Genomic DNA, 55,690 nt, shown 5'->3' on the forward strand with positions numbered 1-55,690 from the left:
TCCCCAACCCCTTCCCCCCGGGGAAGGGGCTTGCCATCCACAATCGCCTGCGCGTCCTCATAGGCTATGTTGTGCGCGATGCGGACGAGGGCGCGGGTGAAGCGGAAACTGCTCACCTTGCCGTCTGCGTTGATGTGCAGATGGCAGGCCATCGCCGCGCGGTCCTCGCCCTCCTTGAGCGAGCACACGTCGGCCGAGAGAACCTCGGGCAGCATCGGTACAACCCGGTCGGGAAAATAGACCGAATTGCCACGCTTCCTCGCCTCGCGGTCGAGGGCGGAGCCCGGGCGCACGTAGAAGCTGACGTCGGCGATGGCGACCACAGCGTTGAACCCGCCCTGCCCGTCGGGTTCGGCCCAGATCGCGTCGTCATGGTCGCGCGCGTCGGCCGGGTCGATAGCGACGATCGGCAGGTGCCGCAGGTCTTCGCGCGCCTTGTCGGAAAGCTTGAGCTTGGCGGCGCGCGGGGCTTCCTCGAGTACCTCATCGGGGAAGATGTGCGGGATGCCGTGCTTGGCGATGGCGATCAGGCTGAAGCTCTTCGGCGCGAGCGGATCGCCCACCACCTCGATCACCTTCACGCCCGCACGCTCCGAGCGCCCCACGCGCTCGGCAATCACCAGCTGGCCTTCCTCGGCCTCGCCGCGATCGGCGATGGGGGTGGATTGGCGCACCCGCTTGTCGACGGGGGCGAGCCAGGCCTTGCCGGTCTTGTCGATCTCGACGATACCCATCAGGCCCTCGGTGCGCGCGGGGAGTTTTTTCATGGGATGCGCGATCCACGCGCCGCTTGTGGTCTCCTCGGTGCGGGCGAGGATGCGGTCGCCGCGCTTGAGGGCAGGCGGTCGCTTGGCCCCGCGCATCTTGGGTTCCCGCACCACGAGGCGCGGCGGCTTGCCGGGGGCCTCGGGGTCCCAATTGTCGGGCTCGGCGATCAGCTCGCCGTCATCCACATCGACGATCCTGAGTGTGGTGACCTTGGGCACCCCGCCCATGCGGTGGAAGGCGCTTTTGCTGCCGTCGATCAGTCCCTCTTCAGCCATGTCCTTGAGCAGGGCCTTCAGCTTGATCTTCTCCTGCCCCTTCAGCCCGAAGGCCTTGGCGATCTCGCGCTTGCCCGCGGGAATGTCGGAGGACTGGATGAAGTCGAGCACCTGCTGGCGGCTCGGCATTCCCTGGGGGAGCTTGGGAGGTTTGGGCATGGGAAGGCTCCTAACCCATCAATCTCGTCATTGCGACCCCGGCCTTGAGCCGGGGAAGCAATCCATGGAGAGGCTTTGGCCGCAGCTGCGAGGCCGGATCATGGATTGCCGCGGCCCTGACGGGCCTCGCAATGACGAAGGTTACTCCTTCGCCACCGGCTCGAAGGCCCCGCCGGGAACCGCGCTGGAGACGGGAGAGCAATAGAAGTCGGAATCGCGGATAGCGCAGGCCGCAGCGCCGAACAGCCAATCGTCCCCACGCTCGGGCATCACGAGCTTGACCGCCTCCTGATCGGATACCAACGGGATGAGGGCGGCAAATGATTCCGGTCCGCGCACTGGCCACCGGGGTTCGTCAGTCGGGCGTCTCACAATGTCTATCGCCTCGCTGCCGGGCGAAGGTCGCACCGTGATTTCCGTATCCACCCGCACCGCCGCGTCCACCGTCACCTTCGGCGGCATCGGTGCCCGGGCGAGCGCATCGAGCGCCCGCACGTTCAGCTTCGTCACCCCGGCGAGATAGGCGAAGTCCATCTCGTCGATGGTGTCGCCGTAGAACACGCCGTTCTCGGTGCGCAGGTCCTGGTGCTGGTGGTCGTAATCCTCCACGCCGACGGAGAAGCGGATCGCGGGGTAGCCCTTCTGGAGGAACGGCACCTGATCCCCGCCCCGCCCCATGCGGTCCGTGCGCCAGATCTGGCGGACTTGCAGCCCGTCGGGGTGCTTCTCCGCCAGCCCCGCCACCCAGCGTGAGAGGTTGCGAGAGGGCGTGTCGTTCTCGCCGCCGAACCGCGTCTGCGCTGCCCGAAGCCGGTCGGTGAGATCGGCGCGCGGGCCTTCGGAGAAGACGCGCACCACCTTCGGCTCGCAATAGCCGTCCGAGCCGCAGGAATTGCCGACGATGTCGTTGTTGAGCACCGCCTTGACCGTGAAGCCCTGCGCCTCGGCCCAGTTCGCCAGAATCTGCCCGCCGTGGAGCCCCTGCTCCTCGCCCGAAAGCAGCGCGTAGATGATGGTGGTGGGGTATTTGGTGCCGCTCAGCACCCGCGCCGCCTCGATCACCAGTGCGGTGCCGGAGCCGTCGTCATTGGCGCCGGGGGCGTCGGAGGTCGCATCCATCACGTCGGTGACGCGGCTGTCGATATGGCCCTGCACGATCACGACCTCGTTCGGGCGCTCGCTGCCGCGCTGGATGGCGACCGCGTTGCGCACCAGCGTGGGCGTGGGGATGCGCGGGCCGGTGACCGTCTCGCCGACGGGCAGCACTTCGAGGCACCCGCCGCATTGCGCACCGATGCGGCGGAACTCTTCCAGCCCCCAATCGACCGCCGCACCGATCCCGCGCTTGGGATCGGTCTGCGAGGACAGGGTGTGGCGCGTGCCGAAGCTGACGAGCTTCGCGACGTCCTTCTCCAGCCTTTCGGCGGAGACGTTGTCGGCGGGGTGGGTCTGGGCGGTGAGCGGGGCGGCTACGAGGGCGGCGAGCAGGAGGGCACGTTTCAACATGCCCCCTGTCTGCCCGCCCCTGCCGGGCGGTGCAAGCCTAGTAAGCGCGCGCCACCAGAATGCGCTCGACGGCCGGTTCGCCGGTGAAGATGCAGGAACCGCCCGCAGGCTCCGCCCCGCGCGGTACGTTGCGGATGGTGAGCTTTTGCGCCTTCAGCCTTTCGACCACGGCATCGAGCGCCGCGCCGGTGGGCTTGGCCCACTCGACCTCGACCCAGCCGGGATACTTCCCGCCCTTCTCGAAGTGATCGACCACCGCCTGCCACTCGGTGACGCCGCGGGTGATGTTGGCATCCCGCCGCTTGCGGGCTTCTTCGTAGAGGCCCTGCTGGATCGCTTCGAGCACCGAGCCCGCCTCGGCGACGAACGCGGCGTGCGCGGGATAGGTGAAGGCGGGCTTGCCGTTGGCCTCGTTCCAGAGCTGGTCGCGGCGCAGGACGGCGATCTTGCCCTCGGCCATGTCGCGCGGGCCGACCTCGATGATGACGGGCGCGCCCTTTCTCACCCAGTCCCAGCGCTTGGCCGCGGCCTTGCCGGGCTTCACGTCGAGCAGCACCCGCACCCGCTCGCCGAGCGCCACCTGCGCGGCGAGCGCGGCGCGGACGGTTTCGCAATAGGCGATCAGCTCGGCGTCCTCCGGGGCCTCGCGCAGCATCGGGATGATGACGATCTGCTGCGGCGCGATCGCAGGCGGCACGCGCAGCCCGTCATCGTCGCCGTGGGTCATGATCACCCCGCCGATGAGGCGCGTCGACACGCCCCAGCTGGTGGTGTGGCAGAACTGCTGCGTGCCCTCGCGATCCTGAAACTGGATACCCGCGGCATGGGCGAAGTTGGTGCCGAGATAGTGCGAGGTGCCCGCTTGCAGAGCCTTGCCGTCCTGCATCATCGCCTCGATCGACCAGGTCTCGACCGCGCCGGGGAAACGCTCGTTCTCGGGCTTCTCGCCCGCGATGACGGGGAGCGCGAGATCGTCCTCGGCGCAGGCGCGATACATTTCCAGCGCGCGGTGCGTCTCGGCGAGCGCATCTTCGCGCGTTTCGTGCGCGGTGTGGCCCTCCTGCCAGAGGAATTCGCTGGTGCGCAGGAACATCCGCGTGCGCATCTCCCAGCGCACCACATTGGCCCACTGGTTGGTGAGCAGCGGCAGATCGCGCCACGACTGCACCCAGCGCGCCATCGCATCGCCGATGATCGTTTCCGAGGTCGGGCGCACCACCAGCGGCTCTTCGAGCTTCGCCTCGGGATCGGGGATCAGCCCGCCCTTCCCGTCCGCAATCAGGCGGTGGTGGGTGACCACCGCCATCTCCTTGGCAAAGCCCTCGACGTGCTCGGCCTCGCGGGTGAAATTGGCGAGCGGGATGAACAGCGGGAAGTAGCAGTTCTGCACCCCCGCCGCCTTGATCCGGTCGTCCATCAGGCGCTGGATGCGCTCCCAGATGCCGTAGCCCCAGGGCTTGATCACCATGCAGCCGCGCACCCCCGATTCCTCGGCGAGGTCGGCGGCGGAGATGACCTCCTGGTACCACTTGGCAAAGTCGTCTGCGCGCGTGACGGTGAGCGCGTGGCGGATCTGGGACACGGGGAATTCTTCCTGCTTGAACGGATGCGGCTGTTACCGCTGGCGCCGGGGCGCTAGGCGCTATTTGCCGAGTTCGTCCAGCTTCTTTTGCATCGCTGCCATCTGTTCGCGCAGCACGGCGATCTCGCTCTGGGTGTCGGCGGCGGGCTTGGCGGCAGGCTTGTCCTTGCCCTTGCCGAGCCCCGGCATGAAGGCATCGGCCGCGGCGCGCATCATCGCCATGTTGGTCTCGTGGATCGCGGCGAAGGGCGTCGCGCTGATGCCCTTCTCGAAGGCCTCGCGGATCTTCGACTGGTTCTCGCGGAAATTGGCCATGCTGGCCTCGAGATAGGACGGCATCAGCGCCTGCATCGAATTGCCGTACATGCCGATCAGCTGCCTGAGGAAGCTCACCGGGAGCATCTGCTGCCCGCCGCTGGCCTCTTCATCCATGATGATCTGCGTCAGGATCGAGTGGGTGATGTCATCCCCGGTCTTGGCGTCGAGCACCTGGAACTCGACATTCTCGCGCACCATCCGGGCGAGGTCTTCCAGCGTGATGTAGCTCGAGGACGCCGTATTGTAGAGCCGCCGGTTGGCGTATTTCTTGATGATGATGGCATCGCCGGCCTCGCCGGATGCTGCCGCTTTCGTCCTGACCATTGCTGAGAGACCCCGCGTTATCCTATCTTTCGATAGGGCACCTTAGCACCTGCACTAGCTGCGGTGCAACAACAACGCGGCGCAGCCTCATCGCGGCCTGAGGCGCGGGCCGATGGTGGTGAGGAGTTCATATGCCGAAAGAGCGCTTTGCTGCGCAGCATCGGCGATGTTCCATGGCACATCGAGCCAGTCTCCGGCGGCAAGATCGGGCGCGGCGGCGAGATCGACCACCACCATGTCCATCGAGACCTTGCCGAGGATTGGCAGCGCCCGGCCCTGATGGTGCAGCGCATTGCCCGGCCCGCGCGCGCGCAGGAAGCCGTCGGCATAGCCGATCGAGACAGTGCCCACCCGCATGTGGGTGGGCGCGATGAAGGTCGCGTTGTAGCCCACGCCCTCGCCCGGCGCGAGGTTGCGGGTCTGGAGCAGCTGTGCCTGAACCTGTGCGACGGGTCGAATGTGCCCGGCGAGCTCCTCACGCGGCACCCCGCCATAGAGCGCCAGGCCGGGGCGCGTGAGATCGAAGGCGAAGGCCTCGCCCAGCGCGATCCCGGCGCTGTTGGCCAGGCTCAGGCGCTGGTGCGCGATCGCCTCGGCCGCCTCGCCGAGCAGCTCGGCCTGCATCCGGTTCATCGCGGTGCGCTCGTCCGCGCTGGCGAGATGGCTCATCAGGATGTCGACATCGAGTGCACCGAGCGCCGGATCGCCCGCTTCGGCGAGCGCGATCCCGAGACGGTTGATCCCGGTGTCGATCATCAGGTGGCAGCGCCCGCCCCCGGTTGCGGTCCACAGCTGCGCCTGTTCGAGCGAGTTGATCACCGGCACCGCGCCGGTGGCCCGGGCGTAGGCGCAGTCTGCCTCGGTGAGCACGCCGTGGAGCACCGCGACCTGATCGCCGGGGACATGCCTGATGACGCCCGCGACCTCGCTCCAGTGCGCGACGAAAAAGGTGCGGCACCCCGTATCGCGCAAGGTCGGCACGCAGGTGTCCACGCCGAGCCCGTAAGCATCGGCCTTCACCGCCGCGCCCGCACTCGCCGCACCCGAGAGCGCATCGAGCGCGCGCCAGTTGGCGGCGAGCGCCTCGGTATCGACCGTCAGCCGCAAGGTCGGCGGTGGCGGGGCGACAGGCTCAGTCATCGGCGAAATCTCTCGGCGGGCCGTCCGGGAGGCCCCACCACGCTACCGCCACCCCGAAAGCGACCACGGCCCAGGTGTACCACAGTCCCGCATAGACATCGCCGGTGCTCGCCACGATGTAGGTCGCGATCAGCGGCAGGAAGCCGCCGAGATAGCCCGCGCCGATATGGTAGGGGATCGACATCGAGGAATAGCGGATCTGCGGCGGGAACATTTCCGAGAGCAGCGCCGCCACGGAGCCATAGGTCAGCGCCGACAGCAGCCCCAGTGCCAGCAGCAGCGCCACGATCCCGATGATGTTGACGAAGGGCGGCACCTGCTTGGCAAAGCTGTAGCCGCGCGCCTCGAGGAAGCTCTGCACCGCGGCGCGCTGGGCTTGCGGGGGCGTCACCGCCAGATCGAGCCGCTCGGTGCCGACCGTGATCGCCACGCCCTCGCCCGCCGCGACCGTATAGGGCACGCCGAGCGCGGTCAGATCCTGCAGCAGCCGTCCGCAAGGAGTGGCCTGTTCCTCGGCGAAGGCATCGAAGTTGCACTGCGTGCCGATCACCGCCACCGGTGCCTCGGCCGCCGCCTGCCGCAAGCCCGGATTGGCGAGCGCGCCCAGGCCCCAGAAGATCGGGAACAGCAGCACCAGGCTCGCCAGCGCGCCGACGATGATCGGCTTCTTGCGCCCCACCCGGTCCGACCAGCGCCCGACGAAGACGTAGAAGCTCATCGCCACCAGCCCGGAGAGGAGCAGGACGAGGTTCACCACCTGGTCGTCCATCCGCATCGGGCCCTTGAGGAACGACATTCCCGAGAAGAAGGCGGTGTACCAGATCGTCGTCAGCACCCCGGTGATCCCGAAAAGCGCGACGAAGATGCGCTTCTTGTTGCCGGGATAGGTGAAGCTCTCGAGGAAGGGATTGCCGGACATCTCGCCCGCCTCCTTCATCGCCTGGAACACCGGGCTCTCGGACAGCTTGAGCCGCATCCACAGCGAAATGCCGAGCAGGATGAGCGAGAGCAGGAAGGGCACGCGCCAGCCCCAGGCCTTGAACGCCTCGGGCGGGATCAGCAGCTGGCAGGCGAGCACGACGACGATGCTGAGCACGAAGCCGCCGACCACGCTCGCCTGGATGAAGCTGGTGTAGAAGCCGCGCTTTTCGGGCGGGGCGTGCTCGGCGACGTAGACCGCCGCACCGCCATATTCGCCGCCGAGCGCGAGCCCCTGCAGGATGCGCAGGAACAGCACAATCAGCGGCGCGGCAAGGCCGATCGAATCCGCGGTCGGCACGAGGCCGACCCCCGCTGTCGCGACCCCCATCAGGGTCACGGTGACGAGGAAGGTGTACTTGCGCCCCAGCCGGTCGCCCAGAAAGCCGAACAGGATTGCCCCCAGCGGGCGAAAGCCGAAGCCCACGGCGAACCCGGCCCACACCAGCAGCACCTCGAGCGTGGCGTTGTCCGAGGGGAAGAAGGCCGCGCCGATCAGGGCGGCGAGCGTGCCGTAGATGAAGAAATCGTACCACTCGAAGATCGTGCCCGCCGATGATGCCCCGATCACCAGGCGGATTTCGCTCTCGCTCGGCTCGCGTTGGCTGAGCGCCTGCGCCTCTCCCATCTTGTCCCGATCCCCTATAGTCGCCATGCGGCTGCGATCTCTCTCGGCCTTCGTCCCTAGCGAGTGCCTGCCGCTTGCGAAAGCGCCGTGCGGGCTGCCGTCCACGGCAATAGCAGCGCGCCGTGGCGGCCCGGATGATCGCGCGCGGGGACGAGCGCTTCGATGCCCGGCCAGTCGGGCAGCGCGCCCTGCCCGGCGAGCCATTGCTCCAGAGCCCCGGCGGCTTGATCGACGGCGCCGGGATCGCGGCCCGCCGCGCCCTGCGCCAGGAGCGCGGCCGAGGCCTGTCCGATGGCGCAGGCGCTGACCTGCATCCCGATCCGGGCGATGCGCGCGTCCGCGTCCAGCGCAAGGCCGAGCGCGATCACGCTGCCGCAACTGCGCGAGCGTGCCTCGGCCCGCAGGGGCAGGTCATCGGCCAGGGGAAACTCCGCCAGCCCCGTCGCCAGCCCCAGCAGCGCGGGCGAATAGAGCCTCGCCGCAGCCCGCGCCGTCACCGCTGCCGCTTCTTGAACCGGGCGGCGGCGGCCGCACGCGCTTCCTCCTCGCCGCGCAGACGCTCACGCCGGATCGCGATCGCGGGGATCAGCTGGCGCGAGAAGGCGTCGGCCGCGGCATAGGTGCGCGCTGAGGTGATCCATTGCGGCCGACCGGAGAAGCCCCAGCTCTCGTCGAACCCGGTCACCAGCATGGCAAAGGCGAACACCGCAATCAGCGCGCCCTTGACCGCGCCGAAGCCGAAGCCCAGCACCCGGTCGATGGGGCCGAGGACCGCGCCGTCCGATGCGCCGCTGGCATTGCCGATGATGACCTTCATCGCGGCATAGGGGATCAGCAGCAGCAGCGTGAAGGCGAACAGCGAGACCGCCGGTTCGGCGCGGTAGAAGTTCTTGAGGCCCTCGGTCAGCGCGGGGTGCATGAAGTGCAGCGCCATCGCGGCCATGATCCACGCGGCGAGGCTGAGTACTTCCTGCACGAGACCGCGCACGAAGCCGCCGATCGCGGCGATCGTGACGATGATGGCGATGATGATGTCGAGCACGGCCATGGCGCGCCACGATTATGCGTTGCCCATCACCTGGTCAACGACGTTCGCAAGTGCGGCAAGACCGCGGTAATCGGCGCCGCGCTCCGCGCTCGCTGCGCCCGCGGGGCCGTAGCAGCGCGCGAAGCCCAGCTTGGCCGCCTCGCGCAGGCGCAGCGGGGCGTGAGCGACGGGGCGGATCTCGCCGGCAAGGCTGACCTCGCCGAACCACGCGGTCTTGTCGGGCAGCGCCCGGTCGGCGAGCGCGGAGACCAGCGCCGCGGCAACCGCGAGGTCGGCAGCAGGATCGGTCAACCGGTAGCCTCCGGCGATGTTGAGATAGACCTCGGCCGATGAGAAATTAAACCCGCAGCGCGATTCCAGCACCGCGAGCAGCATGGCGAGCCGCCCACTGTCCCACCCCACAACCGCCCGGCGCGGGGTCGCGCCCGATTGCAGGCGGACGATCAGCGCCTGGATCTCGACCAGCACCGGGCGCGTGCCCTCGAGCGCCGGGAACACCGCGCTCCCGGCAAGCGGCGTCTCGCGGCCCGAGAGGAACAGGAGCGAGGGATTGGCGACCTCCTCGAGGCCCTCGCTGGCCATGGCGAAGACCCCGATCTCGTCGACCGCGCCGAAGCGGTTCTTGAGCGCGCGCAGGATGCGATACTGGTGCGAGCGTTCGCCCTCGAAGCTCATCACCACATCGACCATGTGTTCGAGCACGCGCGGGCCGGCGATCGTCCCGTCCTTGGTGACATGCCCGACCAGCACCAGCGCGCAGCCGCTCTCCTTGGCGTAGCGGATCAGTTCCAGCGCGCAGCCGCGCACCTGCGAGACGGTGCCGGGCGCGCCTTCGATGGTGTCGGAATGCATGGTCTGGATCGAATCGATCACCAGCAGCGCGGGCGGCGGACCCATGCCGAGGGTGGTCAGAATATCGCGCACCGAGGTTTCCGAGGCGAGCCGGATCGGCGCATCGGCCACCCCCATGCGCGCGGCGCGCAGGCGCACCTGCCCCGCCGCTTCCTCGCCGCTCACGTAAACGACGTCATTGCCCCCGCGCGCAATGGTGGCGGCGCATTGCAGCAGCAGGGTCGACTTGCCGATGCCAGGATCTCCGCCGAGCAGCACCGCCGAGCCGGGCACCAGCCCGCCGCCGAGCGCGCGGTCGAACTCGGCAAGACCGGTCGATTTCCTCACCGGCAGCCTGGTGGGCGCATTGAGCGGCTCGAACGCCACCGACCGCCCGCCGCTCGACAGATCGTGCTTCTGCGAGAATACCGTCGCGGGCACATCCTCGATCAGCGTGTTCCACTGCCCGCAATCGGCGCATTGCCCCTGCCAGCGGTGCGAGACCGAGCCGCATTCCTGACACACAAAACGGCGCTTCGCTTTTGCCATAAGTCATGCCCCATAACGAGAACAGATGACGAACGCAATTGCATTGCCGAGGTAATGCACGTTAGGAAGCCGGGATGCGCCAGAAGGAACTGCGCCTTGCTCTCGTGTGCTACGGCGGGGTCAGCCTTGCTGTCTACATGCACGGCATCACCAAGGAGGTCTGGCACCTCGCCCGCGCGAGCCGAGCCTTCCATCATCCGGGGGTGGCCCGGCTCGAGGGCGTGGCGGCGGCCTATCGCGATTTCCTCAAGACGATCGAGCGCGACCACGGCTTGCAGATCCGCGTGCTGCCCGACATCCTGACCGGCGCGAGCGCGGGCGGGATCAACGCGGTGTTTCTCGCGCAGGCGATCCACGCCGGGCACAGCCTTGAGCCGCTGACCGACCTGTGGCTCGCCAATGCCGACGTCAGCGAGCTCACCGACCCCGAGGCCGAGCCGATGTGGCGCTACGCCAAGTTCTGGGCACAGCCGATCGCCGAATGGTTCCTCTCGCGCCCGGGCAATGCGGTGAGCGCGACCGTCTCGCCCGAAACCCGCGCCGAAGTGCGCGCCAAAGTCTCGAAACTGGTTCGCGGGCGGTGGTTCAGCCCGCCCTTTTCGGGCGCGAAGTTCTCGGCCATGCTGTTCGAGGCCTTCATGAAGATGGCGGCCGAAGGCGACCGCATCCCGCTGCTGCCGATCGGCTATCCGATCGATCTTGCGGTGACCGTCACCGATTTCCGCGGCCACCCCGAAACGCTGCGGCTGAACTCGCCCGCGCAGGTCGAGGAGACCGAGCACCGCCTGCCGATCAATTTTCGCGCGCGGGTGGGCGACAACGACTGCGCCCCGCTCGCCGATCCGCTCGAGCTGGTGCTCGCCGCGCGCGCGACCGCGAGTTTTCCGGGCGCCTTTCCGCCGCTCACCATGGCCGAGATCGACGCCCTCGCTGAGGCCGAGGGGCATGCCTGGACAAGCCGTGCGGCCTTCCTCCAGCGCGTGATGCCCAGCCATGTCGAACGCGGCACGGTGGGCGAGGTCGCGCTGATCGACGGGGCGGTGCTGGTCAATGCGCCCTTCGGCGCCGCGCTGTCCGCGCTATACGGACGGCCCGCCCAGCGCGAGGTCGACCGGCGCTTCGTCTATCTCGACCCGCGGCCCGAAGGCGCCGCGCCCACCCCGGCGATGCGCGCGCGCGCGGTCGGCTTCTTCGGTGCGATCTTCGGCTCGCTCTCGACGATCCCGCGCGAACAGCCGATCCGCGACGATCTCGAACGCATCGAGCACCAGTCACGCGACGCGGCGCGGCTGAAGCGGATCGTGCTCGAGCTTCAGGGCGACATCGACCGAGCGGTGGAAAAGCTGTTCGGCTACACCTTCCTGCTGGGTCGCCCCACTCCCAAGCGCCTCGCGGCCTGGCGCGCCAAGGCGCAGCAGGCCGCGGCCGAGCGCGCGGGCTATGCCTTCGGGGCCTATGCGCTGGTGAAGTTCGATGCGATCCTCGACCAGCTCGCCCGGCTGACGCTGAAGGCCGCCGGGCAGCCGCTGGGTGATCCCATGCCGCTGGTCCATGCCCTGCGTGGCGAGCTCGAGGCGCGCGGACTGGGCACGCTCACCGACGTGGGCGGCGGCGCGACGCAGGGCGCTATCGCCTTCTTCCGCGCGCACGACACCGGCTTTCGCATCCGCCGCTTGCAGCTCCTCGCCCGCAAGCTCGCGCGCGATTGGCAGGTCGATGGGGGTTTGGCCGAGGACGCGCTCGACCGGGCGCGTGACCGGATTTACGAGATCCTCGCGATCTACCTGCGCGCCGACGAGGATGTGCAGCACGTCGCCCGCTTCCGCGAGCTTGCCGCCACCGCCTTGCAGCATCCCGGCGCGGTGCTCGATTTCCTCGCCACCCAGCGCCTGCTCCCGGCGACCGACCTTGCCGCCGAAGAGATGCTGATCGATGCGCTCGAGGACATGCCCGGGGAGCTGAAGCGGCGGATGCTGCTGACCTATCTCGGCTTCCCGTTCTACGATGTCGCCACCCTCCCACTCTCGCGGCGCGAGGGGCTCGACGAGTTCAACCCGGTCAAGATCGACCGTATCTCGCCCGACGATGCGCTCTCGATCCGCGAGGGCGGGACGGCGGCGACGCTGCGGGGCATCGAGTTCTACAATTTCGGCGCCTTCTTCAGCCGCGATTATCGCGAGAACGATTACCTGTGGGGGCGGCTGCACGGGGCGGAGCGGATGATCGACCTGCTCGCCTCGACCGTTACGGGGGGCATGTCGCGCGAAGCTTTGCGAGAGGGCAAGCGCGCGGCCTTCCTCGCGGTGCTCGACGAGGAGGAGATCGCGGGGCGCTGCCAACGCGGGCTGGTCGAGCAGATCAGGGCCGAGGTGCGCGAGCGGCTCGGCTAGGCCAGCGGCGCGAAGAACAGCAGCATCACCAGACGCGAATCCTCCGGCGTCGTGCCGAAGCCGGGGGCGGCGTTGTGAAACTGCCAGGGCGAGAACAGCAGCAGCCGGTTGAAGCGCGCGGGAATGCGCAGCGTGCGCTCCCACCTGGCAGGGAGCGTCGTGTCCTTGTTGACCACATCCTCCACCAGCGCGTCGACGTCGCTGTAACCGCTTGCAGCGATCTTCGCCGGGTCTTGCGGCACGGCTTCGAGCCCCGTGCGCTTGTGGCGGAAGAAATCGGTGCCGCCTGCATCCGGCCTGGCGCAATCCTCGGGGCGCGAGAGGTAGAGAATGCCCGAATAGGCCGCGGGGTCGATATGCACCCCGCTCCTGCCCTTGGCGCCCTTGCTTGTCAGGCGGCAATGCCCGTGCTGCGTCCCCGGTGCAGGCCCGAGCTTGACGCCCAGCAGCCGCGAGACCGCTGCATCGATCCCCTCTGTCGCCAGCGGGGCGGAGGAATTGAGGCCCGGGAAATTCCCGTGCTGCCGCGCCGGATCATAGTCCAGCCCCAGCGCCGCGCGGCGCGCCGCCCACGGGTCCTTGAGGAAATCGTCGACGATCAGGAGCGAGGGAAGCATCCGCCCCCTCAGCCCCCGAAGGCGTCCTTGAGCTTGGCGAAGAAGCTGCGGCTTTCGGGGCATTCGTCGCCGGTCTCGGTGGCCTTGAACTCCTCGAGGATTTCCTTCTGGCGGCGCGAGAGCCTCGTGGGGGTCTCGACCACGATCTCGACCACCATGTCGCCCCGCCCACGACCTTGCAGCACCGGCATCCCGGCGCCGCGAATGCGCAGCTGCTTGCCCGACTGGATGCCGACCGGAATCTCGAGCCGGTTGGTCGAGCCGTCGAGATCGGGAATCTCGACGCAGCCCCCGAGCGCCGCGGTGGTGAAGCTCACCGGCACGCGGGTCGCAAGCGTCGTCCCCTCGCGCTCGAACACGGGGTGCGGCTTGACGTGGAGGAAGATGTAGAGATCGCCCGGAGGCGCGCCGCGCTGGCCGGCCTCGCCCTTGCCCGACAGGCGGATGCGGGTGCCGGTGTCGACGCCTGCGGGAATATCGACCTTGAGGGTCTGCGCCTTGTCGACCCGGCCCTCGCCGCGGCACACGCGGCAGGGGTTCTCGATCACCGTGCCGCGGCCGTTGCAGGTGGGGCACGGGCGCTCGATCACGAACAGCCCCTGCTTGGCGCGCACGCTCCCCATGCCGTGGCACAGGTTGCACTGGCGTTCGGAGGTGCCGGGCGTCGCGCCGCTGCCGTCGCAGGTGTCGCAGCCTTGCGAGACTTCGATCTCGATCTCGGTCGACTTGCCGGTGAAGGCTTCCTCGAGGCTGACCTGCATGTCGTAGCGCAGGTCCGCGCCGCGCCGGGTCTGCTGGCGCTGCGCGCCGCCGCCGCCGAAGGCGCTGCCGAAGATCGTCTCGAAAATGTCGCCGATATCGGCAAATCCGTCCGCGCCGCGACCGCCAAAAGGCCCGCCCCCAAAACCACTGGCGCCGCCGTTCATGCCCTGCGTGAAGGCCTCGTGGCCATAACGGTCATAGGCCGCGCGCTTCTGCGGGTCCTTGAGGCAATCATAGGCCTCGTTGATCGCCTTGAACTTCGCTTCGGCGCTGGCATCGCCCGGATTGCGGTCCGGGTGGAACTTCATCGCGAGCTTGCGGTAGGCGCTCTTCAGGGTCGCCCCGTCGCAATCGCGGGTGACTTCGAGCGTGGCGTAATAATCGGTCTGGGCGCTGGACATGTGTCTGACTTAATCCCCGTCACCACCGCCCGTGCCCGCGCCGGATGCGTGATCCGGGCGCGAGCGGCGGGACAATGGGTTGCATCGGGGCCTTAGCCCTTCTTGTCTTCGTCGACCTCGGAGAACTCGGCGTCGACAACGTCTTCGGCCGGAGCTTCTTCAGCGGCAGCAGCCTCGCCCTCGGGGCCGGAGGCCGCTTGCGCTTCATAGATCTGCTGGCCCATCTTCATCGCCGCCTGGGTCAGCGCCTGCGCCTTGGCATTGATGTCGTCGGCATCGCCGCCCTCGAGCGCGGTCTTCACGGCAGCGATCGCCGCTTCGACATCACCCTTGGTGCCGGCGTCGATCTTGGCGCCGTGCTCTTCGAGCTGCTTTTCGGTCGCGTGGACGAGGCTGTCGGCCTGGTTGCGCGCTTCCGCGGCGGCTCGGCGCTTCTTGTCCTCTTCGGCAAACTTCTCGGCGTCCTTCACCATCTGGTCGATGTCAGCGTCGCTGAGACCGCCCGAGGCCTGGATCTTGATCGTCTGCTCCTTGCCGGTGCCCTTGTCCTTCGCCGCCACCGAGACGATGCCGTTGGCATCGATGTCGAAGGTGACTTCGATCTGCGGCACGCCGCGGGGGGCCGGCGGGATGCCGATCAGGTCGAAATTGCCGAGCAGCTTGTTGTCCGCCGCCATCTCGCGCTCGCCCTGGTAGACCTTGATCGTCACCGCGTTCTGGTTGTCCTCGGCGGTCGAGTAGGTCTGGGTCTTCTTGGTCGGGATGGTGGTGTTGCGGTCGATCATGCGGGTGAACACGCCGCCAAGGGTTTCAATCCCGAGGCTGAGCGGGGTCACGTCGAGCAGCAGCACGTCCTTGACGTCACCCTGCAGCACGCCCGCCTGGATCGCCGCGCCCATGGCGACGACTTCGTCCGGGTTGACGCCGGTGTGCGGCTTGGCGCCGAAGAAGGCTTCGACGACTTCGCGCACCTTGGGCATGCGGGTCATGCCGCCCACGAGGATCACCTCGTCGACCTGATCCTTGCCGATGCCGGCATCGGCCAGCGCCTTCTTGCACGGCTCGAGCGTGCGCTGGATCAGCCCGTCGACCATCTTCTCGAGGTCGGCGCGGGTGATCGTCTCCACGAGGTGCAGCGGGGTGGTGCTGCCGCCTTCCATGCGCGCGGTGATGAAGGGCAGGTTGATTTCGGTCGACGCAGCGCTCGACAGCTCGATCTTGGCCTTCTCAGCCGCCTCCTTGAGGCGCTGGAGCGCGAGCTTGTCGGTCTTGAGGTCCATCGATTCCTTCTTCTTGAAGGAGTCCGCCAGGAACTCGACGATCGCATTGTCGAAGTCCTCGCCGCCGAGGAAGGTGTCGCCGTTGGTCGACTTCACCTCGAACACGCCGTCACCGATCTCGAGGATCGAGACGTCGAAGGTGCCGCCGCCAAGGTCGTAGACGGCGATGGTCTTGCCGTCTTCCTTGTCCATTCCGTAGGCGAGTGCCGCGGCGGTCGGCTCGTTGATGATACGCAGCACTTCGAGGCCGGCGATCTGGCCGGCGTCCTTGGTCGCCTGACGCTGGGCGTCGTTGAAATAGGCGGGCACGGTGATCACGGCCTGGGTGACGGTCTCGCCGAGGTAGCTCTCGGCGGTTTCCTTCATCTTCTGGAGGATGAAGGCCGAAACCTGCGAGGGGCTGTAATCCTCGCCGCCTGCGTTGACCCACGCGTCGCCGTTCTTGCCCTTGGTGATCTTGTAGGGAACCAGACCCATGTCCTTCTTGGTCAGCGGGTCCTCGAACCGGCGGCCGATCAGGCGCTTGATCGCGAAGAGGGTGTTGTCGGGGTTGGTGACCGCCTGGCGCTTGGCCGGCTGACCGATGAGGCGCTGGCCATCCTTGGTGAAGGCGACGATCGAGGGCGTGGTGCGCGCGCCTTCCGAATTCTCGATGACCTTGGGCTTGCCGCCGTCCATGACAGCGACGCAGGAGTTGGTAGTGCCAAGGTCGATACCGATTACTTTACCCATTGTTTCCCCATCCATAAGGACAATTGTTGGACACCGCTGCCGTCGGCTTCCCGTCACGCGGCAAAGCACCTTGGCGGCTCGTTTGTGACGGCGATATAGGTGTGCTTTCGCTTGGCACAAGAGAGCCGCCCTTCTAGATTTGGGGCCATCCACATGGGAGACATCTGCGTGAAATCTGTCCTGCGTGCCGCCTCGGCGGTGCTGGCGCTGGCCGCCCTTCCTGCCCTTGCCGCCTGCGCGCCCGAGGCCGATGCGCCGCCGGTCGAGGCGGCCAGCGGCGTGGCGGGCGCCGGGCTCACCGTAAGCAACGCGCGCCTCGTCCTGCCTCCGGTCGCGGGCAACCCGGCTGCGGTCTATTTCGACCTTTCCTACAGCGGCGCGCCCGGCGTATCGCTCGAAAGCGTCACCGTCGAGGGCGCGGGGATGACCATGATCCACGACTATGCCGAAAGCGGCGGCAAGATGCAGATGGTGATGACCGATTCGGTGCCCTTGAGCGCAGCCGCTCCGGTCAGCTTCGCGCCGGGCGGGCTTCACGTGATGGCAATGGAGCCGGGCGGCGCGTTAACCCCGGGAAGTACCGCCAAGCTCACGCTCGCGCTGTCCGATGGCACCAGCATAACCGTCGATGCGCCGGTGCGCGCCGCCGGGGACGAGCGCTGAGCAGCGCGCCGACCGTCAGCGAGGGAGCCCCGCTACCCGCCTGTCCGGTTGGCGGTGAACGTCCGCTGACGCCGGCCGAAGTTGCGCTCGCCCGTTCGGTGTTCGGCGACGCGATCGACTATGGCCCCGTCACGGTGATCCGCCGCAAGTTCTTCCCGCTGCAACCCAAGGCCGTGACGATGGCGCCGATGGGCAGTCTCCACTTCCACCCCGCCGCGCCGCATTACTGCGACGATTTCGCCGCCGCCTCGCTCGCGAAGCAGGGCCACTTCATCCACGAGATGACGCATGTGTGGCAGACGCAGACCCTCGGCCGCTGGCACCTCGTGCTGCGCCGCCACCCGTGGTGCCGCTATGATTACGCGCTGAAGCCGGGCTGGAAGCTCGCGCAATACGGGCTCGAGCAGCAGGCTGAGATCGTGCGCCACGCCTTCCTGCTGGGGCAGGGCCAGGCGGTCGCGGGCGCGCCGCCGCTGGCGACCTTCGAGACGATCCTGCCCTTCGGCAGCGCCTAGTTGGGGCAGCGCACCGTGTATTCGCGCCCGTCGCGGTCGACGCGGTAGCATTCGCCGCTGTCGCGCTTCTTGATCAGCGTGCCGCCGGCGCCGCCAACCGCCGCGCCGACCGCTGCGCCCGTGCCGATGTCGCCGCCGGTGACAGCGCCGACCGCCGCACCCGCCGCAGCGCCAACGCCCGCGCCTTCGACGGCGTAATTGTCGGCACAGGCACCGAGCGAGAGTGCGGCGGCAGCGCCGAGAAGGATCGAGGAAAGGCGATAGGTCATGGGTCTCTCCGGGGCATGGGGATGTTACCGGAGCCTACCGGAGAGACCGCTGCAATGTTCCTCGGCTCGCCGCGCTGGGAGGGTCATACGACGCTCACGCGGCCGGGAGCGATCAGTCCGGCGCCTTCGCCACCGCGACCATCGCCGCGCGCAGCAGGCGGTCCTTGATCATCCACCCGGCCTGCATCTCCGAGACGATCGTGCCCGGCTCGTGATCGGCCGAGGGCACTTCGACCATCGCCTGGTGCTGGTTCGGGTCGAGCGGCAGGCCCACTGCGGCAATGCGGGTGATGCCGTTGCCGGCGAAGACCTTCTCCAGCTCGCGCTGGGTCGCCTCGAGCCCGGTCACGAGACCCTTCATGCTCTCGTCATCGCGCAGCGACTGCGGGATGGCGTCGATCGCGCGCGCGAGGTTGTCGGCGACCGACAGGATGTCGCGCGCAAAGCCCGTCGCGGCATAGGCGCGCGCCTCGTCCTTCTCGCGCTCGAGCCGGCGGCGCACGTTCTGGGTCTCGGCCTGGGCGTAGAGCACTTCCTGCCTCGCCGCCGCGAGATCGCGCTTCAGCGATTCGAGCACCTCGGAGTCCTCATCGCTGCCTTCGCGCAGGTGTTCGGGCACACCCTTCAATTCGTCTTCCGCCGCCTGATCCAGCGGCGTGTCGTTCTCGGTCATGTCGTGTGGCTTTCCATTCAAGCGATCAGCTTGCCCAGCGATCGGGCGGTGAGGTCCACCATGGGGACAACCCGCGCATAATTCAACCGCGTGGGGCCGATGACACCGAGCACGCCGACCACCCGCCCCTCGCGATCGCGATAGGGCGAGGCGATCACGCTGGAGCCCGAGAGCGCGAAGAGGCGGTTCTCGCTGCCGATGAAAATCCGTGTCGCATCGGCTTCGCGCGCCGAATCGAGAAGCTGCGCGACCGACTGCTTGTTCTCGAGGTCTTCGAGCAGCATCCGCACCCGCTCGATATCGCCCAGGGCGGCGTCATCGAGCAGGTTCGCCGCGCCGCGCACGATCAGCACCGGCCGCGCGGCGGCGTCCTGGCTCCAGACGGCAAGCCCCCGCTCGACCAGATCGCGCGAGGCATCGTCGAGCTGGGACTGGCCGGCGCTGATCTCCGCCCGCATGGCAAGGGCCGCCTCGGCCAGGGTGCGGCCGGCGAGGCGGGCGGTGATGTAGTTCGATGCGCGGTCGAAGGCCCCGGGGTTCAAGGCGCCGCCGAGGGTCAGCACGCGGTTCTCGACCCCGCCGTCCTCGCCCACCAGCACCGCAAGCGCGCGGCCCTGCCCGAGATCGACGAGGCTGAACTGGGCCAGCTTCTGCTCGCGCGGGGCGACCAGCACCATTCCTGCCGCGCCCGACAGGTCGGAGAGGATCGCACTCGCCTGCTTCAGCGCCGCTTCCAGAGGCCCCGCCTCAGCCAGCCGCGCCTCGATCGCGGCCTGCTCCTCGCGCGTGGGCTCGGCAACCCGCATCATCCCGTCAACGAAGATCCTGAGCCCAGCATCGGTCGGCATCCGCCCCGCGCTGGTGTGCGGCGCGGCGAGCAGGCCGGCGGTTTCAAGGTCCGCTAGCACAGAGCGGATCGAGGCAGGCGACAGGTTCAGCGTGCCGTCTGCCGCCAGCGTCTTGGAGCCGACCGGCTGCCCGCTGGCGATATATTCCTCGACCACGCGCTGGAAGATGTCGCGCGCGCGCTGGGTCATCTCGGTGACGGGGAGCGATGTCATGGGGGCAATCTTAGTCTTTGCGCTTGCCGCGACAAGTGGGCCGAGCCTAAGGGCGCCAAGCCTCAAACGGAGTTTTCCATGCGCCCTTCAGGACGCGCGCCCGACGAAATGCGCGCCATCACGATCGAGACCGGCTTCACCAAGCACGCGGAAGGCTCGTGCCTGATCGGCTTCGGCGACACCAAGGTGCTTTGCACCGCCAGCGTCGAGAAGGGCGTGCCGCCGTGGATGCGGGGCAAGGGCGAAGGCTGGGTGACGGGCGAGTACTCGATGCTCCCGCGCGCCACCCACACCCGCGGCGCGCGCGAGGCAGCCAAGGGCAAGCAGTCGGGCCGCACGCAGGAAATCCAGCGGCTTATCGGTCGGAGCTTGCGCGCCGTGGTAGACCTCCAGAAGCTCGGCGAGCGGCAGATCACTCTCGATTGCGATGTCATCCAAGCCGATGGCGGCACCCGCACCGCCTCGATTTCGGGCGCGTGGATCGCGCTGCGTCTGGCCATCAACGGGCTGATGGCCTCGGGCGAGATCAAGCATGATCCGATCACCGCGCAGGTCGCGGGGATTTCCTGCGGCATCTTCAAGGGCACCCCGGTGCTCGACCTCGATTACGACGAGGACTCCAACGCCGAGGCCGACGGCAATTTCGTGCTCCTGTCGGGCGGCAAGATCGCCGAGGTTCAGGCCACCGCAGAGGGCGCGACCTATGACGAGGAAGCGCTCCTGCGCCTCCTGCGCCTCGCCCGCATCGGCTGCGACCGGATCTTTGCGGCGCAATTGGACGCGGTAAAGTGATCCCCAATTCTTCTCGGCGCCTCGGTTCGGGCAGCCTCGTGATTGCCACGCATAATGCGGGCAAGCTCAAGGAAATCTCGGCGCTGCTCGATCCCTACGGCGTGCGCTGCATCTCCGCCGGATCGCTCGGCCTGCCCGAGCCGCCAGAGACCGGCACCACCTTCGCGCAGAACGCCCTCATCAAAGCGCGCTCGGCGGCGGAGGCTTCGGGGCTGGCGGCGCTCGCCGACGACAGCGGCCTCAGCGTCGCGGCGCTCGATGGCCGCCCCGGCGTCTACACCGCCGACTGGGCCGAGCGGCAGTGGTTCGAGGGCGCTCCCGGGCGCGACTGGTACATGGCGATGGGCAAGGTCGAGGGGATGCTCGCGGAGAAGGGATCGGACGTGGACCGCTCCGCTGCCTTCCACTGCGTCCTCGCGATCGCCTGGCCCGATGGCGAACACGCGATCTATGAGGGGCGCTGCGACGGTGCACTCACCTGGCCGCCACGCGGGCAAATGGGCTTCGGCTATGACCCGGTGTTCGTGCCGACGGGCAGTGCGCTGACCTTCGCCGAGATCGCCCCCGAGGAAAAGCACGCCGTCAGCCACCGCGCCGACGCTTTTGCCAAACTCGTCGCCGCGCAATTCGGCGCCTAATTCAGCGCCGCGTCAGGTGACGGCCGGGATCGAGCCGGTAGCCCATCACGTTGCCCGCCGGCCAGTATCGGCACACCAGCACCTCGTGCTTGGCATTGAGCGCGCTGGCGCAGCCGACTTCCTGCGTGTCGGGCCAGATGATCTGGGTGTAGTGGCCGACATCGCTCCACCGTCCGGTGCGCGAGACATCGGGGAAGACGCCGGGGCGGAAGGCGGCGCGCTCGGCGAGGAAGCCGTCGATCATCTGCCACGGGGCATAGCGCTCGCGCGTGCCCATCCACAGGTTCTCGCCCTGCCCAACCCGCAGGAGGTCGGGCGAATGGTGGAAGGCACGGCGCGATGCGAGATCCTCGGCCCAGTTGCGGGCATCGCGCCGCAGGTCATGGTTCCAGCGCAGCGGCGGCAGGCCGACTGCGGCGCGCGCCTCGTTGTGTTCGGAGAGCCATTCCTGCTCGGCCGGGAACAGCGGGCGCTGGCCATCGCGGGCGTCTTGCGGCAGGGCGGGCGCGGCTGCCATAAGCAGCACCGCGCCGCAGAGGCGGGTAGCCAGGGTCATGAAACGGGAGCTCCGCATGAATTCAGACTATGCGGCAACGGTTAAGCGAGGCTGAAAATTCCACCCCCAACCTCCCCCGGCCCCCGGGCGCTCTACATTCACTGGCCGTTCTGCGCCAGGAAGTGCCCCTATTGCGACTTCAACTCGCATGTCCGCGAGGGCGTCGATGTGGCGGCGTGGCAAGCCGCGCTGATCGCCGACATGCGCGCGGAGGCGGCAGTGGCCGGCGGCGAGAGTCTGACCTCGATCTTCTTCGGTGGCGGCACGCCTTCGCTGATGCCCCCTGCCCTGGTTGCCGCGCTGCTGGCCGAGGCCGAACGCCTGTGGGGCTTCGACGAGGGCATAGAGATCACGCTCGAGGCCAATCCTTCCTCGGTCGAGGCGGCCAATTTTGCCGCGCTGGCGGGCGCGGGCATAAATCGCGTGTCGCTCGGGGTGCAGTCGCTCGACGATGCGGAGCTGCGCTTTCTCGGGCGGCTCCACGGAGCCAGCGAAGCCCTGCGCGCGCTGGAGACGGCGCAAGCCCATTTCACACGCGTCAGCTTCGACATGATCTACGCCCTGCCAGGCCACACGCCCGCGCTGTGGGAGGCGCGCCTCGCCCGCGCGCTGGGGCTCGGGACGGGGCACATGTCGCTCTACCAGCTGACGATCGAGCCCGGCACGCGCTTTGCGAGCGACGTGCGGCGTGGGCGTCTGGTGCCGCTCGACGATGACGCGGCGGCGGAACTGTTCGACATCACGCAGGCGCTGACAGACGCGGCGAGGCTGCCCGCCTACGAAACCAGCAACCATGCGCGGCCCGGTGAGGAGAGCCGCCACAACCTCGCCTATTGGCGCTATCAGGATTACGCCGGGATCGGCCCCGGTGCACATGGGCGGCGCGGCGGCGTGGCGACGGTGCGGCACAAGAAGCCCGAGAATTTCCTCGCCGCGGTCGCGCGGCAGGGTGACGGAATCGCCGAGGCGCGCACGCTGCCGGTCGCGGATCAGGCGGCCGAGGCGTTGCTGATGGGCCTGCGCCTCGCGGAAGGGGTGGACCTTGCCGCCCTCTCGGCACGCTTCGCCCTGCCGCGCGAGGGCTTGGTGGACGAGGGGGCCCTCGCCCGCTTGCGCGGGCTCGGGATGATGTGGGTTTCGGGGAGCCGGGTCGGCGTGGCACCCGAGGGGCGCGGGGTGCTCGACGCGCTGCTCGCCGAGGTGGTTGCCGACACGCTGGTGACGGCATGAGCGCTCCCGACATGCTCGAGGCGTGGCGCGGCCATCTCGCCGACAATCGCCGCCGCTCGCCCCACACGGTGCGCGCCTATGTCGCGGCGGCCGCACGGCTGCTGGCGGCGCGGGAGGCCGAGGACTGGGCGGCGGTGGCGGCGACCGAGGCGCACCACCTGCGCGCGCACCTCGCCGCGCGGCGGAGCGAGGGGCTCGGCAATGCCAGCACCGCGCGCGAGCTTTCCGCGTTGAAGGCCTTCATCGCCTTTGCTCGCGCGCAAGCTGGCGATCCCGATCCAGCGCCCCCGCGCCTGCGCGGCCCGCGCCTCAAGAAGGGCCTCCCCCGCCCCGTTACCCCCGACGAGGCCGAGAACCTCGCCTCCCATGTCGAGGACTTCGCCGCGACCGGCTGGATCGGCGCGCGCGACCGGGCGGTGCTGTTGCTCCTCTACGGATCAGGCCTGCGGATTGCCGAGGCGCTGTCGCTCACCGGGCGAGACGCGAGCATGGGCGAGGTGCTGCAAGTCACCGGCAAGGGCGGCAAGCAGCGGGTGGTGCCGGTGCTGCCGATCACGCGGGCGGCGGTCGCGGACTATGTGCGGGCGTGTCCCTTCGCTCTCGCGGCGTCGGAGCCCCTGTTCCGCGGAGCCAAGGGCGGCCCGCTCTCGCCCGGCATGGTGCAGCGCGCGATGGCGAACGCGCGCCGGGCGCTCGGCCTGCCCGACACCGCGACGCCCCACGCGCTGCGTCACTCCTTCGCGACGCACCTGCTGAGCGCGGGCGCGGATTTGCGCAGCCTGCAGGAGCTCCTCGGCCACGCCTCGTTGGGCTCGACCCAGATCTACACCCGCGTCGATTCCGCCGCGCTGCTGGAGAATTACCGGAAGGCCCACCCGCGCGGGTGATGCAGGATCATTCGCCCTGCTCGTGCGCCTTGACCGGCTTCCACGTTACCACGCGGTAGATGTAGAACAGCACGCCCGCGAGCACGAAGGCGACGACGCCGTATCCCGCCAGCTTCTCGAAGCGCTCGACCAGCGGGGCAGCCGTCTGGCCGCCGAAGATCAGGATCGCGTTCCACACCCCCGAACCCAGCGCCGTGAACAGGCAGAAGCGCCACAGTTTCATGCCCGCAAGGCCCGCGGGCAGCGAGACGATCGTGCGCAGGATCGGCGAAAAGCGCAGCAGGAACACGATCCAGTCGCCATATTTGCGGAAGATGTCGCGCGCCTTGGTGAATTCGTCCCACTCGAAGGTCAGCCACCGGCCCCAGCGGTCGATGATCGCCTTCAATTGCTCCTCGCTCCAGCGCACCCCGATCCAGTACCAGAACAGGTTGCCCGCGACCGTGCCCAGCGTGGCGACGATCCACACCGCCCAGAAGGTCATCTCGCCCTTGGCGACCAGCACGCCGGCCCCGCCCATGATGACCTCGGACGGGATCGGCGGGAAGATGTTCTCGGCCGCCATCAGCAGGAAGATCCCGATGTAGCCGCCCTGGTTGAGCAGTTCGAGGAGGAAGTCGGTCATGAGGTGCGCGATTGTCCCGTGGTCTGGCGTGTCCGACCCCGCACGATACGCGCGCCGCCGTCAGGTTGCGGCGGGTGCCAGCTCCGGCCATTGCCGCAGCAGGGTGCCGAGGTCGAAATATTCGCGCCATACCGCAATTTTGCGCTCGCGGAAGACGAATACGCCGGTCACCGGCAATTCCACCCACCCGCGTTCGATCCGGTGCCGGTCGAGCCGCTCGGTGAACACCGTAAGGCCCTCGACCGCCGAGCGCAGGACGACAAGATCGTTTTCGATGGTGGGTGCGAAAAACGGCTCGAGCACCGCGCGGACACCTTGCGGGCCGGTGACGCTGCCCATCGGCAGGTTGGTGTATTCGCAGTCCTCGGTGAAGAAGGGCAGCGCGCTGTCGTAATCCTTGGCGGCGATCGCCGAGATCACGCGGTGGACGATGGCGAGCAGGCCGGACATGGCGAAGCGACTCCCGTAGCATGTGCTACAAAGAGCGCTATCATCCCGCCCCCAATGCCGCAACCCTCCGCGCGATCGCATCCCAGATCGCACCTGCCGTATCGGTGCCGTTGAAGCGGTCGATGGCGACAATGCCGGTGGGCGAGGTGACGTTGATTTCGGTCAGCCAATGTCCGCCGATCACGTCGATCCCGACGAAGGTGAGGCCGAGGCGCTTGAGGTCGGGCCCGAGCGCGGCGCAGATTTCCTGCTCGCGCGCGGTCAGCTCGGTCGGCTGCGCCGAGCCGCCCATTGCGAGGTTCGAGCGGAACTCGCCCTCCCCCGGCACGCGGTTGATCGCGCCCGCGACCTCGCCGTCGACCAGCACGATGCGCTTGTCGCCCTTGGCGACCTCGGGGAGAAAGGGCTGGACCATGTGCGGTTCGGGCCAGGTCTGGTTGAAGACCTCGAACAGGGCGGTGAGGTTCTCGGCGTTGTCGCCGATGCGGAAGATCGCCTTGCCGCCGTTGCCGTGGATCGGCTTGACCACGATCGCGCCGTGCTTCGCCATGAACCGCCGCACCTCGTCCACGCTGCGCGTCACCAGCGTCGGCGGCATGAATCGGCGGTAATTGAGCACCATCACCTTTTCGGGGCTGTTGCGCACATTCGCCGGATCATTGACCACCAGCGTCTCGTGCCCGATCCGCTCGAGCAGGTGGGTCGCGGTGATGTAGCCCATGTGGAACGGCGGGTCCTGCCGCATCAGCACGACGTCCACATCCCTGCCGAGATCGAGCCGCACCTTCTCGCCCCGCTGGAAATGATTGCCCTCGACCCGCTGCACCGTCACCGGGAAGGCGTGGGCGTGTAGGCGGTCGTCCTCGTCGAGCGTCAGGCTTTCGACGTGGTATTCGAAAAGCGTGTATCCGCGCGCCTGTGCGGCAAGCATCAGCGCGAAGGAGCTGTCGCCCGCGATCTTGATCGTGTCGATGGGGTCCATCTGGACCGCGATGCGCAAACTCATGGGGAACTCCGAGGTGTCAGCCAAAGGGCATCCAGGCGTTTTCGATGTGGGTGGGCCTGTGGCCGGGTGCAAGCAGGATGACGTCGATGCGGATGTCCTCGCCCCCTGTTGCATAGTCTTGCCACACCATTTCGACTGCCGCCGCGACGCGCGCGAGGCGGCGCTCGTCGATCGCGTCGGCAAGCGCGGCGGCGCGGGCGCGCCACTTGACCTCGACGAAGGCGACGAGGCCGGGTCTGCGGGCGATCAGATCGATCTCGCCCGCCTTGGTCTTCACCCGCTCGGCGACGATCCGCCAGCCCGCTTGCGCGAGCCACATGGCGGCCTGAGCCTCGCCCTGGCGGCCGCGCTGGTCGGCCTCGTGGCGCTGTTCGGGGGTGCGGGGCGGCCTCATGCGCTCTTCAGTTCCAATGCGCGGGCATAAAGCGTCGCGCGGTCGATCCCGGTCGTCCTGGCGACGATCCCGGCAGCCTTGCCCGGCCCCGCTTCGGCGAGCGCGGCGCGCAGCAGCGCGTCGGTATCGAGAACCGGAGCCTCGCTCGGGGCAGGCGGGCCGACGAGGAGCACGATCTCGCCCTTGGGCGGGTGCGCCGCGTAATGCGCGGCCAGCACCGCCGCGGTGCCGGAGCGGCATTCCTCATGGAGCTTGGTGAGCTCGCGCGCGACCGCAACCTCGCGCTCGGGCCACAGCCGAGCGATCGCGAGCAGCGACTTCTCGAGCCGCGGGGCGGTTTCGTAGAACACCAGCGTCGCCGCCACGCCCGCCAGCTCCTCGAGCGCCTCGGCCCGTGCCTTGTCCTTGACCGGCAGGAAGCCTGCAAACAGGAAGCGGTCGGACGGCAGACCCGCCATCGCGAGCGCTGCAATCGCGGCGCAGGGCCCCGGGATGCTCGTCACCATCACCCCCGCGCTGCGCGCCTCGCGCACCAGCCGGTACCCCGGATCGGAGATCAGCGGCGTGCCCGCATCCGACACCAGCACGACCGGCGCCTGCCTCGCCTCGTCGATCACGCGTGCACGGGTTTCGGGCCCGGCATGATCGTCGAGGCGCTGGAGCCTTGCCTTGATCCCGTAGTGTTTCAGGAGCTTGCCCGTCACCCGCGTATCCTCGCAGGCGATCAGGCTCGCGCCTTGCAACACGGCGAGCGCACGCAGGGTAATGTCGCCAAGATTGCCAATCGGGGTTGCAAGGATATACAGCCCGCTTACGGGTTCCCACGCGGGAAAGGATGGCAGCGCCTCGGGTCTCACCGGTTGATCCATGGCGCACGACTGAGGGGTCGGCAAGAATGAAGCTTTGGCGAGGGCCGAATTGGGCGACGAATTGGGCCCGCCCGTGGGCCGCCGCAGCGCGGGCCTTGCATGGCCGCAACCTCGCGGTCGCCGGCGCCGCACTGCTGGCGAGCGCCTGCACGGTGGTGCCCAAGACCGAGGTCGTGACCGCTCCGCCCCCCGCCCCCGCGCCCGAGCCTTCGGCGACCGCGCTCCCGACCGACACCGGCCGCCACCGCATCGCGCTGCTGGTGCCGCTGACGGGCGATACCGCCCCCGTCGGCCAGGCGATCGCCGATGCGACCACCATGGCGCTGCTCGATACCGGCGCGGACAATCTGCGCATCACCACCTATGACACCTCCGAAGGGGTGACCACCGCCGCGCGCAAGGCGATTGCGGACGGCAACAAGCTGATCCTCGGCCCGCTCACCGCCGATGCCGTCCCGCAGGTACAGGCCGCGGCGCGCCCGGCCGGGGTGCCGGTGATCGCCTTCGCCAATGACGCGAGCGTCGCGGCGGCGGACGTCTTCGTGATCGGCCACCTGCCCGAACAGTCGATCCGCCGCTCGGTCCAGTTCGCCCGCAGCCGCGGCGCGGCGCGCTTCGCGGTGCTTGCGCCCGAGGGCGATTACGGCACCCGCGCGGTCTTCTCGCTCGAGAACGCGCTGCGCGACTACGGCGGTTCGCTGGTGCGCAAGGAGGGCTATGCCCGCGGCAACACCTCGATCGTCAGCGCCGCCGCCCGGCTGCGCGCGGCGGGCGGCTACGATACCGTGTTGATCGCGGATTCGGCGCGGCTCGGGGTCGATGCGGCAGGCGAGCTCAACAAGTCCGCGCGCAGCCGCACCCGCATCCTCGGCACCGAGCTGTGGAGCGGCGAGGCGGCGCTTGCCCGCACGCCGTCCCTCGAAGGCGCACTGTTCTCGGCTGTGTCCGACCAGCGCTTCGGCCGCTTTGCCGACAGCTACGCGCAGCGCTTCGGCGGCCAGCCCTTCCGTGTGGCGACGCTGGGCTATGACGCGGTGCTGCTGACCTTGCGCGTCGCGCGCGAGTGGAAGGTCGGCGCGCCCTTTCCGCGCGAGCAGCTCTACGACAAGGGCGGCTTTCTCGGCGTCGACGGGGCCTTCCGCTTCGCCCGCAACGGCGTGGTCGAGCGCGCGCTCGAAGTACGCGAGGTCAAGGGCGGCGATGTCATCGCGGTCGATCCGGCACCGGCGGGCTTCGGCAAGTAATCCCAAGCCCGCACGCTGCACGGGCGAGGATGCGTATAAGCGCGGGGGGTGGCTTGTGAGGTGCGCGCGCGCCGGGGTATAGCCGCGCGCATGGCCGACACCTCTCCCGACGATCTTTTCGCCAACACCCCGACTTCGAGCGGCGATTACAACGCCAGCGCCATCGAAGTGCTCGAGGGGCTCGAGCCTGTCCGGCGCCGCCCCGGCATGTATATCGGCGGCACCGATGACCGCGCTTACCACCACCTCGCCGCCGAAGTGCTCGACAACGCGATGGACGAGGCGGTAGCGGGCCACGCGACCCGGATCGAGGTGCGGCTCGACGAAAGCAACCGCCTGTCGATCACCGACAACGGCCGCGGCATCCCGGTCGACGAGCACCCCAAGTTCCCGGGCAAGTCGACGCTGGAGGTGATCCTCTCGACGCTGCATTCGGGCGGCAAGTTCTCTGGGAAAGCCTATGCCACCAGCGGCGGCCTTCACGGTGTCGGCGTGAGCGTGGTCAACGCGCTTTCCGTCCACACCCGCGTCGAGGTCGCGCGCGAGAAGCAGCTCTATGCGCAGGAATTTTCGCGCGGGGTCACGCAAGGCGCGATCCAGAACCTCGGGCCCACGCCCAACCGGCGCGGCACGACGGTGAGCTTCGTGCCCGATCCCGAGATCTTCGGTGATCGCAGCTTCAATCCCAAGCGATTGTTCAAGCTGGCGCGCTCCAAGGCCTATCTCTTCGCGGGCGTCGAAATCCGCTGGAAATGCGCCCCCTCGCTGGCGTCGGAAGACGTCCCCGCCGAGGCCGTGTTCAAATTCCCGGGCGGCCTCGCCGATCACCTCGCGGAGCAGATCGGCACGCGCGAATGCGTCACCGCGCAGCCCTTTGCGGGCACACAGGATTTTCCGAGCATCGACGGCATCGGTCAGGGCCGGGTCGAATGGGCACTCGCCTGGCCGCTCTACTCGGACGGTTCGACGAGCTGGTATTGCAACACCGTGCCCACCCCCGATGGCGGGACGCACGAGCAGGGCCTGCGCACCGCATTGACCCGCGGCCTTCGTGCATTCGGCGAGCTGGTGGGCGCGAAGAAAGCCAAGGACATCACCGCCGACGATGTCATGACCGGCTGCGAGGTGATGCTCAGCGTTTTCATCCGCGATCCCCAGTTCCAGTCGCAGACCAAGGACCGACTCACTTCGCCCGAGGCCGCGCGTCTGGTCGAGAACGCGGTGCGCGACCATTTCGACCACTTCCTCACCGACAATATGGAGCGCGGCAAGGCGCTGCTCGGCGAGGTGATGGAGCGCATGGACGAGCGCCTCAAGCGCAAGGCCGAGCGCGAGATCAAACGCAAGACCGCGACCAACGCCAAGAAGCTGCGCCTCCCCGGCAAGCTCACCGATTGCAGCGGCGAAGGCGGGCGCGAGACCGAGCTGTTCATCGTCGAGGGCGATTCTGCGGGCGGCAGCGCCAAGCAGGCGCGCGACCGCAAATCGCAGGCGATCCTGCCGATCCGTGGCAAGATCCTCAACGTCGCCAGCGCCACCGCCGACAAGATCCGCGCCAACAGCGAAATCGCCGACCTGATCCTCGCGATGGGCTGCGGCACCCGCAAGGATTGCGACGCGGCCAACCTGCGCTACGACCGCATCATCATCATGACCGACGCCGATGTCGACGGCGCGCATATCGCGACGCTCTTGATGACGTTCTTCTTTCAGGAGATGCCCGACATCGTGCGGCGCGGCCACCTGTTCCTCGCCCAGCCCCCGCTCTATCGGCTGACGGCGGGCAAGGAGAGCCGCTACGCCCGCGACGATGCGCACCGCGCGGAGCTGGAGGCGACGGTGTTCAAGGGCAAGAAGGTGGAGGTCGCGCGCTTCAAGGGCCTTGGCGAGATGAACCCGCAGCAACTGCGCGAAACCACGATGGCGCCCGAAAGCCGCAGCCTGATCCGCATCACCCTGCCGCAGGAATTCGAACAGCGCGCAGGCGTCGCCCGGCTCGTCGACGAGCTGATGGGGCGCAACCCCGAGCACCGTTTCAACTTCATCCAGAACCGCGCGAGCGACGTGGACCGCGACCTGATCGATGCGTGACGAGGACGACGTGGCCGACATCATGGCCGGCGACCGCCGCATCGCCCGGCCCGACACCGCGCTGCCCGACTGGCACATGCCCGATGCCGCCTATCGCCCGGTGCCGATCGCCTGGTTCACCGCCGCCTTCCTGCTCCAAATGGTGGTGCTGACCTTCTTGTTCATCGTTCTGCTCGCCAAGCCAGCGTGGGTCACGATCACGCTCGCCGCTGCGGCCACCGGCGTGCTGGGTGCGTGGACCTGGGATCGGGGGATGAAGGCGGCGGGAGCCGGATGGCGGATTGCGACCGCGCTGATGCTGGCGCTGCAGCTCGGGCTTGTCTGCCTCGGCGCTGCGGCGCGCGGCTAGGTCGGCTCGCTCCGCACCCGCCGGAACACCAGCACGAACAGCGCGGCCAGCAGCAGCGGCATGATCGGCACGCCGAGATTTATCGCCAGCGGCCGCGCGAATGCTGCGCCTGCAAAGACCGCGGCGATGGTGATGCGCTCCCAGTCGGCAAAGCCCGTCTCCCGCGCGCGGGCGAAGAGGAAGGCCAGCGGGAAGGCCGTCAGCACCATGTCGTAATCGAGCACGAAGGGCGTTGCGAGCGGGGCTCCTGCCAGCACCAGCGCAGCAAGGCCCGGGGTGAAGGCGCGCAGCCAACCCGCCCTGACCACCGCTCCCGCCAGCGCCAGCGACACCGCCCCCTGCACCGCCATCGCCGCCGCTGCAGGCACGCCGAGGAGGCTGAGCCCGGCGAACACGCTCACCATCTTGGCGAACCCGATATTGCCGTCCGCCGTCGCCGTGCTGGCGGTGCGGGTGATCGCGAGCCAATCGGCCCACACTTGCGGCCCGAACGCCGCTGCCGCCAGCGCCGCGAGCGCCAAAGCTGCCGCGCCCGCGCCCACAATGGTGCGCCACTGCCCGCTCGCGAGGAGTGCGAGCGGCACGAGGAGGCCGAACTGCGGCTTGATCGTCGCGAGCCCGATCAGCACGCCCGCCAGCCACGGGCGCCGCTCCACCAGCAGTAGCCCGCCCCCGAGCAGCGCCGCCACCAGGAAGGAGGTCTGCCCGTGGGTTAGCGTCACGAACACCGGCGGGAAGGCCGCGATCAGCACCAGCGCTGGGCCCTTGAGCCCGAGCGCGCGGAACCACGCCCGGATCGCCGCGAGGAACGCCGCCCCCGTTACCGCCAGCCAGGCGGCGAGCGCGGGGAAATAGGGCAGCAGGCCCAACGGCCAAACGAAGGGGAGAAAATTGGGCGGATAGAAGAAGGCGGTGTATTCGCCCGGCATCGCATAGAATTCGCGCTGCGCCTCGACATGCGCGGCGGTGTCGTAGACGTTCGCGCCTGCCAGGAGCATCCGCCCCGAGGTCCAGAAACTGATGAAATCGGTGCCGATCAGGAAGCCGTTGGCATCCACCCCGCCTTTCTGGGTCAGCAGCAGATAGGCAAGCGCCCCCGCATTCACCAGCGCGAGCAGCAGCAGATAGCCGCGCACCCGCCCGGGCTCGAGCCATTCTGCCTTGCGGATCACATCGCGCCCCATGGCCTTGCGTCTGCCCCGCAGGGCCGCGCAAGTCCACCGCGCCCGCGCACAGCCTCGGGGAAAGTCGCTATTCGGCGGTCGCGGTATGGATATGCAGATGGCCCTCGAGCGTGCGGTGCACCGGGCACTTGTCGGCGATCGCGATGATCTTGTCGCGCTGTTCGGCGGTCAGCGCGTCGCCCAGCAGCGTGATCACCCGGTTGAGCGCCTGCACCTTCGCGCCCTCCTCGAGCATGTGCGCGCAGTCCTCGGCATGGTTGCGCTCGTGAGTGAGGTGGATGCGCGCGCCTTCGAACGCCCAGCCCTTCTGGTCGGCATACATCTTCATCGTCATCGCCGTGCAGGTGCCGAGCGCGGCGAGCAACAGGTCGTAGGGCGTCGGCCCGCTTTCGTCCCCGCCATAGGAACGCGGCTCGTCGGCGATGAAGCGGTGGGCGGTGGTGTGAACCTCGGTACCGAACTTCCCGTGGCCGGTCTGCACCACCACGCCCTCGGCAGGCATCGGCCAGTCGGAACGCAGCGGCAGGTAGCGCCCCGCCCAGCCCGCGATCATGGTGGCGGCGAAACTGGCGTCCTCGGCGCGGGTCAGCAAGTGATCGGCGCCCGCGAGGCTGACGAAGCTCTTGGGGTGGAAGGCGGCCTCGAACAAGGCGGCGGCGTGCTCGATCCCGACGATGGTGTCGGTGGGCGAATGGAGGCACAGGAACGGGACCCTGAGCGTGCCGACCACCTCCAGCAGATCGACGTCACCCGCCGCATCGAGGAACGAGGCGCTGAGCGTGAACGACTGCCCCCCGATCCGGACCGGCCCCGCCCCGTCGCGCCGGATCGCGTCGTGATCGCCCTCGATCACGTGGAGCACATGCGGCACGTCGGAGGGCGCGCCGATGGTCGCGATGGCGGCGACCTTGGCCTCGCCGAGTAGCGCTGCCGCCGCTAGCACCGCCGCGCCGCCAAGGCTGTGACCCACCAGCAGCAGCGGGCCATCGAAGCGCGCGGCGAGCGCGTCGGCAGCGGCGACCAGATCGGCCATGTCGGTGGCGAAGCCTGCGCGCCCGAAATCACCCTCGCTCCCGCCGAGCCCGGTGAAGTCGAACCTGAGGCAGGCGATCCCCTGCCGCGCCAGCGCGCGTGACACGGCGACCGCGGCGCGGCTCTGCTTGGTGCAGGTGAAGCAATGCGCAAACAGCGCGGCCCCGCGCACCAGCCCGGTGGGCAGTTCGAGCGCGCCTTCGAGGGTGTGGCCCGCAGAGGTCGGGAAGGCGAGCGTTTCGGTCGGCATGATCGGTCTCCAGCGGCCAGGGCTCTGGAATTGTGGCGTAAGGCGTGCGACGTGTCACCTGCCCGCGTCCCCCCGGCGCGAGCGAGGAGAGAGCCGATGAAGTCCCCTGTCTTTCACGCAATTGCCTTGGCGGTCGGCGTCATGGCGAGCTGTCCGGCCAGCGCGCAGACAGCGGCAGCGCAAGCGCAGCCCGCCGAACCGACCGCGCTTGAAGCGCGCAGCCTTCAGGTGGTGGAGCTGCTGAACGGCGAGGTACAGCCCGAGGAAATCTTCACCGCCAGCTTTCGCGCTGCGATTGCCGATGCGCAGATCAAGGCGCTGAGCGCGAACCTCACCGGCCAATTCGGCCGCGCGCTTGAGGTCAGTCTTCTGGCCCCGCGCGAGGGTACGCGGGCCGCGCTCGAGATCCGCTTCGAGCGGGGGATTGCCAAGGGCGGGATCGCGCTCGACCCTGCGGAAAACAACCGCATCAACGAGTTGCGCTTCACCTCGGTGGATTCGCTCGCGGTGGCAGGCGACACGCCCGCGAAGATCGCCGCCGACCTCGCTGCGCTGCCGGGAAGCGTCAACGCATGGTTCGGCCCGCTCGGCGGCGCGCCATTGATCAGCCGCAATCCCGATACGCCGCTCGCGCTGGGATCGGCATTCAAGCTTTATGTCCTTGCTGCGCTGGCCGAGGATGTGAAGGCGGGCAAGCGCAAGTGGACCGACGTCGTGCCGCTCACCGAGAAGAGCTACCCCAGCGGGCAGTTGCAGACCTGGCCCAAGGGCGCGCCGGTGACGCTCCACACGCTTGCCAGCCTGGTGATCTCGATCAGCGACAACACCGCGACCGACCAGTTGATCAGGGTGTTGGGGAAGGATCGGATCCTCACGCTGATGCGTGATAGCGGGCACAGCGATCCCGCGGCCAACGATCCGTTCCTTAAAACGCGCGAGCTATTCGTGCTCAAGACCTTCGACCGGGAAACGCTCGACCAATGGCGCAAGGGCGATGCTGCCGAGCGGGCGGTGCTCGAGGTGGTGTTAGCTGCCGAAGACCCCTCGCTCGATCAGATTAACGCCGCCTTTGCGCATGGCCCCAAGGCGCTCGACATCGAATGGTTCGCCTCACCTACCGATCTTGCCCAGCTTTTCGTCCGGATGCGCAAGACCGCCGACCCCGAGGCCTTCAGGATCATGGCCATCAACCCTTCCGCGACCGATGCCATCAAGGCCAACTGGCGGTACATCGGCTTCAAGGGCGGGAGTGAACCGGGCGTGCTCAACCTCACCTGGCTGCTCACCGACAAGGAGGGGCGCGACTGGGTGCTGACCCTTGGGTGGAACAACCCTGCCGCCGTGGTCGACGAAGGCAAGCTGGAAGCCATCGCCCAGCGCATCCTGCTCCTGCCTCGCTGATTTGCCAGCCCCCACCCCTCTTGCGCGCTGCGACGGCCCCGCTTATCGCTTGGCGCAAATTTCAGTCTCACAGGAAAACCCATGGCAGACCAGCAGCAGCGTTTCGAAGGCACCAAGTCCTACATCGCGACCGAGGACCTCAAGGTCGCGGTCAATGCCGCCGTCACTCTGCGCCGTCCGCTTCTGGTCAAGGGCGAGCCTGGCACCGGCAAGACCGTGCTGGCGCATGAAATCTCGAAGGCGCTGGGCGCTCCGCTGATCGAGTGGAACATCAAGTCGACCACCAAGGCGCAGCAGGGTCTGTATGAATACGATGCCGTGGCCCGCCTGCGCGATGGCCAGCTCGGCGAAGAGCGCGTCCACGACATCCGCAACTACATCAAGAAAGGCAAGCTGTGGGAGGCCTTCACCTCGCCCCAGCTGCCCGTCCTGCTGATCGACGAGATCGACAAGGCCGATATCGAGTTCCCGAACGACCTCTTGCAGGAGCTCGATCGCATGAGCTTCGACGTCTACGAGACGCAGGAGCGGATCACGGCCAAGGAACGCCCGATCGTCGTCATCACCTCGAACAACGAGAAGGAGCTACCCGACGCCTTCCTGCGCCGCTGCTTCTTCCACTACATCAAGTTCCCCGACCGCGAGACGATGCAGGACATCATCGACGTCCACTTCCCCGGCATCCAGAAGACGCTGGTCAAGAAGGCGATGGACATCTTCTACGACCTGCGCGAGGTGCCGGGGCTGAAGAAGAAGCCCTCGACCTCCGAGCTGCTCGACTGGCTCAAGCTGCTGCTCAACGAGGACATGCCGCTCGAAGTGCTGCAGGACAAGAACCCGGCCAGCGCCATCCCGCCGCTGCACGGCGCGCTTCTGAAGAACGAGCAGGATATCATGCTCTTCGAACGCCTCGCCTTCATGGCCCGGCGGAACCCGAGCTGAGCAACGTGGCACACGAAGGCGGCTGCTTCTGCGGCGCGGTGCGCTTCACGATCGCTGCCGAACCGCAGGGTGCGCGGATGTGTTGGTGCCGCGATTGCCAGCGGATCGCCAGCGGTTCGGCGACGGTCAACGTTCTGTTCGACGAGGATGCCGTCACCTACACCGGCGAGATGACCCGCATCACCCGCGTCGCCGAAAGCGGCAACACGGTCGAGCGGGGGTTCTGCTCGGTGTGCGGCTCGCAGATGTACAGCCGTACCACGCAAGGCCCGAAGCTGCCGATGCGGGTGCGCGCGGGCACGCTCGACGATCCGGAGATCTGTCCGCCAACCATGATCATCTGGGGCAGGAGCGCGCCAAGCTGGGCGCCTTTCCCTCCCGGCATGCCGGTGCTTGAGGCGGGGCCCGGTTCGGCGGAACTCGTGCCCCCCCGGTTGCCTCAGTCGAAGCTGTAGGCGAGCTCGAAATCGCCCCAGCGCCGCCCGCCGAAGTAGAGCGGGACGTAGACATTGCGCACCACCACGTAGCTGTCGCCGTCGCCTTCCTGGCGATAGACCGCCATCATGTAGGCATCGGAGGAGACCTTGGCCTTGCGGTCGATCGCCTCGAGCATGATCCGGCCGTTGCGGCAGAACTGGGTGTCGTGGTTGATATCGCCGGTGGGGGTGCGGCTGCGCTCGGTGAGGTGGGTGGGCAGGAACCCGTTCATGTCGGTGCAGGCCGCAGCCAGCACACGGGCATCGCTCGCCTTGGCGCGGTCGAGGAAGGGACGCCACTCGGCATGCGCCCAGTCGGTGAGACGCGTGCGGAACAGCGGCGGATTGGTACCGGGGACGCTCTGGTAATCGGTGTCGAACAGCGCCGCGATGGTGATCGCCCCGCGCGCCAGCGCCGCCTCGGTGTGCGCGGCGACCTCCTGCATCATCGCCTGCGCCTGGGCAACCATCGCGCTGTCCTCGGGGCTGAGCCCGGCGTGGACGATGCGGTCGAACATCTCGGAGGCGGTGATCTCCAGCTCCTCCATCTTGCGGTGGGCACCGTGGAGCCGGTCTTCGTTGCTGCGTGCGGCGGCATCGAACCCGGTCAGCACGCGCTGGACCTTGTCGACATGGCCGCTGATGGTGCCGGTCGAGCGGGCGATGACGTCGTTCTGCTTGTCGACCTCCTCGACCAGCGCGCCGACGTTGGCGATGGTGCTCTCGATCCGCGCAACGCTGGCGCGGGCCTCGCCGCTGGCTTTCGAACCGGCCTCGATCCGCCCGATCACGACCTCGGCCTCGCCGCCGAGCGCATCGATGGTGTGGGCGATTTCCTCGGTTGCCTTGCGGGTGTCGTTGGCAAGGCTCTTCACCTCGCTCGCGACCACCGCGAAGGTGCGGCCGGCGTCGCCAGCGCGCATAGCCTCGATGGTGGCGTTCAGCGCGAGGATATTGGTCGTCTCGGCAATCTCGCCAATGTCCTGCGCGGAGCGGCGCACCTGCTCCATCGCGGCCGAAAAGCTGGTGACGTGCTGGCCCAATGTGTCGACCAGTTCGATCAGCGAGGCGATCTGGCCCAGCGACGACTGGATCAGCGCCGTGCCCTCGGAAAGGCGCTCGATCGCGCGTTCGGACAACAGCCGCGCCTCGTCGGAGGCTTCGGCGACCTTGCTCTGGTCGGCCTCGAGTGCGCGGACGGTCTCGGCCAGTGCCTCGTGCTCGGAACGCAGCGTCTTGGACGAGGCGATCACGGCCTCCACGACGCCCGCTACATCTGTGCAGCCGACAGTCACCGCCCCGCAGCTCTCGGGGATCATCCCGAGGGCATGGGCGTTGGCGGTATCGATGGCGAGGCTGTTCATATGCGTGTCGCTGCCCTGTTGCTTGTCTTGCGGAACACTAGGCAGAGGATGGTAAGCAATGGGTTAAGACTTGCCCGATGCCCCGTCGCACCGCGGCCCTCCTCAAGATTGGGGACTGGTCAGCGGCCCGGACGCGGGTTAAGCGTGCCAGCATGTTCTTCAATTTCGTCGACGAGCTCAGGGCCGCCGGAATCGGTGCCTCGTTCAAGGAGCACCTCACCCTGCTGGAGGCGCTCGACAAGGACGTGATCGAGCAGACGCCCGAGGCGTTCTACTACCTCTCGCGCGCCACCTTCGTGAAGGACGAAGGCCTGCTCGACCGCTTCGACCAGGTGTTCCAGAAGGTTTTCAAGGGGATCATGACCGATTACGGCCAGAACCCGGTCGACATTCCCGAGGACTGGCTGAAGGCGGTGGCCGAGAAGTTCCTGACCCCCGAAGAGATGGAAGCGATCAAGTCGCTGGGCGACTGGGACGAGATCATGGAGACGCTCAAGAAGCGGCTCGAGGAACAGGAAAAGCGCCACCAGGGCGGCAACAAGTGGATCGGCACGGGCGGCACCAGCCCCTTCGGCAATTCGGGCTACAACCCCGAAGGCGTGCGGATCGGCGGCGAGGCCAAGCACGGGCGCGCGATCAAGGTCTGGGAAAAGCGCGAGTTCAAGAACCTCGACAACACCAAGGAACTCGGCACCCGCAACATCAAGATGGCGCTGCGCCGCCTGCGCCGCTTCGCCCGCGAAGGCGCGGCGGACGAGCTCGACATTCCCGGCACCATCGAGGGCACCGCCAAGCAGGGCTGGCTCGACATCCGCATGCGGCCCGAGCGGCGCAATGCCGTCAAGCTGCTGCTGTTCCTCGACGTCGGCGGCTCGATGGACCCCTTCATCAAGCTGGTGGAGGAGCTGTTCAGCGCCGCCACGGCGGAGTTCAAGAACCTCGAATTCTTCTACTTCCACAACTGCCTCTACGAAGGCGTGTGGAAGGACAACAAGCGCCGCTGGCAGGAACGCACCAAGACCTGGGACGTGCTCCACAAATACGGGCACGACTACAAGATCGTGTTCGTGGGCGATGCGGCGATGAGCCCCTACGAGATCACCCATCCCGGCGGCAGCGTCGAGCACATGAACGAGGAAGCGGGCGCGGTGTGGCTCCAGCGCGTGACTAACACTTACCCCGCGACCGTGTGGCTCAACCCGGTGCCGGAAAAGCAGTGGGGCTATTCGCAGTCGACCAAGATGATCAAGCAGCTGGTGGGCGATAGGATGTTTCCGCTGACGCTCGACGGGCTGGATGACGCGATGCGGGAACTGAGCCGGAAGCACGGGGCGTGAGCGAAGCCTTTTGAATCATGTGATATTGTGGTATCCCTCGGCCCGAGGAGACTACCATGCAACATATCGCATTGCCGCTTGTCATCGCCCTTCTCGAGGCGAGCGAAGTCCCCCCTGCCCCGCACTCCATCACCATTGCCGCCCCGGAAGCGGCCGGGCGCGAGTTGCGGCCGGACTTTCTGGTTGGCCCCAAATGCCGCGACGCCAAGCTGCCTACGGCTGACAATCCCGGACAGCAGCCTCGCTTCGAACGCGGGCCCGCCACGGCGGATATGGGGCAATATATCTATGCGGTCGATCGGCGGATCGACGGCTGCTCGGTGGTTCTGACGATGAGCCCCAGCCTCCAGCCCCGCGTTCCGCTGAAGCCCTCCGCTGAGGAAATGGCCGAGATCCGCCGTCGTCGTTGACGGGCGCTAACGACTTCAGCAATCCAGCGGCGGATGACACCGCCCCGCCATACCCGCTTCAAAGCCGTCCGCCTCCGGCTCGAAGCCTTCGATCCCGGCACCGGCTGGCGCTTGTGGCTATACGAGTTCCTGCTGTTCGGCTTCAAGCAGGGCTGGGCCTGCCTGTTCGGGGGCCTATTGCTGGCGCTCTTGCTCGGCACGCACCTGCTCTATCCCGAGGGCGCGCCGCTCCACCGCTATGACTTTCTGACGCTGGCCGCCATCGCCATTCAGGCAGGCATGCTGGCCTTCCGGTTAGAAACGTGGCGAGAAGCTCGCGTCATCCTCATCTTTCACGTCGTCGGCACGGTGATGGAACTGTTCAAGACCTCCGCCGGGTCATGGACCTACCCTGAGGAGAGCGTGCTCCACATCGGCGCGGTGCCGCTGTTCTCGGGGTTCATGTATGCCGCGGTCGGCAGCTACATTGCGCGGGTGTGGCGGATCTTCGATTTTCGCTTCAGCCACTACCCGCCCGCGTGGACGACATGGGCGCTGGCAGCGGCGATCTACGTCAACTTCTTCACCCACCACTTCACCCTCGACATCCGCTGGGGACTGTTTGCCGCCACGGCGGTGATCTTCTGGCGCACCCGCGTCCACTTCCGGAACTGGCGCGCGCATCGCTGGATGCCCTTGCTCGTCGGCTTCGGTCTCGTCGCGCTGTTCATCTGGTTTGCCGAGAACATCGCCACCTTCGCCAATGCCTGGAACTATCCCGGGCAGGAGCAGAAATGGCGCATGGTCAGCATCGCCAAATATGGCAGCTGGTATCTGCTGATGCTGATCAGCTTCGTGCTGGTGACGCTGGTGCAGCCCGTGCGCGCACCCGACTAGCCCTTCCGGTCCAGCTCGCGGTCGAGATGCAGGCTGCACCGCCAGAAGAAAAACGCCGGCACCAGCCCCAGCACCGCCGCGCCGTAGAGCACGTAGCGCACCGAGTCGGCTCCATAGGCCGGTTGCAGCCAATCGGACAGCATCCCGAAGAACAGCGGGCCGAGCCCCAGCCCGATCAGGTTCTGGAAGAACAGCAGCACCGCCGCAGCGATCGCCCGCGCGCGCAGCGGAACGAGGCCCTGCGCAGCCGAATAGGTCGGTCCGTAGTAGAGCGAGTTGAACACGGTCGGCAGGAACAGGAGCGCCAGCGCCAGCGGCCAGCTCGGCGCATGGTAGGCGGCGATCGCGAGCGGCACTGCCAGCGCCATGCCGATTGCGGGCGCGCTCAGCACATGGCGGCGGTTGGTCGCACCAAACCGGTCGGCGAGGTAGCCGCCGAGCCACGTGCCGAGAATCCCCGCCGCGCCGCCGAGCAGACCGAACGACAGGCCCACCTCCCCCGGCGACAGGTCATGGGTGCGCTGGAAGAAGATCGTCGTCCAGGTGGTCTTGCCATAAGATAAGAAGGAGGCTGCCGACCCCGCGCAGACCAGCAGGACGAAGGCGCGCGAGCGCATGACTTCAGCCACCGCCTGACCCAGCGGCAGAGCGGCGGGCTGGCTCTTGGCGCGCAGCACCGACGCGGCGTCGGAGCGGCGCGGGTCCCTCAGCATGAACCAAACCACCAGCGCCAGCGCGACGCCGGGAAGTCCCACCACCACGAAGGCCTCGCGCCATCCGAGGAAATCGGCCAGCAGTCCGCCGATCACCATGCCCAGCAACGAGCCGACCGGAATCCCGAGCGAATAGAACGCCAGCGCCGAGGCGCGCTTTTCAGGGGGCACCATGTCGCTGATCAGCGAATGCGCCGGCGGCGTGCACCCGGCCTCGCCCACCCCCACCCCGATCCGCGCGAGCAGCAATTGCCAGAAGTTCTGCGCCAGCCCGCACAGCGCCGTCATCCCCGACCACAGCGCGAGCGCCACCGCGATCAGCCGTGGGCGGCTGGTCGTCTCGCGGTCGGCAAAACGGGCAATAGGGATGCCGAGCACGGTGTAGAACAGCGCGAAGGCGAGGCCGGTCATCAGCCCGATCTGGGTGTCGGACAGCTCCAGGTCGCGCGCGATCGGCTCGGCCAAGATGTTGACGATCTGGCGGTCGATGAAGTTGAAGATGTAGACCGTCAGCAGGATCCACAAGGTGAGCCTTGCCGATTGCACGCCGGTGCCGCTCGCTGCCGCGGTTGCCATTCCTGTCTCTCTCCCATCGGTGACGGTTGCTCCGCCATCCGCCTGTGCCATGCGCTAGGGCGACATGGCGTCACATTCAGTAAAGCAGGTGTGCTCGCACCTCGGCAACCCATGCGGCCTCGTCATGTGACGTCATGGCGTCAAGATCGGCCGGGCGGGCGGCGGGATCATCAACCCATTCGCGCAACCCCGGCCCGCCGTTGATGACGTCAATCGCGAGGCGGGTGAGTTCGTACTCGTAAGGAAAGTCGCGCCACAGCGGGTAATCGGGATAGAGCATGCGGATTGCCTTGAAGGCGAGCGCCTGCATGCGCCAGGGCTTGAAGCTGTGGTGATCGTAAAAAGTACCTTCCGCGTGGATCATCAACGCGTTGCAGAGCGTTCCTGCGTGCTTGTGGAAAGTCGGTTCGAACCAGCATTCGCGGATCGCGCAGCCCGCTAGCCACTCGGGTGCGAGCTTGTTCATCACCTTGAGCACACCGCCCGCGTCGATGTCCGGCGCGCCGAACAGCACCTCAAGGGGCCGCGTGGTGCCGCGCCCTTCGGACAGCGTCGTGCCCTCCAGCATCACCGTCCCGGCATAGCAGCGTGCCATGTTGAGGTTGGCGGCATTGGGCGAGGGATTGATCCACAGGCGTGACGCCGGCCACCCGAAGCCGTCATCCGCATCGGGACGCCAGCCCTCCATCGCCACCACCTTGTAGGCGACGTCGAGGCCGAAATGCTCTATGAACCAGTGGCCCATTTCGCCCATGGTGAGGCCGTGGCGCATCGGCATCGGGGCGGCGCCGACGAAGCTCTCCTGCCCCGGCACCAGCAGCGTGCCCTCGACCGGGCGGCCGGCGGGATTGGGCCGGTCGAGCACCCACACCTCCTTGCCCGCCTTGGCCGCTTCCTCGAGCAGATACAGCAGGGTGGTGACGAAGGTGTAGATCCGGCAGCCGAGGTCCTGCAGATCGAACAGGAAGACGTCCGCGCTCGACATCATCTGCCCCGTCGGGCGGCGCACCTCGCCATAGAGCGAGAAGATCGGGATGCCGTAGCGCGGATCCATCTCGTCCGCGGTCTCGACCATGTTGTCCTGCTTGTCGCCCTTGAGGCCGTGCTGCGGACCGAAAGCGCTGTTCACGTTGACCCCGGCCGCAATCAGTGCGTCGAGGCTGTGTGTGAGGTCTGCCGTAACGCTTGCCGGGTGCGCCACCAGCGCCACGCGGCGGCCCTTGAGCTGGCTGAGGAGTTCGGGGTCGGCGAGCAGCCGGTCGATGCCGTTCTTCATGTGCCAAGCGATGGAACAGCGCGCGCGCAAAGGCAATGCCGCTGCGAAAGCCTGGGAACATTGCTCCCACTGTGCCAGTTAATCCGGCATGGACATCGACTGGACAGCCGTAGCCATCGCCGCCGGCTGGGCGATCATCCTCGGCGGCGCAGGCGGCGCGCTGACCGAGATCGGCGGGTGGTATCACCACTTGCGCAAGCCTGCGTGGCAGCCGCCCGACTGGCTGTTCGGCCCGGCCTGGACGATCATCCTCGGGCTTGCCGGGTGGAGCTTCTACATCGGCCTCACCGAAGCCCCCTCGCCCGAGGCGAGGACGGGGGTGTGGGCGCTGTTCATCGCCAATTTCGTGCTCCACTTCGCGTGGTCGCCGCTGTTCTTCAAGCTGAAGCGCCCCGACTGGGCGCTCGCCGAGAATGTCTTCCTGTGGCTTTCGGTCGTCGGCCTGATGGTCGTGCTGCCGCGCCTGGTCGACAACCCCTTTGTCGGCTGGCTCAACGTGCCCTATTTCATCTGGGTGAGCTTCGCTTTCGTGCTCAACCTGAAGATCGTGCAGCTCAACCGGCCTTTCGTCACCGGAGAGCCGGATCCTCGCGCTCGACAATAAGCGCGCGGTTGGCTTCCGAGTGGAACTCGGGCTTGCCGGGCGGGAAGGCGAGCGCCCAGTACTGCTTGCTGCCATCGGCATGTTCGACCACGGCGTTGAGCGCGACCTGCGCGGGCGCGGGCAGATCGGCGGCGATGCTGGCGCGCAGCACCAGACCCGCCGCATCATGCGAGCAGGCGATGGCGAGCGCGTCCACGGGCGCATCGCGCATCCCGGCGCGGAAGGAATCGAAGTCGTAGGCCGCCCACTGGCCGGAGGGCGAGAGGTTGAACTCGCGATAGGCCTTCCCGCCGAGCGGCTGCCAGAAGATCTCGAAGCAGGTCGTCTGCCACAGGTTGTCATGTCGTGCAGGGATCGATGCCGGGGGGATGACGATCCGTTGCACGTCCCCGTCGAGGACGAATTCCGCCTCGCACCCCTGCGCGGTGGCGGTCACCGAGGCGGTGACGGCGCGGACAGGGCCGAGGTCGCAGGCGACGTGGAGCATCAGCGGGTGCATCGCGCCTGTGTGCCGACCCGGCGCGCCTCCGGCAAGCCACTTCACGCCGTGCGCCGGGCCTGATAGGGGCGCCCAAAACTACGGAACCGCCATGAGCACCTACCAGTCCGACCTTCTTCGCCTCCTCGACGAGCGGGGCCATATTCACCAGGTGACCGATCCGGTTGCATTGGACAAGCTTGCGCGCACCGAAGTGATCACGGCCTATGTCGGCTTCGATCCCACCGCGTCCTCGCTTCACATCGGCAATCTCGCCTCGATCATGCTATTGCGCCGCGTCCAGCAGGCAGGACACCGGCCGATCGTGATCATGGGCGGCGGCACCGCAAAGGTCGGCGACCCTTCGGGCAAGGACGAGACCCGCCAGATGCTCACCGACGCGGTGCTGGCGAGCAACATCGCCTCGATCAAGGACAGCTTCCGCAAGATCCTGCGCTTCGACGACAGCAAGACAGGCGCGCTGCTCATCAACAACGACGACTGGCTCAGCAAACTCGGCTACATCGAACTACTGCGCGAGGTCGGCAGGCATCTCACCGTCAACCGCATGCTGACCTTCGATTCGGTCCGCCTGCGGCTCGACCGCGAACAGCCGCTGACCTTCCTCGAATTCAACTACATGATCATGCAGGCGTATGATTTTGTGGTGCTCTCAAGGGAACATGGGTGCAGGTTGCAGCTGGGCGGCAGCGATCAATGGGGCAATATCGTCAACGGCATCGAACTCGCCCGACGGATCGACGGAACCGAGGTCTACGGGGTGACCGCGCCCCTCATCACTCGTGCGGACGGGCAGAAGATGGGCAAGTCGGTCTCGGGCGCGATCTGGCTCAACGAGGACATGCTCCCAGCCTACGACTTCTGGCAATATTGGCGCAATGTCGACGACCGCGATGTCGGCAGGTTCCTGCGTCTGTTCACCGATGTGCCGCTGGATGAGATCAACCGCCTCGAAGCGATCGAAGGGGCCGAGATCAACGCGGCCAAGGTGATCCTCGCCAACGAAGTCACCAAGCTCGTTCGGGGGGAAGACGCCGCGACCCGCGCCGAAGTCACCGCGCGCGAAACTTTCGCGGGCAGCGGCGCAGGCGAGGATCTACCGAGCATCGCCACCGGCCCCGAAGGCATGCGTCTTGCCGCCCTCCTCACCGCACTCGGCCTCACCGCCTCGGGCGGCGAGGCCAAGCGCAAGCTTGCCGAGGGTGCGGTGAAGCTCGAGGGCGAGACGGTGAGCGATCCGGCGCAGCTGGTTCTGCCCGCCGCGGGCCAGACCCTGCGCCTCAGCCTCGGCAAGAAGCGGCACGCGCTCGTGACGCGGTAAGCCTGTCCCGCAGGGTTTGCGCCCCCCCCCGGGGCCTTTACCAATTGTCAGGCTTTCTGCGCCATTTCCCTTTTCTGTGACCCAGACGGAGGGAAGGATCGCACGACGTGGCAGGTGGAGCTAATCTCAGCGTGACCGACTTGCGCCGTGCAGCACGGCACCCGGTCGATTTTCCGGCCATCGTCGAGCATTTCGTGCAGGGCGACCTGCACCTTCACGTCTGCAATCTCTCCGCCCACGGCTTCATGGTCGACAATGGCGAGCGCCTCCAGCGCGGCGACCGCATCATCATCCGCCTACCGGTCGTCGGCCGGATCGAGGCCTATGTGATCTGGACCCGCGACAACCGCGCAGGCTTCCAGTTCGAGCGGATCATCCGGCTCGACGATTTCGTCGCGATCATCGACCAGCTCCAGCCCAATCCGCGCCTGCGCCGCCCGCGCTGAGGCAACATAAAGTCGAGGGGGGACAAGTTTCCCCTGCTTGGCAGCATCGCCGCCGCCTGCCATGGCGCGCGGCGTGACCGACGCTGTGACCGAACCTGCCTCCCCGCTCCAGATCGGCGATTACCGGCGCTACTGGCTCGCCCGCTTCATGGGCGTGTTTGCGACCATGTCGATGGTGGTGCTGCTCGGCTATCAGCTCTACGCCGTGGCGCGCGACGATTACGGGATGAGCGTGGCCGAGGCCTCGTTCCAGCTGGGCTTGCTGGGGCTTGCGCAATTCGTGCCGCTGTTCCTGCTGACCCCGGTCGCGGGGCTCGCCGCCGACCGCTTCGACCGCCGCCATGTCGCAGCCTTCGCCAACGGGATCGACGGCCTCGTGGCCGTGGTGCTGGCGTGGGCGACCTGGGCCGATGCCTTGAGCCTGCCGATCCTCTTCACCCTCGCCGCTGCCCACGGCGCGGCGCGGGTCTTTCTCGGCCCCTCGATGAGCGCCATCGCGCCCAACATCGTCCCCCCTGCCCTGCTGCCGCGCGCCATCGCGCTGTCCTCGATCGCCTGGCAGACCGCGAGCGTGGCCGGCCCGGCGGTGGGCGGGTTGATCTTTGCCCAGGCCGAGTGGCTGCCCCACGCGCTTTCCGCCGCGATGCTCGGCTGCTCGATGCTGCTGATTCTCACCGTGCGCCCCGTGCGCGCCAAGCAGGACGGACCGCGCCTCAAGCCTTTGAAGCAGATTACCGAGGGCATGATCTATGTCTGGCGCGAGCGGTTCCTGCTCGGCTGCATCACGCTCGATCTTTTCGCGGTGCTGCTGGCGGGAGCCACGGCGCTGCTGCCGGTCTTCGCGCGCGACATCCTGTTCGTGGGGCCCGAGGGGCTCGGGCTGATGCGCGCCGCCCCTGCCCTGGGCGCGGCGAGCGTGGCGCTGTGGCTGTCCTTCCGCCCGCTCCAGCGCGAGGTCGGGGTGAAGATGCTGTGGGCGGTCGCGGCCTTCGGGGCGCTGACCATCGCCTTTGCCTTTTCGCGATACTTCGTCCTGTCGCTGGCGATACTGGCGATGATGGGCGCGGTGGACATGATCTCGGTCTTCATCAGAAGCTCGCTCGTCCAACTGTTCACCCCCGATGACAAGCGCGGGCGAGTGTCCTCGATCTCGGGACTTGCGATCTCCGCCTCGAACGAATTGGGCGAGATGCAGTCCGGGCTCGCCGCGGCGCTGCTCGGGGCGCTCGGCGCGGTTGTATTCGGCGGCGCGGGTGCGATAGTCGTGACATTGGTCTGGGCGTGGTACTTCCCCGAGTTGCGCCGCGCCCGCAGCTTCGAGCCGCAAGAGCTTAAACGAGAGGTATCGACATGAAGGCTGACAGCATCCTCGCCACCATCGGCGGCACCCCGCATATCCGCCTTGCGCGGCTGTTTCCCGACCACGAGGTGTGGGTGAAGTCCGAGCGGGCGAACCCCGGCGGCTCGATCAAGGACCGCATCGCGCTCGCGATGGTCGAGGATGCCGAGGCGCGCGGCGCATTGAAGCCGGGCGGCACCATCGTCGAGCCCACCAGCGGCAACACCGGTATCGGGCTTGCCATGGTCGCCGCGGTCAAGGGCTACCGCCTCGTGCTGGTGATGCCCGAATCGATGTCGGTCGAGCGTCGCCGCCTGATGCTCGCCTATGGCGCGAGCTTCGACCTCACCCCGCGCGAGAAGGGCATGAAGGGCGCGATCGAGCGGGCGATGGAACTGGTGGCGCAGACGCCCGGCGCATGGATGCCGAGCCAGTTCGACAATCCCGCAAACGTCGCGGTCCACGCCCGCACCACCGCGCAGGAGATCCTCGCCGATTTCGCCGAATCCCCGATCGACGTGCTGATCACCGGGGTCGGCACCGGCGGGCACCTCACCGGCTGCGCGGAGGAATTGAAGAAGCACTGGCCGGCGATGAGGGCCTATGGCGTCGAGCCTGCGCTCTCGCCCGTCATCAACGGCGGCCAGCCCGGCCCGCACCCGATCCAGGGGATCGGCGCGGGGTTCATTCCGGGCAACCTTCACACCAACGCGATCGACGGCGCGATTCCCGTCGATGCCGATGAGGCCAAGGAGATGGCCCGCCGCGCCGCATGTGAGGAAGGGATGCTGGTCGGCATCTCGAGCGGCGCAACGCTGGCCGCGATCGCCGGCAAGCTCGCCGATCTGCCCGCGGGCAGCCGCGTGCTCGGCTTCAACTACGACACGGGCGAGCGTTACCTCTCGGTTCCCGACTTCCTGCCGGTCGAGTGACAATCACCGGCGATGGGCGCGATATCGCTGCACGAAACGGACTCGCCGGGCGGCGAGGACTGCGCCGCCGCGCTTGAAATCCTGCGTGAGTTCACCCGCGCCCGCGTCCCAGAGCTCGACAATCACGACTATGCCCTGCTCCTCAAGGACGAACATGGCGTTCTAGTCGGCGCATTGATTGGCCTGTCGCGGTGGGGCGGGTTTCTTATCGACATCCTTGCCCTGTCGGAACCCCTGCGAGGTCAGGGCTGGGGCACTGTTCTGCTCGAAAGGGCCGAGGCTGAAGCTCGGCGGCGCCATTGCCACCACCTGCGGCTCGATACCTATGCCTTCCAGGCCAAGGCGTTCTACGAATCGCATGGCTTTTCGGTCATCGGCCAGATCGATGGGCCCGCGCCCTACTATCCGCATTACTTCATGATGAAACCGCTACAGACCGACAGTCTTCACCCTGTCCTCGACGTCGCCCCGCGGTCACGATAACCCATTTCTTAACCCTGAGCGCGTAACCCTCGGGCGCGATTGCCGTTGCAATCAGGTCTTTGCCCGGGATGTGTCGCCCATGAAGTTCATCAAGCTCGAATCGCGCGGCGGCAATTATCTCGTCGTGGCCTCGAACGTGGCGTGGCTGCGCACCGCCGAGAACGGGCAGACCAATGTCGGCATCGTCGGCGGGCAGCCGCTTCTGGTGGTGGGCACGATTGAAGAGGTGGCCGAGAAGATCCTCGCCGGGCTGGCCGAAGCGCACGCGGAGGCGGCGCCGAGCCATGCTGCGCCGGTGGCGGCGCCGGTCGCGCAGGCCCTCACGCCCGCACCCGCGCCGGAGCCGGAGCCTGCGCCCCAACCCGCAGCCGTCGCACCGCCGCCACCCGCTCCTCTTGCGCTCGAGCCCGAGCCCGAGCCGGAACCCGAGCCGGAACAGGAGCCCGCCGCGCCCCAGCCCGAGCCGGTTCGCGTAGCTCGTCCTGCCCCCGCACCCGCCCCTGTTGCGGCTCCCGCACCGGCTGCGGCTGCGGCTTCCGCGCAGCCGGAGGCTGACCCGGCCCCGGCTCGCCCCCGGGTGGTCTCGGCCCGCTCGGCCAGCCAGTGGGAGCGTCCCGCTGCGGCGGCTCGCACGAGCCTCAAGATGAAGGTCAGCTCGCAGCGCATGATGGGGATGCTCGAGTAGTTCGCGTCACCCCCGCACGCCGCGATCAATCGCCGTAATAGACCGGACCGAGCGCGTCGATGACCGCCACGGCGTCAAGCGCATCCGGCTCGCTCGCGGCGTCATCGAGCAGGCGGACCGTCAGTTCGGTCTTGTAGGCGACCAGGGTCCGTTCGATCGGTGTGCCGCTGATCGAGCGGGTCAGGATCTGTTCGTAGTCCTTCCGGGGGCGCAACCCCGTTGGTCGGTCGAAGCCTCACAAGCGAAGGCAGCCCCCATGCACGGGTCGAGGGCGGCTGCCGCGCTTGTTCGGACGCAGCGTCAGGCTGCGGTCGCGAAGGCCTCGGCAGGGAGCTTCATCATGTATTCGCTGCCCGCCTCGAGCTTGCGGCGCAGCGCGCCCGCATCGGGGAGGAAGCGTTCGGCGTAGTAGTTGGCCGAGACCAGCTTGGCCTCGTAGAACGCCTTGTCCTCGGGCGCTTCTGCCAGCTTCGTCAGCGCCACCTTGGCCATCTTCAGCCAGAAGAAGCCGAGCGTCACGATGCCCATGATGTGCATGTAGTGATGCGCGCCGGCCCCGAGGTGGTTGGGGTTGGTGAAGGCGTTCATCATGAACCACTGCGTCGCCGCCTTCTGCTCGCCCAGCGCCTTTTCGAGGCGCTCGGCGACAGGAGCGAGTTCTGCCACCTGCTTGGCGGCGGCGATTTCCTCGTCGATCATGGCGAAAAAGGCCTGGATCGCCTTGCCCCCGCCCGCGGCGAGCTTGCGCCCGCAAAGATCCATCGCCTGAACGCCGTTGGCGCCCTCGTAGATCATCGCAATGCGGCTATCGCGCACGAACTGCTCCATGCCCCACTCGCGCACATAGCCGTGGCCGCCGTAGACCTGCTGCATGTTGTTGGCGATGTCGTAGCCCTTGTCGGTGCCGTAGCCCTTGATGACCGGGGTCATGAGGCCGATCAGCAGGTCGGCCATCTCGCGCTCCTCGGGGGTCTGCGCCTTGTGGGTGAGATCGACCTGGAGCGCACCCCACAGGCACAGCGCCCGCATCGATTCGGTGAAGACCTTGGCGTCCATCAGCATCCGGCGCACGTCGGGGTGGACGAAGATCGGATCGGCCTTCGCCTCCGGATCGGCCGGACCGGTCAGCGCACGGCCCTGACGGCGGTCGAGCGCGTAGGTGACCGCGTTCTGATAGGCGACCTCGGCCTGGGCATAGCCCTGAATGCCGACGCCGAGGCGCGCGGCGTTCATCATGATGAACATCGCGGCAAGGCCCTTGTTCTCTTCGCCGACGAGGTAGCCAGTCGCCCCGTCGTAGTTGAGGAGGCACGTGGCGTTGCCGTGGATCCCCATCTTCTTCTCGATCGAGCCGCAGGTCACGCCGTTGCGCGCGCCCGGGTTGCCATTCTCGTCGAGGATGAACTTGGGCACGATGAACAGCGAGATGCCCTTGGTCGAGTCGGGCGCGCCCGGGGTCTTGGCCAGCACCAGGTGGATGATGTTGCTGGTGAGATCATGCTCGCCCGCCGAAATGAAGATCTTGGTCCCGGTGATCGCATAGGTGCCATCGCCGTTGGGCACGGCCTTGGTGCGGATCATGCCGAGATCGGTGCCGCAGTGCGGCTCGGTCAGGTTCATGGTGCCCGACCACTCGCCCGAGATCATCTTGGGAACGAAGGTCTCCTTCTGCTCCTGCGAGCCCTTGGCGATGATCGCCGCGATCGCGCCGTTGGTGAGGCCGGGATACATCGCGAAGGCCTGGTTGGCAGTGCCGGTGTATTCCTCGAGCACGAAGCCGAGCACGTGCGGCAGCCCCTGCCCGCCGAATTCCTCGGGCTGGGCGAGCGTGCCCCAACCGCTCTCGACATAGGCCTGATAAGCCTCCTTGAAGCCCGGAGGCGTGGTGACGCTGCCGTCCTCGTGGCGGGTGCAGCCGTGCTCGTCCCCTGCCTGATTGATCGGCGCGAGCACCTCGGCGCAGAACTTGCCGGCCTCGTTGATGACGGTCTCGATCATGTCAGGCGTTGCGTTCTCGAAGCCCGGCAGGTTGCCGTAGCTGGCAAGGTCGAGCACTTCGTTGACGATGAAACGCGTGTCGCGGGTGGGCGCGGTGTAGGTCGGCATCGGTTGATCCCTCTGGTAGGCAGACGTGTAGAAGCGGTGTTGGCCCTAGCGCATCAGCGCAGGTCGAGCTTTTCGATTTCGGCGACGAAGTCGGTCAGTTCCTTGATCGAGCTGTCGATGTCGTCGCGCTGCGCCTTCAGCTTGGCGATATGCGTGCGGCATTTCTCGATCGTGACACGGCGCTGTTCAACGCGGCCATCGTCGAGGTCGTAGAGGTCGATCATCTCGCGGATCTCGGTCAGCGAGAAGCCGACGTTCTTGGCACGCATGATCCAGGCGAGCCGCGCGCGGTCACGCTTGGAATAGACCCGGGTGAGGCCGACGCGCGCCGGGCTGATGAGCCCCTCGTCCTCGTAGAAGCGCAGCGCGCGGGCGGTGCAGCCGAATTCCGAGGTGAGATCGGAAATGGTGAAATGTTCGCGCTCGTGGACATCCGGCCGGTCGAGATGCGCGCCGTTGCGGCGCGGTTCGGCGGCGGAATCTGCGGCGGCGGTGGAAGCGGGAGCGGTAGCCATGCCCGCGCTCTACCTTACGTTTACGTGAGCGTCAAGTATCGATGCGCCGCAACACCGGCCCGCCCTCGCCCGCGACGACCTCGCGGTAGAAGCAGGCACGCGCTCCGGTGTGGCAGGTGGGGCCGGCGGGCGTGGCGCGAATCAGGAGAGCGTCCTGATCGCAGTCGGTGAGCACCGCCTCCACGGCGAGGAAATGCCCCGAAGTCTCGCCCTTCAGCCACAAGGCTCCGCGCGAGCGCGACCAAAAGTGCACCTTGCCGGTCTCGAGCGTCTTTGCGAGCGCCTCGGCATTCATGTGCGCCACGACCAGCACCGTGCCGTCCGCAGCGTCGACCACGACCGCGGTCAAGAGCCCCGCGGCATCGAATTTGGGAGCAAAGACAAGGCCCTTCTCGCGCTCTTCGGAAGTGAGGACGGGATCGGTCACAAAGGCAACTCCAGGATAGTCCGAAGGCGGCTCATGCAAGGATTGTTGCAAGCAGACAACAGCACGTCACAAAAAATTGCCCCGTCCAAGGTTTCATCTTCCGCGTTAGGCAACTCGGTGGAAGAAAGCTTGCGGAGCCTTCGCAAGGGGTTCTCCACCGAACACATGGCACCGCCCGGTGCCGGGTTCAGGGGGTGACCGGACCGCGTTACTGGCAGCGGGGTGCCAGCGCGACCGGTTGAACGATAGGGACTGGATCCCGGCAGCGAAGTTAGGGGGTCGCTGCCTTGGCTCGAAAGAGCGGATCCGCACCGTTTCGTCACGTGGCGCCCGGGGTCGAAAGACCTCGGGCGTTATGTTTTCTACGCAGCGCGCCGGATTACGGATGCGCGAGCTTGTGGTCCTCATCCACCCGCGCAAAGCAGGCCACCGCGATCGAGGACGGCGCCGCCCCGGCCAGCGCGGCAAGGCAGGCGCGGCTTGTCGCGCCGCTGGTGAGCACATCGTCGACCAGCACCACGTCACGCCCCGTGATCCGTGCCGCCGCATCCGGTGCGAGGCGGATCGCGCCGGTCAGCACCCGCTCGCGCTCCTCGCGGCCCAGACCGCCGAGGTTGGGTGTGCGCCGGAACCGCACCAGTGCCGCCACCGCCGCCTCGCCCTTGCCCTGCTTTTGCAGCGACTGTGCGAGCAGCGCCGCCTGGTTGAACCCCCGGCTCCACAGCCGCCAGCGGTGGAGCGGAACCGGCACCAGCAGCGGCGGCGCGCGGTCCGACTCCGGCTCGGGCATCCGCGCCGCGATCAGCCGCGCCAACAGCCCCGACAGCGCGATCCGCCCCCCATGCTTATAGGCCAGCACGAGCTTGCGCGACGTCTCGTTGTAATAGGTCGCGGCATAGACCGGCACGGCATGGCCTGCGACTTCGGGGTGCTCGGGGACCTCGAGCGTGCTCCAGCAGTCGGTGCACAGCCCCGCCTGCGCCGCGACCGCGACCCCGCACGAGGGGCAGCGCGGCGGATAGATGAAATCCACCAGCGGGGCGAGATGCCGGGCAAGTTGAGCGACCACTGCCATCGCGCGAGTGTCGCATGGCTTGCGCTTCCGAAGCAAGCGCGGCAGGGCGGCGCGGCATGAACGTCGCAGTCGTCCCCACCATCTTTGCCGAACCCCGCCGCGTGGCCCGCGCGCTGCGCTCGGCCGCAAGGCTGCGGTCCGGCGCGGATGCCGCGCGCTTCCTCATCGAGGAGATGGCCGAGGACATGATCGAGCGGCTGAGCTTCGTGCGCCATGCCCCGGCGCGCACGCTGCTGATCGGCGGGGCACCGGCCATGCTTCAGACCCATCTGCGGGAGGGCGGCGGCGAGGTTGCCGTCGACATCTCTGCCAACCCTGCCGAACCGCTGGCAGGCGCTCCGTATGACTTCATCGGGGTGATCGGCCAGCTCGATGCCGTCAACGACCTGCCCGGCGCGCTGATCCACCTGCGCAATGCCTTGACCCCCGGCGGCCTCGTTATCGCGAGCTTCGTCGGCGGCCAGAGCCTGCCCGCCCTGCGCGCCGCGATGCTGGCGGCCGAGCCCGACCGTCCGGCGGCACGGCTGCATCCGCTGGTCGATGCCCGCGCCGCCCCTGCCCTGCTCCAGCGCGCCGGGTGGAAGGACCCGGTGGTCGACACCCACACCCTTGGCGTTCGCTATTCGAGTCTCGACCGTCTCGTCAGCGACCTGCGCGACCAGGGCCTCGGCAATGCACTGGCCAAGCCCGCTGCGCCGCTCGGCAAAACCGCCCTCGCCCTCGCCCGCGCCGCCTTCGCCGCGCGCGCCGAGGCGGACGGTAAGGTCACCGAGAGTTTCGAGATCGTCACCCTCACCGGGCGGCGATCCCTCGCCGGAACCTAGGCGTTCTTGAGCGCCGCTTGCGCTGCTGCGAGCCGCGCGATCGGCACGCGGTAAGGCGAGGCGCTGACGTAATCGAGCCCAACGCTCTCGCAGAAGGCGATGCTCGCCGGGTCGCCGCCATGCTCGCCGCAGATGCCGAGCTTGATGTCGGACCGGGTCTTGCGCCCGCGCTCCGCCGCCAGTTCGACCAGCTGGCCGACGCCTTCGATGTCCAAGCTGACGAAGGGATCGCGCGGGAAGATGCCCTTGTCGACATAGACGCTGAGGAACCGCGCCGCATCGTCGCGGCTGACGCCCAGCGTGGTCTGGGTCAGGTCATTGGTGCCGAAGCTGAAGAACGCGCCCTCCTCGGCGATCTCGCCCGCCATCAGCGCGGCGCGCGGGAGTTCGATCATCGTGCCGACGAGGTAGTCGACCCGCGTGCCGGTCTCGGCGAACACGGCCTCAGCCTCCTTGTCGACCAGCGCCTTCAGGATCGCAAGCTCGCGCTTGGTCGCCACCAGCGGGATCATGATCTCGGGCAGCGGCGCCTCGCCGCTCGCGAGCTTGACCGCGCACACCGCTTCGAAGATCGCGCGTGCCTGCATGGCGTAGATCTCGGGGAAGGTGATCCCGAGGCGGCAGCCGCGGTGGCCGAGCATCGGGTTGAATTCGTGAAGTTCGCCCGCGCGGCGCTTCAGGTGATCGACACCGAGGCCGGTCGCGTCGGCCAGCTCGGCGAACTCCTCCTCGGCGTGCGGCAGGAACTCGTGGAGCGGCGGATCGAGCAGGCGGATCGTGCAGGGCAGCCCCGCCATCACCTCGAAGATCGCGGTGAAATCGGCGCGCTGCTCGGGCAGCAGCTTCTCCAGCGCGCGGCGACGACCGGCCTCGTCCTCGGCGAGAATCATCTGGCGGACCAGCGAGATGCGCGAGGCTTCGAAGAACATGTGTTCGGTGCGGCAGAGCCCGATCCCTTCCGCCCCGAACTGGCGCGCCATGCGGCAGTCGTCGGGCGTCTCGGCATTGGTGCGCACCTTCATCCGGCGCAGCTTGTCGGCCCAGACCATCAGCGTCCCGAAGTCGCCCGCCAGCTCCGGCTCGACCGTGGGCACGATGCCGAGCATCACCTGCCCCGTCGCCCCGTCGAGCGTGATGGCATCGCCCTCCTTCAGCTCGGTCGTTCCGATCCGCAGCGAGCGCGACGCGCGGTCGATCGACACCGCCCCGGCCCCGGAGACACACGGCCGCCCCATCCCGCGCGCGACCACCGCCGCATGGCTCGTCATCCCGCCGCGCGCGGTGAGGATGCCTTGGGCCGCGTGCATCCCGTGAATGTCCTCGGGCGAGGTCTCCACCCGCACCAGGATCACCTTCTCGCCGCGGCCCGCCCATTGCTCGGCGGTGTCGGCATCGAGCACGATCCGCCCCGCCGCCGCGCCCGGCGACGCGGGCAGGCCTGTGGTCAGCACATGCCGCTCGGCATCGGGATCGAGCGTGGGGTGGAGCAACTGATCGAGCGCCATCGGATCGACCCGCCGCACCGCCTCGCGCTCCTCGATCAGGCCCTCGGCGACCATGTCGACCGCCATCTTGAGCGCGGCCTTCGCGGTGCGCTTGCCCGAGCGCGTCTGGAGCATCCACAGCTTGCCGCGTTCCACCGTGAATTCAATGTCCTGCATGTCCTTGTAGTGAAGTTCCAGCAGGTCGAACACGCGGGCGAGCTCGGCGTAGGCCTCGGGCAGCGCCTCTTCCATCGAGAGCGGCTTGGCCCCCGCCGCCTCGCGCGCGGCCTTGGTGAGGTATTGCGGCGTGCGGATGCCGGCGACCACGTCCTCGCCTTGCGCGTTGATCAGGTACTCGCCGTAGTAGGCCCGCTCGCCGGTCGCGGGGTCGCGGGTGAAGGCGACGCCGGTGGCGCTGGTCTCGCCCATGTTGCCGAACACCATCGCCTGCACGTTCACCGCCGTGCCCCAGTCGGCGGGGATGTCGTTCAAGCGCCGGTAGACCTTGGCGCG

57 protein-coding genes (1 of these 57 cut by a window edge) are annotated in these 55,690 nt (G+C 67.8%); 24 read left to right on the forward strand and 33 right to left on the reverse strand.

All coding sequences use genetic code 11. From position 1 onward, the window contains the following. From AX692_RS01615 to radA, 9 genes are all read right to left on the reverse strand, one after another. Positions 1-1,202 (reverse strand): RNB domain-containing ribonuclease (locus AX692_RS01615; RefSeq protein WP_230961025.1); only part of this gene is annotated, 1,202 nt, incomplete at its 3' end. Positions 1,203-1,343: 141 nt separating this feature from the next. Continuing rightward, positions 1,344-2,708, reverse strand: a complete 1,365-nt coding sequence (locus tag AX692_RS01620; RefSeq protein ID WP_196489977.1) for a M28 family peptidase — start codon at positions 2,706-2,708, stop codon at positions 1,344-1,346. Between the two features lie 37 nt (positions 2,709-2,745). Continuing rightward, entirely contained in the window at positions 2,746-4,290 is a 1,545-nt protein-coding gene (locus AX692_RS01625) for an aminoacyl--tRNA ligase-related protein (RefSeq protein ID WP_073974288.1), read from the reverse strand. Between the two features lie 60 nt (positions 4,291-4,350). Further along, positions 4,351-4,932 (reverse strand): polyhydroxyalkanoate synthesis repressor PhaR, encoded by a 582-nt coding sequence (phaR, locus tag AX692_RS01630; RefSeq protein WP_073974287.1) that lies wholly within the window; start codon positions 4,930-4,932, stop codon positions 4,351-4,353. 87 nt (positions 4,933-5,019) lie between these two features. Then, on the reverse strand, positions 5,020-6,072 hold the full coding sequence (gene alr / locus AX692_RS01635; protein WP_073974286.1) for an alanine racemase: 1,053 nt from the start codon (positions 6,070-6,072) through the stop codon (positions 5,020-5,022). Then, positions 6,065-7,705, reverse strand: a complete 1,641-nt coding sequence (locus AX692_RS01640; RefSeq protein ID WP_419470499.1) for an MFS transporter — start codon at positions 7,703-7,705, stop codon at positions 6,065-6,067. The genes alr and AX692_RS01640 overlap by 8 nt, the downstream gene beginning before the upstream one ends. A 29-nt stretch (positions 7,706-7,734) precedes the next feature. After that, on the reverse strand, positions 7,735-8,175 hold the full coding sequence (locus AX692_RS01645; protein ID WP_196489976.1) for an iron-sulfur cluster assembly scaffold protein: 441 nt from the start codon (positions 8,173-8,175) through the stop codon (positions 7,735-7,737). Next, the gene (locus AX692_RS01650) at positions 8,172-8,726 is read right to left on the reverse strand and encodes a CvpA family protein (protein WP_073974284.1); all 555 of its coding nucleotides are present in this window, start codon (positions 8,724-8,726) and stop codon (positions 8,172-8,174) included. Before AX692_RS01650 ends, AX692_RS01645 begins: the two co-directional genes overlap by 4 nt. A gap of 12 nt (positions 8,727-8,738) precedes the next feature. Then, positions 8,739-10,106, reverse strand: a complete 1,368-nt coding sequence (gene radA, locus AX692_RS01655) for a DNA repair protein RadA (RefSeq protein ID WP_073974283.1) — start codon at positions 10,104-10,106, stop codon at positions 8,739-8,741. A gap of 74 nt (positions 10,107-10,180) precedes the next feature. Here radA and AX692_RS01660 point away from each other — a divergent pair, with 74 nt between their 5' ends. Further along, positions 10,181-12,496 carry a patatin-like protein gene (locus AX692_RS01660; protein ID WP_073974282.1) on the forward strand — a complete coding sequence of 772 codons (2,316 nt, stop codon included), beginning with the start codon at positions 10,181-10,183 and terminating at the stop codon, positions 12,494-12,496. Here AX692_RS01660 and AX692_RS01665 read toward each other — a convergent pair. The 3 genes from AX692_RS01665 to dnaK all read right to left on the reverse strand — a co-directional run bounded on the left by AX692_RS01665 (position 12,493) and on the right by dnaK (position 16,288). Next, positions 12,493-13,113 carry a DUF6445 family protein gene (locus AX692_RS01665; RefSeq protein ID WP_073974281.1) on the reverse strand — a complete coding sequence of 207 codons (621 nt, stop codon included), beginning with the start codon at positions 13,111-13,113 and terminating at the stop codon, positions 12,493-12,495. The genes AX692_RS01660 and AX692_RS01665 overlap by 4 nt on opposite strands. An 8-nt stretch (positions 13,114-13,121) precedes the next feature. After that, entirely contained in the window at positions 13,122-14,276 is a 1,155-nt protein-coding gene (gene dnaJ, locus AX692_RS01670) for a molecular chaperone DnaJ (protein ID WP_073974280.1), read from the reverse strand. Positions 14,277-14,368: 92 nt separating this feature from the next. Beyond that, entirely contained in the window at positions 14,369-16,288 is a 1,920-nt protein-coding gene (gene dnaK, locus AX692_RS01675; RefSeq protein ID WP_073974279.1) for a molecular chaperone DnaK, read from the reverse strand. A 168-nt stretch (positions 16,289-16,456) separates the two neighbouring features. On the opposite strand from dnaK, the gene AX692_RS01680 reads away from it, so the two are divergent. Together AX692_RS01680 and AX692_RS01685 are read left to right on the forward strand one after the other, a co-directional pair. Continuing rightward, positions 16,457-16,951, forward strand: coding sequence for a copper chaperone PCu(A)C (locus AX692_RS01680; RefSeq protein WP_196489975.1), 495 nt, complete (start codon positions 16,457-16,459; stop codon positions 16,949-16,951). Between the two features lie 98 nt (positions 16,952-17,049). Further along, positions 17,050-17,466 (forward strand): vgr related protein, encoded by a 417-nt coding sequence (locus tag AX692_RS01685; protein ID WP_230959657.1) that lies wholly within the window; start codon positions 17,050-17,052, stop codon positions 17,464-17,466. Here AX692_RS01685 and AX692_RS01690 read toward each other — a convergent pair. The 3 genes from AX692_RS01690 to hrcA form a co-directional block, all read right to left on the reverse strand. Further along, the gene (locus AX692_RS01690) at positions 17,463-17,735 is read right to left on the reverse strand and encodes a glycine zipper family protein (RefSeq protein ID WP_073974276.1); all 273 of its coding nucleotides are present in this window, start codon (positions 17,733-17,735) and stop codon (positions 17,463-17,465) included. The genes AX692_RS01685 and AX692_RS01690 overlap by 4 nt on opposite strands. 112 nt (positions 17,736-17,847) lie before the next feature. Beyond that, positions 17,848-18,408 carry a nucleotide exchange factor GrpE gene (locus AX692_RS01695; RefSeq protein WP_073974275.1) on the reverse strand — a complete coding sequence of 187 codons (561 nt, stop codon included), beginning with the start codon at positions 18,406-18,408 and terminating at the stop codon, positions 17,848-17,850. A 17-nt stretch (positions 18,409-18,425) separates the two neighbouring features. Further along, positions 18,426-19,469: a heat-inducible transcriptional repressor HrcA gene (gene hrcA / locus AX692_RS01700; RefSeq protein WP_073974274.1), complete on the reverse strand. Its 1,044-nt coding sequence runs from the start codon at positions 19,467-19,469 to the stop codon at positions 18,426-18,428. A 78-nt stretch (positions 19,470-19,547) separates the two neighbouring features. Here hrcA and rph point away from each other — a divergent pair, with 78 nt between their 5' ends. Together rph and rdgB are read left to right on the forward strand one after the other, a co-directional pair. After that, on the forward strand, positions 19,548-20,261 hold the full coding sequence (gene rph / locus AX692_RS01705; RefSeq protein WP_073974273.1) for a ribonuclease PH: 714 nt from the start codon (positions 19,548-19,550) through the stop codon (positions 20,259-20,261). Further along, complete coding sequence (gene rdgB, locus AX692_RS01710; protein ID WP_230959656.1) at positions 20,258-20,899, forward strand: RdgB/HAM1 family non-canonical purine NTP pyrophosphatase; 642 nt, start codon at positions 20,258-20,260, stop codon at positions 20,897-20,899. The genes rph and rdgB overlap by 4 nt, the downstream gene beginning before the upstream one ends. Position 20,900: 1 nt before the next feature. On the opposite strand, the gene AX692_RS01715 is transcribed toward rdgB, so the two are convergent. Beyond that, positions 20,901-21,455 carry a CAP domain-containing protein gene (locus AX692_RS01715; protein WP_073974272.1) on the reverse strand — a complete coding sequence of 185 codons (555 nt, stop codon included), beginning with the start codon at positions 21,453-21,455 and terminating at the stop codon, positions 20,901-20,903. Positions 21,456-21,551: 96 nt separating this feature from the next. Between AX692_RS01715 and hemW the strand changes: the two genes are divergently transcribed. Both hemW and AX692_RS01725 read left to right on the forward strand, forming a co-directional pair. Next, positions 21,552-22,685, forward strand: a complete 1,134-nt coding sequence (hemW, locus tag AX692_RS01720; RefSeq protein ID WP_230959659.1) for a radical SAM family heme chaperone HemW — start codon at positions 21,552-21,554, stop codon at positions 22,683-22,685. Next, positions 22,682-23,572 carry a tyrosine recombinase XerC gene (locus AX692_RS01725; RefSeq protein WP_073977059.1) on the forward strand — a complete coding sequence of 297 codons (891 nt, stop codon included), beginning with the start codon at positions 22,682-22,684 and terminating at the stop codon, positions 23,570-23,572. Before hemW ends, AX692_RS01725 begins: the two co-directional genes overlap by 4 nt. Positions 23,573-23,579: 7 nt before the next feature. On the opposite strand, the gene AX692_RS01730 is transcribed toward AX692_RS01725, so the two are convergent. Genes AX692_RS01730 through rsmI form a run of 5 tightly spaced genes read right to left on the reverse strand, consistent with a single transcriptional unit; the run spans position 23,580 to position 26,916 of the window. Continuing rightward, complete coding sequence (locus AX692_RS01730; RefSeq protein WP_073975809.1) at positions 23,580-24,197, reverse strand: DedA family protein; 618 nt, start codon at positions 24,195-24,197, stop codon at positions 23,580-23,582. A gap of 60 nt (positions 24,198-24,257) precedes the next feature. Continuing rightward, positions 24,258-24,647, reverse strand: a complete 390-nt coding sequence (locus AX692_RS01735; RefSeq protein ID WP_073975810.1) for a limonene-1,2-epoxide hydrolase family protein — start codon at positions 24,645-24,647, stop codon at positions 24,258-24,260. A 40-nt stretch (positions 24,648-24,687) separates the two neighbouring features. Then, a complete protein-coding gene (gshB, locus tag AX692_RS01740; RefSeq protein WP_073975811.1) occupies positions 24,688-25,653 on the reverse strand; it encodes a glutathione synthase in 966 nt (321 codons plus the stop codon). Positions 25,654-25,669: 16 nt separating this feature from the next. After that, positions 25,670-26,047 carry a YraN family protein gene (locus tag AX692_RS01745; protein WP_073975812.1) on the reverse strand — a complete coding sequence of 126 codons (378 nt, stop codon included), beginning with the start codon at positions 26,045-26,047 and terminating at the stop codon, positions 25,670-25,672. Continuing rightward, positions 26,044-26,916, reverse strand: a complete 873-nt coding sequence (rsmI, locus tag AX692_RS01750) for a 16S rRNA (cytidine(1402)-2'-O)-methyltransferase (RefSeq protein ID WP_073975813.1) — start codon at positions 26,914-26,916, stop codon at positions 26,044-26,046. Before rsmI ends, AX692_RS01745 begins: the two co-directional genes overlap by 4 nt. Before the next feature lie 26 nt (positions 26,917-26,942). Between rsmI and AX692_RS01755 the strand changes: the two genes are divergently transcribed. The 3 genes from AX692_RS01755 (at position 26,943) to AX692_RS01765 (ending at position 30,600) form a co-directional block, all read left to right on the forward strand. Beyond that, positions 26,943-28,160, forward strand: coding sequence for a penicillin-binding protein activator (locus tag AX692_RS01755; protein ID WP_081095064.1), 1,218 nt, complete (start codon positions 26,943-26,945; stop codon positions 28,158-28,160). A 90-nt stretch (positions 28,161-28,250) separates the two neighbouring features. After that, entirely contained in the window at positions 28,251-30,251 is a 2,001-nt protein-coding gene (gene parE, locus AX692_RS01760) for a DNA topoisomerase IV subunit B (protein ID WP_073975815.1), read from the forward strand. Beyond that, entirely contained in the window at positions 30,244-30,600 is a 357-nt protein-coding gene (locus tag AX692_RS01765; protein ID WP_073975816.1) for a hypothetical protein, read from the forward strand. The genes parE and AX692_RS01765 overlap by 8 nt, the downstream gene beginning before the upstream one ends. On the opposite strand, the gene AX692_RS01770 is transcribed toward AX692_RS01765, so the two are convergent. After that, positions 30,597-31,784, reverse strand: a complete 1,188-nt coding sequence (locus AX692_RS01770) for a glycosyltransferase family 87 protein (protein ID WP_073975817.1) — start codon at positions 31,782-31,784, stop codon at positions 30,597-30,599. The two genes, AX692_RS01765 and AX692_RS01770, sit on opposite strands and share 4 nt — an antisense overlap. 67 nt (positions 31,785-31,851) lie before the next feature. Further along, positions 31,852-33,066 (reverse strand): alpha/beta fold hydrolase, encoded by a 1,215-nt coding sequence (locus AX692_RS01775; RefSeq protein WP_073975818.1) that lies wholly within the window; start codon positions 33,064-33,066, stop codon positions 31,852-31,854. Positions 33,067-33,162: 96 nt separating this feature from the next. Between AX692_RS01775 and AX692_RS01780 the strand changes: the two genes are divergently transcribed. From AX692_RS01780 to AX692_RS01790, 3 genes are all read left to right on the forward strand, one after another. Then, positions 33,163-34,467 (forward strand): serine hydrolase, encoded by a 1,305-nt coding sequence (locus AX692_RS01780; protein WP_196489974.1) that lies wholly within the window; start codon positions 33,163-33,165, stop codon positions 34,465-34,467. A gap of 81 nt (positions 34,468-34,548) precedes the next feature. Next, positions 34,549-35,409 carry an AAA family ATPase gene (locus AX692_RS01785; RefSeq protein WP_073975820.1) on the forward strand — a complete coding sequence of 287 codons (861 nt, stop codon included), beginning with the start codon at positions 34,549-34,551 and terminating at the stop codon, positions 35,407-35,409. Positions 35,410-35,414: 5 nt separating this feature from the next. Beyond that, positions 35,415-35,864 carry a GFA family protein gene (locus tag AX692_RS01790; protein WP_081095065.1) on the forward strand — a complete coding sequence of 150 codons (450 nt, stop codon included), beginning with the start codon at positions 35,415-35,417 and terminating at the stop codon, positions 35,862-35,864. On the opposite strand, the gene AX692_RS01795 is transcribed toward AX692_RS01790, so the two are convergent. Next, the gene (locus AX692_RS01795; protein ID WP_073975821.1) at positions 35,849-37,249 is read right to left on the reverse strand and encodes a methyl-accepting chemotaxis protein; all 1,401 of its coding nucleotides are present in this window, start codon (positions 37,247-37,249) and stop codon (positions 35,849-35,851) included. The two genes, AX692_RS01790 and AX692_RS01795, sit on opposite strands and share 16 nt — an antisense overlap. 152 nt (positions 37,250-37,401) lie before the next feature. On the opposite strand from AX692_RS01795, the gene AX692_RS01800 reads away from it, so the two are divergent. From AX692_RS01800 to AX692_RS01810, 3 genes are read left to right on the forward strand one after another with little or no spacing between them, the layout of a single operon-like run. Further along, positions 37,402-38,586, forward strand: coding sequence for a vWA domain-containing protein (locus AX692_RS01800; protein WP_073975822.1), 1,185 nt, complete (start codon positions 37,402-37,404; stop codon positions 38,584-38,586). Between the two features lie 56 nt (positions 38,587-38,642). After that, on the forward strand, positions 38,643-38,996 hold the full coding sequence (locus AX692_RS01805; RefSeq protein ID WP_073975823.1) for a hypothetical protein: 354 nt from the start codon (positions 38,643-38,645) through the stop codon (positions 38,994-38,996). Between the two features lie 33 nt (positions 38,997-39,029). Next, complete coding sequence (locus AX692_RS01810) at positions 39,030-39,872, forward strand: DUF817 domain-containing protein (RefSeq protein ID WP_073975824.1); 843 nt, start codon at positions 39,030-39,032, stop codon at positions 39,870-39,872. On the opposite strand, the gene AX692_RS01815 is transcribed toward AX692_RS01810, so the two are convergent. Both AX692_RS01815 and AX692_RS01820 read right to left on the reverse strand, forming a co-directional pair. Continuing rightward, positions 39,869-41,161, reverse strand: coding sequence for a spinster family MFS transporter (locus AX692_RS01815; protein ID WP_073975825.1), 1,293 nt, complete (start codon positions 41,159-41,161; stop codon positions 39,869-39,871). The two genes, AX692_RS01810 and AX692_RS01815, sit on opposite strands and share 4 nt — an antisense overlap. Positions 41,162-41,237: 76 nt before the next feature. Continuing rightward, positions 41,238-42,437, reverse strand: coding sequence for an exo-beta-N-acetylmuramidase NamZ domain-containing protein (locus AX692_RS01820; RefSeq protein WP_073975826.1), 1,200 nt, complete (start codon positions 42,435-42,437; stop codon positions 41,238-41,240). 88 nt (positions 42,438-42,525) lie between these two features. Here AX692_RS01820 and AX692_RS01825 point away from each other — a divergent pair, with 88 nt between their 5' ends. Next, complete coding sequence (locus AX692_RS01825; RefSeq protein ID WP_073975827.1) at positions 42,526-43,041, forward strand: TspO/MBR family protein; 516 nt, start codon at positions 42,526-42,528, stop codon at positions 43,039-43,041. Here AX692_RS01825 and AX692_RS01830 read toward each other — a convergent pair. Continuing rightward, positions 43,007-43,540 (reverse strand): hypothetical protein, encoded by a 534-nt coding sequence (locus AX692_RS01830; protein ID WP_073975828.1) that lies wholly within the window; start codon positions 43,538-43,540, stop codon positions 43,007-43,009. The genes AX692_RS01825 and AX692_RS01830 overlap by 35 nt on opposite strands. Positions 43,541-43,631: 91 nt before the next feature. On the opposite strand from AX692_RS01830, the gene tyrS reads away from it, so the two are divergent. From tyrS to AX692_RS01860, 6 genes are all read left to right on the forward strand, one after another. Then, positions 43,632-44,861 (forward strand): tyrosine--tRNA ligase, encoded by a 1,230-nt coding sequence (gene tyrS, locus AX692_RS01835; protein ID WP_073975829.1) that lies wholly within the window; start codon positions 43,632-43,634, stop codon positions 44,859-44,861. A 107-nt stretch (positions 44,862-44,968) separates the two neighbouring features. After that, positions 44,969-45,307, forward strand: coding sequence for a PilZ domain-containing protein (locus tag AX692_RS01840; RefSeq protein ID WP_073975830.1), 339 nt, complete (start codon positions 44,969-44,971; stop codon positions 45,305-45,307). 61 nt (positions 45,308-45,368) lie between these two features. After that, positions 45,369-46,661, forward strand: coding sequence for an MFS transporter (locus tag AX692_RS01845; RefSeq protein WP_073975831.1), 1,293 nt, complete (start codon positions 45,369-45,371; stop codon positions 46,659-46,661). Beyond that, positions 46,658-47,578, forward strand: a complete 921-nt coding sequence (gene cysK / locus AX692_RS01850) for a cysteine synthase A (RefSeq protein ID WP_073975832.1) — start codon at positions 46,658-46,660, stop codon at positions 47,576-47,578. Before AX692_RS01845 ends, cysK begins: the two co-directional genes overlap by 4 nt. A 12-nt stretch (positions 47,579-47,590) precedes the next feature. Further along, the gene (locus tag AX692_RS01855) at positions 47,591-48,061 is read left to right on the forward strand and encodes a GNAT family N-acetyltransferase (RefSeq protein WP_073975833.1); all 471 of its coding nucleotides are present in this window, start codon (positions 47,591-47,593) and stop codon (positions 48,059-48,061) included. 79 nt (positions 48,062-48,140) lie between these two features. Next, entirely contained in the window at positions 48,141-48,746 is a 606-nt protein-coding gene (locus tag AX692_RS01860; protein ID WP_073977546.1) for a hypothetical protein, read from the forward strand. Between the two features lie 25 nt (positions 48,747-48,771). Here the strand turns inward: AX692_RS01860 and AX692_RS01865 are convergent, their stop codons facing one another. From AX692_RS01865 to AX692_RS01885, 5 genes are all read right to left on the reverse strand, one after another. Further along, complete coding sequence (locus AX692_RS01865) at positions 48,772-48,960, reverse strand: hypothetical protein (protein ID WP_073974799.1); 189 nt, start codon at positions 48,958-48,960, stop codon at positions 48,772-48,774. 86 nt (positions 48,961-49,046) lie between these two features. Further along, entirely contained in the window at positions 49,047-50,852 is a 1,806-nt protein-coding gene (locus AX692_RS01870; RefSeq protein WP_073974800.1) for an acyl-CoA dehydrogenase C-terminal domain-containing protein, read from the reverse strand. A 53-nt stretch (positions 50,853-50,905) separates the two neighbouring features. After that, positions 50,906-51,367, reverse strand: coding sequence for a MerR family transcriptional regulator (locus AX692_RS01875; protein WP_073974801.1), 462 nt, complete (start codon positions 51,365-51,367; stop codon positions 50,906-50,908). A gap of 31 nt (positions 51,368-51,398) precedes the next feature. Beyond that, the gene (gene hisI / locus AX692_RS01880; RefSeq protein WP_073974802.1) at positions 51,399-51,794 is read right to left on the reverse strand and encodes a phosphoribosyl-AMP cyclohydrolase; all 396 of its coding nucleotides are present in this window, start codon (positions 51,792-51,794) and stop codon (positions 51,399-51,401) included. Positions 51,795-52,173: 379 nt separating this feature from the next. Beyond that, positions 52,174-52,869, reverse strand: coding sequence for a ComF family protein (locus tag AX692_RS01885; RefSeq protein WP_073974803.1), 696 nt, complete (start codon positions 52,867-52,869; stop codon positions 52,174-52,176). Positions 52,870-52,925: 56 nt separating this feature from the next. Between AX692_RS01885 and AX692_RS01890 the strand changes: the two genes are divergently transcribed. After that, positions 52,926-53,693, forward strand: a complete 768-nt coding sequence (locus tag AX692_RS01890; protein WP_073974804.1) for a methyltransferase domain-containing protein — start codon at positions 52,926-52,928, stop codon at positions 53,691-53,693. Here the strand turns inward: AX692_RS01890 and ppdK are convergent. Continuing rightward, positions 53,690-55,690, reverse strand: the 3' portion of a protein-coding gene (gene ppdK, locus AX692_RS01895; RefSeq protein ID WP_073974805.1) for a pyruvate, phosphate dikinase. It continues 672 nt past the right edge of the window; only the last 2,001 of its 2,673 coding nucleotides appear in the window; its start codon lies off the right edge, out of view — the gene reads right to left on this strand; the stop codon is at positions 53,690-53,692. The two genes, AX692_RS01890 and ppdK, sit on opposite strands and share 4 nt — an antisense overlap.

The organism is Erythrobacter donghaensis (assembly GCF_001557325.1).
In the GTDB taxonomy this organism is placed as follows: Bacteria; Pseudomonadota; Alphaproteobacteria; order Sphingomonadales; family Sphingomonadaceae; genus Erythrobacter; species Erythrobacter donghaensis_B.

Coding starts and splice junctions, on each gene's coding strand:
- AX692_RS01620 (WP_196489977.1), bottom strand. CDS start 2,708: ATGTTGAAACGTGCCCTCCTGCTCGCCGCCCTCGTAGCCGCCCCGCTC.
- phaR (WP_073974287.1), bottom strand. CDS start 4,932: ATGGTCAGGACGAAAGCGGCAGCATCCGGCGAGGCCGGCGATGCCATC.
- alr (WP_073974286.1), bottom strand. CDS start 6,072: ATGACTGAGCCTGTCGCCCCGCCACCGCCGACCTTGCGGCTGACGGTC.
- AX692_RS01640 (WP_419470499.1), bottom strand. CDS start 7,705: ATGGCGACTATAGGGGATCGGGACAAGATGGGAGAGGCGCAGGCGCTC.
- AX692_RS01650 (WP_073974284.1), bottom strand. CDS start 8,726: ATGGCCGTGCTCGACATCATCATCGCCATCATCGTCACGATCGCCGCG.
- radA (WP_073974283.1), bottom strand. CDS start 10,106: ATGGCAAAAGCGAAGCGCCGTTTTGTGTGTCAGGAATGCGGCTCGGTC.
- AX692_RS01660 (WP_073974282.1), top strand. CDS start 10,181: ATGCGCCAGAAGGAACTGCGCCTTGCTCTCGTGTGCTACGGCGGGGTC.
- AX692_RS01665 (WP_073974281.1), bottom strand. CDS start 13,113: ATGCTTCCCTCGCTCCTGATCGTCGACGATTTCCTCAAGGACCCGTGG.
- dnaJ (WP_073974280.1), bottom strand. CDS start 14,276: ATGTCCAGCGCCCAGACCGATTATTACGCCACGCTCGAAGTCACCCGC.
- dnaK (WP_073974279.1), bottom strand. CDS start 16,288: ATGGGTAAAGTAATCGGTATCGACCTTGGCACTACCAACTCCTGCGTC.
- AX692_RS01690 (WP_073974276.1), bottom strand. CDS start 17,735: ATGACCTATCGCCTTTCCTCGATCCTTCTCGGCGCTGCCGCCGCACTC.
- AX692_RS01695 (WP_073974275.1), bottom strand. CDS start 18,408: ATGACCGAGAACGACACGCCGCTGGATCAGGCGGCGGAAGACGAATTG.
- hrcA (WP_073974274.1), bottom strand. CDS start 19,469: ATGACATCGCTCCCCGTCACCGAGATGACCCAGCGCGCGCGCGACATC.
- rph (WP_073974273.1), top strand. CDS start 19,548: ATGCGCCCTTCAGGACGCGCGCCCGACGAAATGCGCGCCATCACGATC.
- AX692_RS01715 (WP_073974272.1), bottom strand. CDS start 21,455: ATGACCCTGGCTACCCGCCTCTGCGGCGCGGTGCTGCTTATGGCAGCC.
- AX692_RS01725 (WP_073977059.1), top strand. CDS start 22,682: ATGAGCGCTCCCGACATGCTCGAGGCGTGGCGCGGCCATCTCGCCGAC.
- AX692_RS01730 (WP_073975809.1), bottom strand. CDS start 24,197: ATGACCGACTTCCTCCTCGAACTGCTCAACCAGGGCGGCTACATCGGG.
- AX692_RS01735 (WP_073975810.1), bottom strand. CDS start 24,647: ATGTCCGGCCTGCTCGCCATCGTCCACCGCGTGATCTCGGCGATCGCC.
- gshB (WP_073975811.1), bottom strand. CDS start 25,653: ATGAGTTTGCGCATCGCGGTCCAGATGGACCCCATCGACACGATCAAG.
- AX692_RS01745 (WP_073975812.1), bottom strand. CDS start 26,047: ATGAGGCCGCCCCGCACCCCCGAACAGCGCCACGAGGCCGACCAGCGC.
- rsmI (WP_073975813.1), bottom strand. CDS start 26,916: ATGGATCAACCGGTGAGACCCGAGGCGCTGCCATCCTTTCCCGCGTGG.
- AX692_RS01755 (WP_081095064.1), top strand. CDS start 26,943: ATGAAGCTTTGGCGAGGGCCGAATTGGGCGACGAATTGGGCCCGCCCG.
- parE (WP_073975815.1), top strand. CDS start 28,251: ATGGCCGACACCTCTCCCGACGATCTTTTCGCCAACACCCCGACTTCG.
- AX692_RS01765 (WP_073975816.1), top strand. CDS start 30,244: ATGCGTGACGAGGACGACGTGGCCGACATCATGGCCGGCGACCGCCGC.
- AX692_RS01770 (WP_073975817.1), bottom strand. CDS start 31,784: ATGGGGCGCGATGTGATCCGCAAGGCAGAATGGCTCGAGCCCGGGCGG.
- AX692_RS01775 (WP_073975818.1), bottom strand. CDS start 33,066: ATGCCGACCGAAACGCTCGCCTTCCCGACCTCTGCGGGCCACACCCTC.
- AX692_RS01780 (WP_196489974.1), top strand. CDS start 33,163: ATGAAGTCCCCTGTCTTTCACGCAATTGCCTTGGCGGTCGGCGTCATG.
- AX692_RS01785 (WP_073975820.1), top strand. CDS start 34,549: ATGGCAGACCAGCAGCAGCGTTTCGAAGGCACCAAGTCCTACATCGCG.
- AX692_RS01795 (WP_073975821.1), bottom strand. CDS start 37,249: ATGAACAGCCTCGCCATCGATACCGCCAACGCCCATGCCCTCGGGATG.
- AX692_RS01800 (WP_073975822.1), top strand. CDS start 37,402: ATGTTCTTCAATTTCGTCGACGAGCTCAGGGCCGCCGGAATCGGTGCC.
- AX692_RS01805 (WP_073975823.1), top strand. CDS start 38,643: ATGCAACATATCGCATTGCCGCTTGTCATCGCCCTTCTCGAGGCGAGC.
- AX692_RS01810 (WP_073975824.1), top strand. CDS start 39,030: ATGACACCGCCCCGCCATACCCGCTTCAAAGCCGTCCGCCTCCGGCTC.
- AX692_RS01815 (WP_073975825.1), bottom strand. CDS start 41,161: ATGGCAACCGCGGCAGCGAGCGGCACCGGCGTGCAATCGGCAAGGCTC.
- AX692_RS01820 (WP_073975826.1), bottom strand. CDS start 42,437: ATGAAGAACGGCATCGACCGGCTGCTCGCCGACCCCGAACTCCTCAGC.
- AX692_RS01825 (WP_073975827.1), top strand. CDS start 42,526: ATGGACATCGACTGGACAGCCGTAGCCATCGCCGCCGGCTGGGCGATC.
- AX692_RS01830 (WP_073975828.1), bottom strand. CDS start 43,540: ATGCACCCGCTGATGCTCCACGTCGCCTGCGACCTCGGCCCTGTCCGC.
- tyrS (WP_073975829.1), top strand. CDS start 43,632: ATGAGCACCTACCAGTCCGACCTTCTTCGCCTCCTCGACGAGCGGGGC.
- AX692_RS01845 (WP_073975831.1), top strand. CDS start 45,369: ATGGCGCGCGGCGTGACCGACGCTGTGACCGAACCTGCCTCCCCGCTC.
- cysK (WP_073975832.1), top strand. CDS start 46,658: ATGAAGGCTGACAGCATCCTCGCCACCATCGGCGGCACCCCGCATATC.
- AX692_RS01855 (WP_073975833.1), top strand. CDS start 47,591: ATGGGCGCGATATCGCTGCACGAAACGGACTCGCCGGGCGGCGAGGAC.
- AX692_RS01860 (WP_073977546.1), top strand. CDS start 48,141: ATGAAGTTCATCAAGCTCGAATCGCGCGGCGGCAATTATCTCGTCGTG.
- AX692_RS01870 (WP_073974800.1), bottom strand. CDS start 50,852: ATGCCGACCTACACCGCGCCCACCCGCGACACGCGTTTCATCGTCAAC.
- AX692_RS01875 (WP_073974801.1), bottom strand. CDS start 51,367: ATGGCTACCGCTCCCGCTTCCACCGCCGCCGCAGATTCCGCCGCCGAA.
- AX692_RS01885 (WP_073974803.1), bottom strand. CDS start 52,869: ATGGCAGTGGTCGCTCAACTTGCCCGGCATCTCGCCCCGCTGGTGGAT.
- AX692_RS01890 (WP_073974804.1), top strand. CDS start 52,926: ATGAACGTCGCAGTCGTCCCCACCATCTTTGCCGAACCCCGCCGCGTG.